This is a genomic window from Shewanella sp. CAL98-MNA-CIBAN-0140, assembly GCF_040309905.1.
Taxonomy (GTDB): Bacteria; Pseudomonadota; Gammaproteobacteria; order Enterobacterales; family Shewanellaceae; genus Shewanella; species Shewanella psychromarinicola.
This window is the reverse complement of sequence record NZ_JBEOPI010000014.1, coordinates 1-57,671: the sequence shown is the minus strand read 5'-3', so window position 1 is coordinate 57,671 and position 57,671 is coordinate 1. Positions and strand designations below refer to the sequence as shown.

At 42.4% G+C, this 57,671-nt stretch carries 53 protein-coding genes (1 of these 53 running past the window's edge); 23 read left to right on the top strand and 30 right to left on the bottom strand.

The window, feature by feature from the left end; genetic code table 11:
• The 5 genes from AAEY93_RS09305 to AAEY93_RS09285 all read left to right on the top strand — a co-directional run.
• Positions 1-301, top strand: partial view of a YjfI family protein gene (locus tag AAEY93_RS09305; protein ID WP_101034203.1) — the 3' portion only. It extends 113 nt beyond the left edge of the window; only the last 301 of its 414 coding nucleotides appear in the window; the start codon falls outside the window, past its left edge; it ends in the stop codon at positions 299-301.
• A gap of 10 nt (positions 302-311) precedes the next feature.
• Positions 312-1,001 carry a PspA/IM30 family protein gene (locus AAEY93_RS09300; RefSeq protein ID WP_101034202.1) on the top strand — a complete coding sequence of 230 codons (690 nt, stop codon included), beginning with the start codon at positions 312-314 and terminating at the stop codon, positions 999-1,001.
• A 6-nt stretch (positions 1,002-1,007) separates the two neighbouring features.
• Positions 1,008-1,661: a hypothetical protein gene (locus AAEY93_RS09295; protein WP_351076340.1), complete on the top strand. Its 654-nt coding sequence runs from the start codon at positions 1,008-1,010 to the stop codon at positions 1,659-1,661.
• A 23-nt stretch (positions 1,662-1,684) separates the two neighbouring features.
• Positions 1,685-2,020 carry a hypothetical protein gene (locus AAEY93_RS09290; RefSeq protein ID WP_101034200.1) on the top strand — a complete coding sequence of 112 codons (336 nt, stop codon included), beginning with the start codon at positions 1,685-1,687 and terminating at the stop codon, positions 2,018-2,020.
• 329 nt (positions 2,021-2,349) lie between these two features.
• Positions 2,350-3,159 (top strand): potassium channel family protein, encoded by an 810-nt coding sequence (locus AAEY93_RS09285; RefSeq protein ID WP_101034808.1) that lies wholly within the window; start codon positions 2,350-2,352, stop codon positions 3,157-3,159.
• 255 nt (positions 3,160-3,414) lie between these two features.
• Here the strand turns inward: AAEY93_RS09285 and mrcB are convergent, their stop codons facing one another.
• From mrcB to AAEY93_RS09270, 3 genes are all read right to left on the bottom strand, one after another.
• A complete protein-coding gene (gene mrcB / locus AAEY93_RS09280) occupies positions 3,415-5,715 on the bottom strand; it encodes a penicillin-binding protein 1B (protein ID WP_101034199.1) in 2,301 nt (766 codons plus the stop codon).
• Positions 5,716-5,783: 68 nt separating this feature from the next.
• On the bottom strand, positions 5,784-8,369 hold the full coding sequence (gene hrpB / locus AAEY93_RS09275) for an ATP-dependent helicase HrpB (RefSeq protein ID WP_351076335.1): 2,586 nt from the start codon (positions 8,367-8,369) through the stop codon (positions 5,784-5,786).
• Positions 8,370-8,497: 128 nt separating this feature from the next.
• Complete coding sequence (locus AAEY93_RS09270) at positions 8,498-10,759, bottom strand: putative bifunctional diguanylate cyclase/phosphodiesterase (RefSeq protein WP_351076332.1); 2,262 nt, start codon at positions 10,757-10,759, stop codon at positions 8,498-8,500.
• Positions 10,760-10,944: 185 nt separating this feature from the next.
• Here AAEY93_RS09270 and thpR point away from each other — a divergent pair, with 185 nt between their 5' ends.
• Entirely contained in the window at positions 10,945-11,493 is a 549-nt protein-coding gene (gene thpR / locus AAEY93_RS09265; protein WP_351076329.1) for an RNA 2',3'-cyclic phosphodiesterase, read from the top strand.
• A 56-nt stretch (positions 11,494-11,549) separates the two neighbouring features.
• Here the strand turns inward: thpR and pepB are convergent, their stop codons facing one another.
• Positions 11,550-12,824, bottom strand: coding sequence for an aminopeptidase PepB (gene pepB, locus AAEY93_RS09260; protein WP_351076326.1), 1,275 nt, complete (start codon positions 12,822-12,824; stop codon positions 11,550-11,552).
• 144 nt (positions 12,825-12,968) lie between these two features.
• Between pepB and sfsA the strand changes: the two genes are divergently transcribed.
• The 8 genes from sfsA (at position 12,969) to AAEY93_RS09220 (ending at position 19,998) form a co-directional block, all read left to right on the top strand.
• Entirely contained in the window at positions 12,969-13,673 is a 705-nt protein-coding gene (gene sfsA, locus AAEY93_RS09255; protein ID WP_335686814.1) for a DNA/RNA nuclease SfsA, read from the top strand.
• Between the two features lie 115 nt (positions 13,674-13,788).
• Positions 13,789-14,232: an RNA polymerase-binding protein DksA gene (gene dksA / locus AAEY93_RS09250; RefSeq protein ID WP_101034195.1), complete on the top strand. Its 444-nt coding sequence runs from the start codon at positions 13,789-13,791 to the stop codon at positions 14,230-14,232.
• Positions 14,233-14,352: 120 nt separating this feature from the next.
• Positions 14,353-15,234 carry a tRNA glutamyl-Q(34) synthetase GluQRS gene (gluQRS, locus tag AAEY93_RS09245; RefSeq protein ID WP_351076322.1) on the top strand — a complete coding sequence of 294 codons (882 nt, stop codon included), beginning with the start codon at positions 14,353-14,355 and terminating at the stop codon, positions 15,232-15,234.
• 241 nt (positions 15,235-15,475) lie between these two features.
• Complete coding sequence (gene pcnB, locus AAEY93_RS09240) at positions 15,476-16,777, top strand: polynucleotide adenylyltransferase PcnB (RefSeq protein WP_164839545.1); 1,302 nt, start codon at positions 15,476-15,478, stop codon at positions 16,775-16,777.
• Positions 16,778-16,782: 5 nt separating this feature from the next.
• Positions 16,783-17,274: a 2-amino-4-hydroxy-6-hydroxymethyldihydropteridine diphosphokinase gene (gene folK, locus AAEY93_RS09235; protein WP_124012438.1), complete on the top strand. Its 492-nt coding sequence runs from the start codon at positions 16,783-16,785 to the stop codon at positions 17,272-17,274.
• Between the two features lie 62 nt (positions 17,275-17,336).
• Positions 17,337-18,134 (top strand): 3-methyl-2-oxobutanoate hydroxymethyltransferase, encoded by a 798-nt coding sequence (gene panB / locus AAEY93_RS09230; RefSeq protein ID WP_351076319.1) that lies wholly within the window; start codon positions 17,337-17,339, stop codon positions 18,132-18,134.
• Positions 18,135-18,182: 48 nt separating this feature from the next.
• Positions 18,183-19,037, top strand: coding sequence for a pantoate--beta-alanine ligase (panC, locus tag AAEY93_RS09225; protein ID WP_351076316.1), 855 nt, complete (start codon positions 18,183-18,185; stop codon positions 19,035-19,037).
• A gap of 442 nt (positions 19,038-19,479) precedes the next feature.
• Entirely contained in the window at positions 19,480-19,998 is a 519-nt protein-coding gene (locus AAEY93_RS09220; protein WP_124012440.1) for a DUF4124 domain-containing protein, read from the top strand.
• Positions 19,999-20,045: 47 nt separating this feature from the next.
• Here the strand turns inward: AAEY93_RS09220 and AAEY93_RS09215 are convergent, their stop codons facing one another.
• Positions 20,046-20,243, bottom strand: coding sequence for a YheV family putative zinc ribbon protein (locus tag AAEY93_RS09215; RefSeq protein WP_164839440.1), 198 nt, complete (start codon positions 20,241-20,243; stop codon positions 20,046-20,048).
• 160 nt (positions 20,244-20,403) lie between these two features.
• On the opposite strand from AAEY93_RS09215, the gene AAEY93_RS09210 reads away from it, so the two are divergent.
• On the top strand, positions 20,404-22,314 hold the full coding sequence (locus tag AAEY93_RS09210; RefSeq protein WP_124012441.1) for an ABC transporter ATP-binding protein: 1,911 nt from the start codon (positions 20,404-20,406) through the stop codon (positions 22,312-22,314).
• Positions 22,315-22,386: 72 nt separating this feature from the next.
• A complete protein-coding gene (locus AAEY93_RS09205) occupies positions 22,387-22,881 on the top strand; it encodes a TIGR02444 family protein (RefSeq protein ID WP_351076311.1) in 495 nt (164 codons plus the stop codon).
• Between the two features lie 684 nt (positions 22,882-23,565).
• Here AAEY93_RS09205 and AAEY93_RS09200 read toward each other — a convergent pair.
• The 3 genes from AAEY93_RS09200 to AAEY93_RS09190 form a co-directional block, all read right to left on the bottom strand.
• Complete coding sequence (locus tag AAEY93_RS09200) at positions 23,566-24,927, bottom strand: glycoside hydrolase family 5 protein (protein ID WP_124012443.1); 1,362 nt, start codon at positions 24,925-24,927, stop codon at positions 23,566-23,568.
• A gap of 538 nt (positions 24,928-25,465) precedes the next feature.
• Positions 25,466-27,055 (bottom strand): GMC family oxidoreductase, encoded by a 1,590-nt coding sequence (locus tag AAEY93_RS09195; protein WP_101034184.1) that lies wholly within the window; start codon positions 27,053-27,055, stop codon positions 25,466-25,468.
• Between the two features lie 24 nt (positions 27,056-27,079).
• Entirely contained in the window at positions 27,080-27,592 is a 513-nt protein-coding gene (locus AAEY93_RS09190) for a TAT leader-containing periplasmic protein (RefSeq protein WP_124012444.1), read from the bottom strand.
• Between the two features lie 112 nt (positions 27,593-27,704).
• Between AAEY93_RS09190 and AAEY93_RS09185 the strand changes: the two genes are divergently transcribed.
• The 3 genes from AAEY93_RS09185 (at position 27,705) to AAEY93_RS09175 (ending at position 30,011) form a co-directional block, all read left to right on the top strand.
• Positions 27,705-28,721 carry a hydrolase gene (locus tag AAEY93_RS09185; protein WP_124012445.1) on the top strand — a complete coding sequence of 339 codons (1,017 nt, stop codon included), beginning with the start codon at positions 27,705-27,707 and terminating at the stop codon, positions 28,719-28,721.
• A 10-nt stretch (positions 28,722-28,731) separates the two neighbouring features.
• Positions 28,732-28,986 (top strand): YheU family protein, encoded by a 255-nt coding sequence (locus tag AAEY93_RS09180; protein ID WP_101034181.1) that lies wholly within the window; start codon positions 28,732-28,734, stop codon positions 28,984-28,986.
• Positions 28,987-29,114: 128 nt separating this feature from the next.
• Positions 29,115-30,011: a phosphoribulokinase gene (locus AAEY93_RS09175; protein WP_101034180.1), complete on the top strand. Its 897-nt coding sequence runs from the start codon at positions 29,115-29,117 to the stop codon at positions 30,009-30,011.
• 239 nt (positions 30,012-30,250) lie between these two features.
• Here AAEY93_RS09175 and AAEY93_RS09170 read toward each other — a convergent pair whose 3' ends face one another.
• The gene (locus AAEY93_RS09170; RefSeq protein ID WP_101034179.1) at positions 30,251-31,030 is read right to left on the bottom strand and encodes a tetratricopeptide repeat protein; all 780 of its coding nucleotides are present in this window, start codon (positions 31,028-31,030) and stop codon (positions 30,251-30,253) included.
• A gap of 297 nt (positions 31,031-31,327) precedes the next feature.
• Here AAEY93_RS09170 and crp point away from each other — a divergent pair, with 297 nt between their 5' ends.
• From crp to AAEY93_RS09150, 4 genes are all read left to right on the top strand, one after another.
• The gene (crp, locus tag AAEY93_RS09165; protein ID WP_101034178.1) at positions 31,328-31,963 is read left to right on the top strand and encodes a cAMP-activated global transcriptional regulator CRP; all 636 of its coding nucleotides are present in this window, start codon (positions 31,328-31,330) and stop codon (positions 31,961-31,963) included.
• 121 nt (positions 31,964-32,084) lie between these two features.
• Complete coding sequence (locus AAEY93_RS09160; RefSeq protein ID WP_232772146.1) at positions 32,085-32,435, top strand: PepSY domain-containing protein; 351 nt, start codon at positions 32,085-32,087, stop codon at positions 32,433-32,435.
• Entirely contained in the window at positions 32,416-33,090 is a 675-nt protein-coding gene (locus AAEY93_RS09155) for a response regulator transcription factor (RefSeq protein ID WP_101034176.1), read from the top strand. The genes AAEY93_RS09160 and AAEY93_RS09155 overlap by 20 nt, the downstream gene beginning before the upstream one ends.
• A complete protein-coding gene (locus AAEY93_RS09150; protein WP_124012446.1) occupies positions 33,087-34,421 on the top strand; it encodes a sensor histidine kinase in 1,335 nt (444 codons plus the stop codon). The genes AAEY93_RS09155 and AAEY93_RS09150 overlap by 4 nt, the downstream gene beginning before the upstream one ends.
• 60 nt (positions 34,422-34,481) lie before the next feature.
• Here AAEY93_RS09150 and AAEY93_RS09145 read toward each other — a convergent pair whose 3' ends face one another.
• From AAEY93_RS09145 to AAEY93_RS09045, 21 genes are all read right to left on the bottom strand, one after another.
• Positions 34,482-35,279 (bottom strand): DUF1338 domain-containing protein, encoded by a 798-nt coding sequence (locus AAEY93_RS09145; protein WP_351076301.1) that lies wholly within the window; start codon positions 35,277-35,279, stop codon positions 34,482-34,484.
• A 68-nt stretch (positions 35,280-35,347) separates the two neighbouring features.
• Complete coding sequence (gene astD / locus AAEY93_RS09140) at positions 35,348-36,808, bottom strand: succinylglutamate-semialdehyde dehydrogenase (protein WP_101034173.1); 1,461 nt, start codon at positions 36,806-36,808, stop codon at positions 35,348-35,350.
• A 9-nt stretch (positions 36,809-36,817) separates the two neighbouring features.
• The gene (astA, locus tag AAEY93_RS09135; RefSeq protein WP_101034172.1) at positions 36,818-37,837 is read right to left on the bottom strand and encodes an arginine N-succinyltransferase; all 1,020 of its coding nucleotides are present in this window, start codon (positions 37,835-37,837) and stop codon (positions 36,818-36,820) included.
• Positions 37,838-37,952: 115 nt separating this feature from the next.
• Positions 37,953-39,170 carry an aspartate aminotransferase family protein gene (locus tag AAEY93_RS09130; protein WP_351076297.1) on the bottom strand — a complete coding sequence of 406 codons (1,218 nt, stop codon included), beginning with the start codon at positions 39,168-39,170 and terminating at the stop codon, positions 37,953-37,955.
• 336 nt (positions 39,171-39,506) lie between these two features.
• The gene (locus AAEY93_RS09125; RefSeq protein ID WP_124012448.1) at positions 39,507-40,649 is read right to left on the bottom strand and encodes an HDOD domain-containing protein; all 1,143 of its coding nucleotides are present in this window, start codon (positions 40,647-40,649) and stop codon (positions 39,507-39,509) included.
• 102 nt (positions 40,650-40,751) lie between these two features.
• The gene (locus AAEY93_RS09120) at positions 40,752-43,238 is read right to left on the bottom strand and encodes a S9 family peptidase (protein ID WP_351076294.1); all 2,487 of its coding nucleotides are present in this window, start codon (positions 43,236-43,238) and stop codon (positions 40,752-40,754) included.
• A gap of 128 nt (positions 43,239-43,366) precedes the next feature.
• On the bottom strand, positions 43,367-43,936 hold the full coding sequence (locus AAEY93_RS09115) for an aminodeoxychorismate/anthranilate synthase component II (protein WP_351076291.1): 570 nt from the start codon (positions 43,934-43,936) through the stop codon (positions 43,367-43,369).
• A 97-nt stretch (positions 43,937-44,033) separates the two neighbouring features.
• Complete coding sequence (locus tag AAEY93_RS09110) at positions 44,034-44,504, bottom strand: ClpXP protease specificity-enhancing factor (protein WP_351076288.1); 471 nt, start codon at positions 44,502-44,504, stop codon at positions 44,034-44,036.
• A complete protein-coding gene (sspA, locus tag AAEY93_RS09105; protein WP_101034166.1) occupies positions 44,504-45,133 on the bottom strand; it encodes a stringent starvation protein SspA in 630 nt (209 codons plus the stop codon). Before sspA ends, AAEY93_RS09110 begins: the two co-directional genes overlap by 1 nt.
• Positions 45,134-45,229: 96 nt before the next feature.
• Positions 45,230-45,967, bottom strand: a complete 738-nt coding sequence (locus AAEY93_RS09100; protein ID WP_351076285.1) for a cytochrome c1 — start codon at positions 45,965-45,967, stop codon at positions 45,230-45,232.
• On the bottom strand, positions 45,967-47,181 hold the full coding sequence (locus AAEY93_RS09095) for a cytochrome b (protein WP_351076282.1): 1,215 nt from the start codon (positions 47,179-47,181) through the stop codon (positions 45,967-45,969). The genes AAEY93_RS09100 and AAEY93_RS09095 overlap by 1 nt, the downstream gene beginning before the upstream one ends.
• Positions 47,181-47,771: a ubiquinol-cytochrome c reductase iron-sulfur subunit gene (petA, locus tag AAEY93_RS09090; RefSeq protein ID WP_101034163.1), complete on the bottom strand. Its 591-nt coding sequence runs from the start codon at positions 47,769-47,771 to the stop codon at positions 47,181-47,183. Before petA ends, AAEY93_RS09095 begins: the two co-directional genes overlap by 1 nt.
• A gap of 401 nt (positions 47,772-48,172) precedes the next feature.
• Complete coding sequence (gene hflC, locus AAEY93_RS09085) at positions 48,173-49,051, bottom strand: protease modulator HflC (RefSeq protein ID WP_101034162.1); 879 nt, start codon at positions 49,049-49,051, stop codon at positions 48,173-48,175.
• Positions 49,052-49,053: 2 nt separating this feature from the next.
• Positions 49,054-50,214 carry an FtsH protease activity modulator HflK gene (gene hflK / locus AAEY93_RS09080; protein ID WP_101034161.1) on the bottom strand — a complete coding sequence of 387 codons (1,161 nt, stop codon included), beginning with the start codon at positions 50,212-50,214 and terminating at the stop codon, positions 49,054-49,056.
• 33 nt (positions 50,215-50,247) lie between these two features.
• A complete protein-coding gene (gene hflX, locus AAEY93_RS09075) occupies positions 50,248-51,555 on the bottom strand; it encodes a ribosome rescue GTPase HflX (RefSeq protein ID WP_124012450.1) in 1,308 nt (435 codons plus the stop codon).
• A 19-nt stretch (positions 51,556-51,574) separates the two neighbouring features.
• The gene (hfq, locus tag AAEY93_RS09070) at positions 51,575-51,832 is read right to left on the bottom strand and encodes an RNA chaperone Hfq (protein ID WP_101034159.1); all 258 of its coding nucleotides are present in this window, start codon (positions 51,830-51,832) and stop codon (positions 51,575-51,577) included.
• A gap of 84 nt (positions 51,833-51,916) precedes the next feature.
• Complete coding sequence (gene miaA, locus AAEY93_RS09065; RefSeq protein ID WP_351076275.1) at positions 51,917-52,843, bottom strand: tRNA (adenosine(37)-N6)-dimethylallyltransferase MiaA; 927 nt, start codon at positions 52,841-52,843, stop codon at positions 51,917-51,919.
• A 1-nt stretch (position 52,844) separates the two neighbouring features.
• On the bottom strand, positions 52,845-54,710 hold the full coding sequence (gene mutL / locus AAEY93_RS09060) for a DNA mismatch repair endonuclease MutL (RefSeq protein WP_351076272.1): 1,866 nt from the start codon (positions 54,708-54,710) through the stop codon (positions 52,845-52,847).
• A 1-nt stretch (position 54,711) separates the two neighbouring features.
• Entirely contained in the window at positions 54,712-56,040 is a 1,329-nt protein-coding gene (locus tag AAEY93_RS09055; RefSeq protein ID WP_351076269.1) for an N-acetylmuramoyl-L-alanine amidase, read from the bottom strand.
• Positions 56,041-56,052: 12 nt separating this feature from the next.
• Positions 56,053-56,511: a tRNA (adenosine(37)-N6)-threonylcarbamoyltransferase complex ATPase subunit type 1 TsaE gene (gene tsaE, locus AAEY93_RS09050; protein WP_101034155.1), complete on the bottom strand. Its 459-nt coding sequence runs from the start codon at positions 56,509-56,511 to the stop codon at positions 56,053-56,055.
• 172 nt (positions 56,512-56,683) lie between these two features.
• Entirely contained in the window at positions 56,684-57,139 is a 456-nt protein-coding gene (locus tag AAEY93_RS09045; protein WP_351076266.1) for a hypothetical protein, read from the bottom strand.
• Positions 57,140-57,671 lie beyond the last annotated feature (532 nt).

The window sequence follows — 57,671 nt, the reverse complement described above, 5'->3', positions numbered from 1 at the left end:
TATTGTCAGCCGTGAAGAAATTCCGGTGTTTGTATCAGTAACTGACAACCAAATATTGTGTATCAGTTATCTGTGGGGCGAAAACGAAGTAAACCAAGATCGCCGCGCTGAAATGTTTGAGACCATGTTAGAGCTCAACATTCCAATGCCATTATCATCATTTGCGAAAATCGATGATAAATATGTGGTTTACGGTGCTTTGTCTGTGCAATCAAGCATGGAAGAAATTGAACAAGAATTAGCCGTTCTGTCAGACAACTGTCTGGAAGTTATCGACGAACTCGTCGAATTTTTAAACTAAGGAGCCAATTATGGGCATTCTAAACAAGATTCTTACAGCGTTTCGTGGTGGTGCAACCGAAGTTGGCCAGACTGTCGTTGACGCAAACTCAACCCGTATTTTTGAACAAGAAATTCGTGATGCAGAAAAGCATTTAACTCGCGCAAAGCGTGAGTTAACTGATGTCATGGCAAAAGAAATGCAGGCCAGTCGTGAAATTGATCGCTTAAAGCGCAGCGTTACCGAACACGAGGGTTATGTGGCCCAAGCGCTAGACAAAGGTAATGAAGCATTAGCTATTGAAATTGCTGAAAAGATTGCTCAGTTAGACGAAGAGTTATCCGAACAACAAACTGCCAATGACAGCTTTAGTTCCCATGCGCTGCGTTTAAAAGACTTAGTCAAAAAGACCGAGCGTCAGTTAAATGATTACCAACGTCAATTAACCATGGTTAAAACCACTGAAAGCGTGCAAAAAGCAACCGCGACTATTACTGACTCGTTTGCCTCAAGCAACTCTAAACTGCTTAATGCTAAAGATTCACTTGAGCGTATCAAAGCACGTCAACAGCAGTTTGATGACCGCTTAAAGGCGTCAGAAACATTAGCGGATGAAAGTAGCGACAAGTCATTACATGCCAAACTAGCTCAAGCAGGTATTGGTGAGCAAAAGTCGAATGCCAATGCCGTGTTAGATCGCATCAAAGCACGAAAAGGCTAGGCGAATATGGGATTTCTTAGCGGCCTATTTGGCAAAAAAGAAGCCCCGAAGCGCCAGCTTGACCATCCCAATAAACTGCTCAAGGGTGATATGATCACCTTTGATGACAGTTTTGCTTTGCCCACGCAATTGCGTGGGCAACAGCTTAAGGTTGAGGGTATTCATACTTATGAATACCAGCGCTCGCAGCTTTGTGAATTCTTATTACGTGGCCATAGCGGCAGCGCAATTTATTTATCCTATATAAAAGAAGATGAACCCTACTTAAGTATTTCAATGAAAATCAATCGCGCGGAGGTTGAACAATTGTTTGATCTTGAGGCCTTTTCTGAAATATTTGAAGAACCAGGCAAAGCAACACTCAGCGTGCAAACGCTTCCCGCCGAGCTAAGTGCTGAGTGGGATAAATGGCTTAGTGATGAATATCATCAAGTCGAATTTGGCTGTTTTGGTTATTTTCATCGTCAAGATTATCGAGACCTTAAACCGCCTCAAAATGACGATGATGCCCGCGGTGAAGGATTTGAAGGCTATAGTTTAGTTAATTCTGATGACTCTCACGCCGTGGATATTGAAGTTTACGAAAGTGGAGATACCGAAGTGATGTTAACTTTATATCGACCACTGACCGATATTAGAGAGTACTGGCCAGCAAGCTGATACAGCTAGGAGACGATTTTCGAATGAGCTCAGGCAAACCGTTACCAGAGAAATGGCTTAAAAACCAACAAGCGGCAAAAGCGACTCAAGTGGCTTTTGATCTGGACGAGAAGTTTCAATACTCTATCCGAAAAGCGGCCTTAGACAAAGGCGTAAGTCCTTCAGACCAAATCCGCACTATACTCGGACTGTCAGTATCTAAACGTCCTAAACGCCCCCGTTTGACCGTATCATTAAATGCTGAAGACTACGTGATTTTAGCGCAAAGATACGGTTTAGAGAGTGAATCACAGCTGGAAATCAAGAAACGGGTATTAGATGACCTAGTCCATTTTGTTGATACTAAATCAGCAAAATAAACACGGTTTTACGCTAATTATGCCAAATAAAAACAACGCACTAGACTCCTGTCTTGTGCGTTTTTTTGTTATGATAAAGCTAATCAATTAACAAAGCCTATCGGTTAACGAACGTAAGCGGACTTAACGACCCCTAACGCTGGATAAGTGAGGGGATAAATCGTTAAAAACGGTTTGGTTTTAAGTCTGCAATATTAAGCTTTCCATGTGTTTTGCCAACAAGGTGTATTGACGTATCAATAGCGGGCTTATTGTTAGTTGATACCACTCCGGTCGCGCAACAAAGGCTATTTGATAACCATTTATTATCCAGAGTTGAGGTTAACTACATGCTTGGATCTAAAGCTTGGTCGCTAAAAAATGTCGATGGTCCTAGTCCGTTCGAACTTGCGATGATGGTGTTATCATTAGTGTCAGTGGTCATAGTGCTCACCATTACCTTTGGTCGATTAGACGCCGAAACCAACAAAGTGCTGCTGTATATCGACAGTGCAATATGCATGGTTTTTATGAGTAATTTTTTTGTTGGCTTATTTAAAGCACGCAGTAAAACCTACTACCTCCAGCATCACTGGATAGACTTTATTGCCAGCATCCCTGCCATTGAACCATTGCGATTTGCACGCATATTCCAAATATTACGCGTGATCCGACTGATCCGCATGAGCCGATCTTTATTAATCCCATTATTGCGCCAACGAAAACAAACAACGCTAGCCAGTTTACTGGTGGCAATGATATTAATTTTGGCCGCCGCATCGGTGCTTATTTTATTGGTAGAAAGTGCAGAACCTAACGCCAACATCCAAACCGCAGAACAAGCAATTTGGTGGGCATTAGTGACCATATCAACGGTTGGTTACGGTGATTTTTATCCCGTCACTACGGTCGGTCATATCATTGGTGGACTGGTGATTATCAGTGGTGTTAGCTTTTTTGGGGTTATCTCCGGTTATATGGCATCTGTTTTCGTCGCCCCAGATGAGCAAGAACGTAATGAAGCACAAGAGGCTCAAGAAGCCCATAAAGCAGAAATCAATACCAAGCTAGAATTAGCCCTTGAACGCATGGAACAAAATCAGCAGCAAATGCTCAAAGAGATCACCACATTACGTAACCAACTCAATCAGCGAAAATAATCCCAACTCGGGATAAGAGATTAGATAAAACGATAAAATGGGATTATTTCAAGTCGGCAATATCACACTTGCCATTGATGTTGCTAACAAAGCGCATTGACGCATCTATGGCAAGTCGATGTAATAATAACAGCAGAAAAGAAGAGCGGTTTGATAATCGTTATGATTCTAAACTGAGGTTAAATATATAAAGCCCAAAGTAATCACTTACTTTGGGCTTTATATTTGCAGCTAAACAACGGTCAAGCTAACGATTTACTTTCCAACCAGCTTCTGCCACCAAGATAATGACTCACCACAATTGGCTAGCGGATGATAGCTAGAGTCTAATGCAGGTAAACCAATAATATTATTACAATTTCCTTGCTTAGCCGCGCCTGTTGTGCGGTCAAAATAACCATGGATCACCCCATTAACCGGCAACATACGTAAACTGAGTGGAGGACGTTCACGTAAAAAAGCTTGATACACTGCCATTGCGCCGCTGCTGCCGTACAAACCGGTTTTACTGTTATCGTCTTGACCGACCCAAATTGCCGCTACGTTACGCTCATCAAACCCAGCAAACCATGAGTCACGACTATCATTACTGGTGCCCGTTTTTCCTGCTAAACGCACGCCAGGAAACGCACGGCCTAAGCGTTTAGCCGTACCACTAAGCACCACTTGATTCATCACATATTGGACTAAGTAATCGGTCGCAGGATCAATCGCCATTGACGATGGCACACGACTGACATCTAATGCTTGGTTTTGACTGTCTAACACCGCGGTAATCGATGATAACTTACGGTAACGACCTTCATCAGCAAGGGTTTGATAAACTTGAGCCACCATTAATGGTGAACCATTTACGGCGCCTAACAACATGGATGGATAAGGTGAAATATCATCAGTCCAACCCGACTTTTGCAATGTGTTAGCAACGTTATCCACTCCAACAGCCAAACCGACATTGACTGTCGGAACGTTCATTGAATCTTTAAACGCACTTAATAAAGGTACTTGACCAGTGAACTTTTTATCTACGTTTTTAGGCGACCAGGTTTTACCTTGCTCATTTGTTAGCGTGATCGGTTTGTCATCAATTGGGGTCGCTAAAGTGAATCGATCACCTTGGCGTAATGCACTTGCATACACGAATGGTTTAATTAACGAACCGATTGGACGTCTAATTTCTACCGCACGATTAAAGCCATCATAACTGGGTTGTCTGTCACCCACCATGGCTGCAATACCGCCGGTATATTTGTCCGTTACCACCATGCCAACTTGAATATTTTTAGCCCGTTTATCCAATGACGCCATCGTCGACAATACCGCTTTTTCTGCGGCTTCTTGAGCCATAGGATCTAACGTGGTGTATACCTTCACCCCTGACTGCTGTAATAACGTATCGCCGTAGCGCTCACGAAGTTCTTGCTTTACGACCGCAAAGAAAGCTGGCAATTTTTGGTGTATTGACTTTTTCTCACTGCGTAGTCCTATAGGCGACTCTGCTGCGGCCTTATATTGTGCAACAGTCAATTGGTCATTTTCCATTAATATACGTAGCACCAGATCTCGACGCTCTTGAGCACGATCAGGATTACGCCAAGGATTGTAATAAGAAGGCCCTTTGATCACTGCCACCAAAAAGGCTTGTTGCGACACCGTCAGCTCACCGATTGGGCGACCAAAATAAAATTGTGACGCTAACCCCATACCGTGTACGCCACGCGCCTTATCTTGGCCCATGTAAACTTCATTCAGATAAGCTTCTAGGATTTCATCTTTGCTATAACGAAAATCAATAATCAATGCCATTATGGCTTCACGCACTTTACGAACAATTGAGCGTTCACTGCTTAAAAAGAAATTTTTGGCTAACTGTTGGGTTAAGGTTGATCCACCTTGCACAGTGCGACCGGCAGAAATGTTAACCATAGCAGCACGAGCAATGGCCAGTGGGTTCACGCCGTAATGATCGTAAAAGCTGCGGTCTTCAACCAAAATAAGCGCATCGATGATCATTGCAGGCATCTCTGACGCCGGCACAAATAAGCGGTCTTCACCATTGCCAGCAATAATCCGATCGAGTAATACCGGTTCTAAATGAAATACAGCTAATTCACGTTTATCAGACATGCGGTTAACCGAGCTAACCCCGTCAGAGTCAAAACTGATCATCACTCGCTGTTCAGCTTGATTACCTTCGGGATGTAAAAACGGTCGACGCCATAATTCAATACGAGTGCTAGAGGCTGAAAACTCACCAACTTGACGTGGGTTTGACACTTTACGATAACCCAGTAACTTAAGTTCGGCCATTAACTGAGGATGGTTGATCGCAGCACCTGGATATAATGCCATTGAGCGACTAAAAACTTGGGCAGGCAAATGCCACTTTTGGCCTTCAAACTTTTGCCCAATAATTTGATCTAAATAAATAGCATAAAAGCTCACAACTGCAATACCAACGATTGATAATTTCCATGTGAGAGACCAGAGTTTTTGCCTCCAAGATGGGCCACTGTTTTTTTTGGTTGCCGAAGACTTTTTGGTTTTTTTAGTCATAAATAATGGTTTCGTTTTCCATATAACACTGAATTAATTACATGTTGTTAATAAGCGACATGGCTTATTTACACGCCTGGAGTTTTCTTTTTAGTAAATTTTGTCGCCACAGTATTGACCGGATCATCTGGCCATAAATGCCTTGGGTATCGGCCGCGCATTTCTTTTTTAACGTCTACGTAAGGGCCTTGCCAAAAACTGGCTAAATCCGCCGTCACGGCTAATGGTCGTTGTGCTGGCGACAACAGCTCCATCGTCACGGTCATTTTGCCGTGTAATATTAATGGGCTTTGCGCTAAGCCCAACGCTTCTTGTAACCGTACACTTAATAATGCTCGGCCTTGTTGCTCATGGTTATGATAAAAATGTCCGTCAGCGTCAAGGGGCATCTGGTAACGGATCGGCGCACGAGTCCCCGTAGCCATAGGCCAATGCGTCGGAACCAATTGTTCTAATAATTGTTGCTGTTGCCAGTTGAGTAAGTTTTTCACCAATCCATAAGCACCAACCTTAGCTAACGCAGTCAATGAACGGACGTTGTCTAAATAGGGCCCAAGCCAATCTTCGAGTGTAGCCAACAAGTACTCATCGCTTAAACAAGGCCACTCATGCTCTGGTGCATAGTGTCGAGCTAATTCAACCCGATATTGTAACTGGATTAATACTTCGTCACGATTAAGGATTGTTAACCCTTTTATGCGGATTTGTGCTAATAATGCGGCGGTAATTTGTGCCCGAGCAGGTATAATACCAGTGTCGGTTTTAATAATAACCTCACCGATTTTGGTGTGTTTTTCAGCAAAGAACCGCCCTTTTGCATCATCCCATCCACCTTGAATGTGAGTGGTGACTAACGATGCAAGCTCTGCAGTAAACAAACGTTCATCCAGCCTTGCGGCGAGATAAACTTGCCCAGCATTACGACCTTGAGTCTCTTGGAAGTCAGCAACCACTAACCAAGGTTCATGAGCCAAACTATCATCTGCACTGATCACCACGCCGGTACCATTACTTAATAAAAAGCCCTCATGACCGCGAGCCTTAGCAATACGATCCGGGTAAGCAAGTGCTAACAAATAGCTAATATCACGTGTGGATGCATTACGTATTACGTCACTCACCTGACCTGATATCGATAAGGATTGTTGCCATTGCCTGACTTGCTGTTTAATCTGCCCCTGCAGGGCCTCTGTCAAATAATGATGAATATCAGCGCCTTTTTTAGGCAAGCCACGGGCTTCAATAATGCCAGCCAATACGCATGCCAGTAAACAAAGTTGAGGCTGATCATTATGCCGCGCTAGTTGTTTGGCTTTTAGGAGCATATGCGCTAAGCGCGGATGGCAACCTAATGCATAGGCATCACGGCCCAAAGAGGTTAATTTACGTTGCGGGTCAATCAATTCAAGTTGCTGAAGTAATCGCCAGGCAACTTGCTCGTGGATCGGTGGTGGTGGCGTTAATAATGATAACTCAGCAAATGATGTCACCCCCCAACTGGCACAATCAAGCGCCATTGAAGTCAACTCGGCTTGAGAGATTTCGGGCTCATCGACTTTGCGCATTCGCCCTTGTTCTTCTTGGCTCCATAAACGCACACAATACCCCACAGCTAAACGCCCTGCACGCCCACTACGCTGAATAGCAGAGGCTTGGCTAATGCGCCTGAGCCCTAAGCGTGTCACGCCGGTTTTAGGGTTAAAACTGGCTTCACGTCGATAGCCACTGTCAATAACAAGGGTGATCCCTTCGATAGTTAAGCTCGACTCAGCCACATTGGTGGCGAGGACGATTTTACGTTTACCGGGTTCTGCTGCACGAATGGCTTGATCTTGCTCGGCAGAAGACAAATCGCCGTACATAGGACAGATAAGCCATGACCCATTTAAGCGTTGGCGCAATAACCCTGCAAGTTTGCGGATTTCACCTTTACCGGGCAAAAAGGCTAATATACTGCCTTGTTGATAGGCCGCTAACTGAGTCGACTCAATAGTATTGATAATGACCCGTGACATATGTGTAAGCCACAATTGTTGGCTCGGGCAAGGTTGATACGCTATCTCAACCGCAAAACTGCGACCATCGCTGTGGATCTGCGCGGCGTTGGGCATTAACGTGTCTAAAGGTAAACCGGACAAGGTGGCTGACATGGCGATAATGTGTAAATCGTCACGTAATGATTGCTGCACTTCTAATGCTAACGCCAAGCCTAAATCAGTAGCAAGATGTCGTTCATGAATTTCGTCGAAAATAATCACATCAATCCCGCTAAGCTCAGGATCGTGTTGGATCATTCGGGTCAGAATACCTTCAGTGACTATTTCTAATCGAGTATGTGAACTGACTTTTGATTCACCGCGGACACGATACCCCACCGCTTGTCCAACGGCTTGCCCCAATTGTTGAGCAATAAATTTGGCAACATTTCGGGCCGCTACTCGGCGTGGTTCTAACATGAGAATTTTGCCGCTAATTTCAGGCCAAGCTAACATGGCTAATGGTAATGCGGTTGACTTGCCTGCTCCCGTAGGTGCCTCGAGAATAATTTGTGAGTGGCTAGCAAACCGGGCGCGCAACGGCTCAAGGACGGCTTGAATAGGCAGTGTTATGGCAGCCGATGGTTTGGGGTGCAGTAATGCTTGTTTTGAGGTCAAGAGGGTTAACTTTTACGGCGATTCTCTGGCAGGCATTTTACCCACATTTGAACTAATCTGTCATTAATTGACGATTTCACCTGCAAATTAATTAACGTCACTCAGCGGATCACGGCAAGCCACAACACTTATATTAACCAGGGAGTCCGTAAACCGTGTTGTAATTGGGCTAGTCGAGTCGGTTTATTAATGGCGTAACCTTGAGCATAATCGACGCCAATATTTTTGAGGTATAGCCCTATTTCTGTGTTTTCAACAAATTCGGCAATAACTTCAAAATCCATATCTTTGCCAAGCTGACAAATAGCTGAAACGATCGCTTTGTCACTGCGGTTTTCGCATAAATTCACCACGAATTGGCCATCAATTTTAACATAATCCACATCAAGACATTTCAAATAAGCAAAGCTCGAAAAACCTGAACCAAAATCATCTAAGGCGATCTTGCAACCAAAAGGTCGTAATAAATCAATTAATCCTGTGGCTTGATCTAACTGGCTTACCGCGGCGGTTTCAGTAATTTCAAAACATAATTTACTGACCAGCTCAGGTTCAACCATTAAGCGCATTTCGAGCCAATTCATGAATTTTTTATCCGCCAGCGACATCGCCGACAAATTCACCGACACCATAGAAAGCTGATCCCATGTGGCTAAATTATTTCCGCCCCAGTTCAATAAATTATCGATAACCCAACGGTCGACTCGAGGCGCTAGGTTATAACGCTCAGCAGCAGGCAAAAACACCCCTGGTGATATATATTGGCCATCGCTGCGAACCATCCGCAGCAAGATTTCCATGTGTATACCCGCCTCTGATTTAACTAACGGTTCAATTAATTGATAAAACAACTCAAACTGATCCAATGCTAGCGCGCCAGTAATATCAACAGATGCAAGCATTTGGTTATACATAATGTGCATTTGCGGATCGTCAGGATTATAAAAATGCCAACGGTTACGGCCTTCTTCTTTGGCTAATCGACAGGCGGCATCAGCCTTACTCATCACACCATATATATCTGGATCAACATAATTGACTTTGGCCATACCAATGCTGGCACTGATATTGTGTTTAACACCTTTCCAAATAAATTCATGATCAAACAATTGCTGACAAATCCGCTTGGCAACTTGTTGTGCTGATGACATATCTGAGTGGAGCATCAATAAGCCAAACTCATCACCGCCTAAACGTGCGACGATATCTCCTTTACGCAATAATTGTTTTAACCGCGTAGCCACTTGTTGCAATAACAAATCGCCCGCTTGATGGCCACTAAGATCATTCACCACCTGAAACTGATCGAGATCGAGAAAGGCAATACATGCCGGTGGATGATCTTCGTCGTTTAATAACTCTTCGAGCATATTTTCAAACTGTAGCCGATTAGGGAGTCCGGTCAGTACATCATGATTTGAATGGAACGATAATTCATCGGCAAGTCGATAGCGCTCGGTAACATCTTCAATCATTAACAATAACTGTTGCTGTTTATTAAGCGCATGGCAAAAGCTAAACTTATACCAGTGGATTTGAACGCCATTTCGCAGCGGCACTTCACACCAGGCTTGGCGTAAAATACCTTCTCGGACAATATGCAATGTATCTAGGAGCAGAGGATGATCATCTTCAAGTAACAAATCAAATAAACTCTGCCCTATGGTAATGGGCAAATTATGTTTACTCACATCATTTTGCAATACCACATTATTGTGTAAATCAATCAGCGCACAGGCCATCGGCAATAATTGAAACAGTTCTTGATACTGTTTATCTTTATTATCAAGAACTACGGCTAAACGACGTAACTCAAGTGAAGAGGCCAATTCATATGCGGTATCATCGAGTAACTTTTGTACAAAGGCACAAGGATTTTCATGCTGACAAACATCATGATTAGCATCTGATACACACAGAGTCCCTAAAACAACTTTGACATTGCCAACGTGTAAAACGGGGCTTAGAGCAAGGTGCTTACAATCAATATCCAGGGCCGTCAGTGTGTCTAGAAACGGAATTAATATTGGGTTTTCGTCGGCAGTAAAACATTGTTCAGGGGAACAGGTATAGACAATGGGTTGATGATTATAAAATAAGGAGCTGCACAGTGATCGATTATCTTGTAAATGTTGGCTAAACAGGGCCTCAGATGCAGGTGAAGCACCGAAATGACTGACACATTGTTGCTCTAACGTATCGATAATATCAGTATCAACCGCAAATAATTTATCGTATTGACTCGTCAGCACAAATGCTGCACTGCATTCTAACCTTTCACAGACTAATTGTAGTGCCTGATTAAGCAGTGATAACACCGAAGTATTATTGCCTTCAATAGGTCCATTTGTAAAAACACTTTTCAATAGTTGCTGGGTACTATTGGCCATACATCAACTCAGTCAAGGTTAGCAATTCAATTTGCTCGGGAATAAAAAACATGCGCTATATTATCGTTAACATTAGCCTAAGTGTAGTTTAGTCACTCACAAATAACGATATATGTTTATATCATGCTGTATTGGTAATCTATTCGGGTTAAAGTTACAACTTATTACTAATTAAGGATAACCGAATGCAAACCACCTCTTCGCGAAGATTGTTTGTCGGTTTTAGCTTAAAAAAATCACAAATAGAACAAATATCTACGCTACAGCATAGGCTTAAGCCATTTTTGAACAATGATGCGAAGACCATAAACAACACCAATTTACACATGACTCTTGGATTTTTAGGTCCGGTAGATCCTACCCGTTACGCCAGTGTCATCGATGCGATTGGGTTGATGCCTAAATCTATTTTTAATCAACAGTTCGATACCCTAGCTTTATGGCAATCAGCACAGTTAATCTGTTTACAAGGACAAGCAAGCGAACCGCTATTAGCCATGGCACAATCGCTTACATCGATTGCCAAACACCACAACTTATTCATCAGCCAGCACCAATACACGCCACACATTAGCTTATTTCGTCATGTTAGCATGACGGATTTACCCATATTGGGATGCATGACAAACTTACAGTTAACGCCGACACATTTACATTTGTACCAATCCATAAATTGCTCGCAGCAAATTAACTATTCAGTCCTCAAAAGTTGGCCGTTACTGCACGAAAAATAAAAAACCGTCGCCACAATACGTGAACGACGGTTTTTATTACGTTTAAAACAAAATAACTAGTCTTTTAATAATTCAGCTATGGTCAATACACCATGGGTGGTCGCGCCTGCTGCCCATAATGCAGAGGCAGATGATTCAAATGCGGCAGCTAAGTCTACGTGTAACCAATTAGCTTGTGGTGACACAAAGCGCCATAAAAAACCGGCCGCATTTGATGCCCCACCCGCGCCACCACCTTTGACTGGTCGGCTATTGGCGGTATCAGCATAAGCTGATGGACACATATCTTTATGCCATTCATCTAACGGCAATGGCCATACATTTTCTGATACTGCTGCCGCGCGCTGCTGTGCTAATTGTAATGTTGCCGTTTGTGGTGAAAAAATCGCATTATAATTTGAACCCACGGCCATCACTGCTGCACCGGTTAAGGTTGCCGCATCGATAATTAAGCCGGCACCCGTTTCTGATGCTGCTTGTAAACCATCAGCCAAGACTAAGCGCCCTTCTGCATCGGTATTGACGATTTCAACCGTGGTGCCATTCTTATAAGTTAAGATATCACCTAATTTAAAGGCACGACCACTGATTAAGTTTTCCGCACAGCATAGAAATAGCTTAACGCGTTTATTCAAACCCGCCTTCATCGCTAATCCCAATGCCGCAGTGACGGTGGCGGCGCCACCCATGTCACATTTCATCGCTAACATACCTTCTGATGACTTAAGGCTATAACCCCCTGAGTCAAAAGTAATACCTTTGCCTACTAGGGCAACAGATACCGGTGCATCAGCTCCCAATGGATTAAAATCGAGTTCTAATAATGCAGGAGGACGTTCACTACCACGACCCACAGCATGAATACCGACCCATTTTTTCGCTAATAATTCTTGGCCTTCAACAATACTGAAGCTGACATGATCGCCACCAATATGTTTTAACCAAGCTGCAGCTTGTGTCGCTAAACCGACTGGCGATAAATCTTCAGGTGTATCATTAATCAACTTACGGGCAAACAGGGCTGCTTCAGCACGTTGTTTCAACGTTGCTTTATCAGCATCACTCCCACACCAGTTCACTTCGTATCCCGCTTTAGCCGTCGCAAAACCTTGCGCAAATGCCCACTGTGAATGTAAATTCCACAAGTCACCGTCTAATTGCACATAATTAATACCTTGATTACGCACTTTCCTTGCAGCCATTTGCACTTGGCGCAGTTCATCGTTGCCAGATAAATGGATCGCCGCTTGAGCGCCTTGGTAGGTCACATCAGCCTTACCCCAATGAGCAGCAGGGGCTTGGGTGGTGAGAGTAACTGTCATAATGTCCATAATAATCCCTTGTTGTAAGTCTAATAACACCAATACTCGCGCTTAACCACGAGTTAATGGCAGTAGTGTAGACAAAACATAATCGATAAACCACGCTAAAGTTTGTTAGCATTGTTGTAAATCAACTCATTAAATGAGTAATCGATGAAATTTACCCCCGAATTAGAATCAGGTGTATTAATTAAACGTTATAAACGTTTTCTCGCCGATATCATGCTACCAAATGGCCAAGCGATCACGATTCATTGCCCTAATACGGGGTCAATGAAAAATTGTTTATTTCCAGGTGAAAAGGTGTGGTTTTCCACCTCAGACAATCCAAAACGTAAATATGCCCACACCTGGGAAATTATGCAGACAGATCAGCAACAGCTGATTGGTATTAATACCAATCGTGCCAATGCGTTAGCAGAAGAAGCAATCCATCAGCAAGTTATCACTGAACTGCAAGGTTATGACAAATTAAAACGTGAAGTAAAATATGGTAATGAAAATAGCCGTATTGATATTTTGCTCACTAGCCAAAACCGACCTGAGTGCTATATTGAAGTGAAGAGTTGTACTTTGCTAGAAGGCCAAGAGGGTTATTTCCCTGATGCCGTGACCACGCGAGGACAAAAGCATCTGCGGGAGCTGAGCCACATGGTGGCATTAGGACATCGTGCGATATTATTGTTTGTGGTACAACACAGTGGCATAACAAGTGTTAGACCCGCACGACATATTGACCCTCAGTACGCAGACTTACTTCAACAAGCAGTATCAAATGGCGTTGAAGTGCTAGCATATAAGACACAATGTTCATCTCAGGGAAGCCTTATCACCACCCCTTGTAAAGTGATGGTGTAGATAAAAAAACTCAAATACTGAGTAAAAAATTTGCCTAGCCATAGAGTTTCTGCTATAGATAGCGGCGATAAATTTTAGACGCCCTTAAAACGCAAATGATTACAGGAGATGCGTTATGCCTGAAGGCACGAAAAAACTTGGCGTACTCGCTATCGCCGGAGTAGATCCTTACCAGGAATCCGCTGGTGAAGAGTATATGAATATCAAGCAACGTGGTCACTTTACATTGATCCTCGATGCATGGCGTAACCAATTGCGTGAAGAAGTCGACCGTACGTTAACTCACATGCAAGATGAAGCTGCAAACTTTCCTGATCCTGTAGACCGTGCAGCACAAGAAGAAGAATTCAGCTTAGAATTACGAGCTCGTGACAGAGAACGTAAACTGATCAAAAAGATTGAGAAAACTTTACGGTTAATCAAAGAAGACGATTTTGGCTTCTGTTACTCATGTGGTGTCGAAATAGGTATCCGCCGTCTCGAAGCTCGCCCAACAGCCGATCAATGTATCGACTGTAAAACACTTGCAGAAATAAGAGAAAAACAAATGGCGGGTTAACCCGTTACCAATAGGGCGAGATTATCTCGCCCTTTTTGTTTTGTAATTTAGTCACATCAGATGTAAGTGACGGTAATGACAGTGCGATATTAATGAATAAAAAATACTCCACAAAATAACATGAGTATCACTTCCTACGTTGGACGTTTTGCACCATCACCTTCAGGTCCACTGCATTTCGGTTCACTCACGGCTGCATTAGGCAGTTATCTTCGCGCCCACAGTCTGCAAGGCCAATGGCTGGTCCGCATAGAAGATATCGATCCCCCACGAGAAGTCCAAGGTGCAAGCGATAATATCCTCCGCACACTTGATGCCTACGGTTTGCATTGGCATGGCACTGCACTATTTCAACATCAACGTCATCAGGCTTATCAAGATAAAATAGACCAACTCATTGCCAGCGATGATGCTTATTATTGCCAATGCACACGTAAGATGATCCAAGCCCATGGTGGTGTATACGATGGCCATTGTGGCCGACTGCAGCCTAAGTTGACACAAGGTGCGATCCGGATTAGAAATTACGCTAAAATCGATCGTTTTATTGACCAGCTTCAAGGCTATGTGGTGGTCGATAACACCTTCGCCGAAGAAGATTTTATGATTAAACGCAGCGATGGTTTATTTGCATACCAGCTCGCCGTTGTACTCGACGATGCTTATCAAGGTATCACTGAAGTCGTCAGAGGTTGTGATTTACTTGAAGCCAGTTGCAGGCAAATAAGTTTATTTACTCAATTAAATGTTACCCCACCTGATTGGCTTCATTTACCGCTAGTCTGTGCACAAAAAGGTGTTAAATTATCAAAGCAGAATCACGCGCCCGCCATCGATATCATTCGCCCACAAGCCAGTATTAATGCTGCTCTTGCCTTTTTAGGCCAGCAAATGGTTGATGTAGATTCGGTACAAGTCATGCTTAAACAGGCAATAGAACAATTTGACCTAAGTACCATTCCAGCACAAAAAGAAATTGTCTTAACGACAACAAACAACTAAGTATCGTCATCGTTCGGCGTACATGATTGCATTAAGCCCATTTTAGCGCCGCGACATGTATACTCATTTGGTCACATTTAATGTATTATACCCGCCAGATTTTTAATCAAATTATTATAGCATTTCGAGGTGTATTATTTTTCGCCGTATTAGCCAATTCTGTAAACAGCTATTTGAAGACAACAAAGTAGCTCCAGTACTTGAAGACCCCATTCAAGAAGATGGCTTACGTCTGGATATCATCTCCAGAGATGGCCATTCGATTTCACGTCGCCAAATTAGTGAGAACGCACTCAAAGTGCTCTATCGTCTTAATAGATCAGGCTATAAAGCTTATTTAGTCGGTGGGGGTGTGCGTGATATTTTATTAGGCCTTCAACCGAAAGATTACGACGTTGTGACTAACGCCACGCCAGACGACATTAAAAAACTATTCCGTAACTGCCGTTTAGTTGGTCGTCGCTTTAGACTGGCACATATCGTTTTTGGGCGTGACGTCATTGAAGTGGCCACTTTTCGCGGCCACCACAGTGAAACAAACGACAACGTATCGAAATCAAATGCCGAAGGGCGTTTACTGCGTGACAATGTCTACGGCGAAATTGATGAAGATGCTGAACGTCGTGACTTCACTATTAACGCGCTGTACTACGACATCAGCGACTATTCTATTCGCAGCTATGGCGGTGGAATAGACGATCTCAAGGCTCGGACGATTAAGCTTATTGGCGACCCCGACACCCGTTATCGCGAAGACCCTGTCCGCATGCTGCGCGCCGTTCGTTTTGCCACTAAACTTGATATGCAAATCGACGCCGTTACCGCGGCCCCAATTAAAGCACTCGCACCATTATTAAAAGATATCCCTGCAGCACGCATGTATGAAGAAGTGTTAAAACTGTTTTTTGCCGGCAAAGCTGAAGCCAATTATAACATGATGCAACGCTTTGGTTTATTCGCACCCTTGTTTGCACAGGTCAGCGCACTCATTGAAGAGTCGCCTAAAGGACATGCCGCCAAAATGCTGCAAGCCGTTATGCGTAATACCGATATCCGTGTTAATGAGGATAAAACGGTTACCCCAGCATTTTTCTTTGCTGCCATATTGTGGTATCCGGTAAAATACCGAGCCGATGATATTGCCATTGAAAGCGGGTTAACCCACTACGATGCACATGTTGCCGCTATGGGTGATGTGCTTGAACAACAATGCCTAACGATTAGCTTACCACGACGCTTTAGTACCCCTGCCCGCGACATTTGGCAGCTGCAACTGCGCTTAGAACGGAGTCAAGGCACGCGGGCATTTAAACTGCTAGAACATCCTAAATTTAGAGCCGCTTACGATTTGCTACTACTGCGTGGTGAAGCTGAAGCGGGCAATACCGCCAAGATAGCTCAGTGGTGGACAACGTTTGTAGAAGCAGATGAAACTGACCGTAGCGACATAGCTAAAAGTGTCAAAAGCAGTAATAGTCGCAACAGAAATGCACCACAGCGTAAGCGTCGTCGTAAACCAGCAGCCAAGCCTGCGGAAGAATAACCACCATGGCGGTTCAAGTTTATGTCGCCTTAGGCGCTAATTTAGCCGAGCCAATACAACAACTCAATGTTGCAGTAACGGCGCTAAAAGCATTGGCGGTAAACGACACGTTTGTGGTCTCAGCTTATTATCGTTCCAAGCCTATGGGTGATGTTGTTCAGCCAGATTATGTCAATGCTGTCGCTGGGTTTCATACCACCCTATTGCCGATTGAATTACTTGATGCCTTGCAAGATATCGAGCAACACCAAGGGCGTGTTCGGCTTAAGCGCTGGGGACCTCGCACCCTAGATTTAGATTTGTTACTGTATGGTAATCAACACATAAGCAAACCTCGACTCTGTGTGCCTCATTACGGCATGAAGCAACGCAGTTTTGTGTTAGTACCATTGGCAGACATCGCGCCATCGCTAACATTGCCTTGCAATACAAGCCTTGAAAGTCTTATTAGTGTGAAAATGCGTGATGAATTGCAAAAACTTATCGATTTAAGTTGATCTTAACGGCCAGAACATTAAGCTCGGCTTTTAGTATTTCAATATTGTTTTAAGAGTCTATTATGTCAAAAGTCACCAGTTCGACCCTAATCAAGTTCAAACAAGAAGGTAAAAAGTTCACCGCATTAACGGCCTATGACGCCAGTTTTGCCGGCGCCTTTGACAGCGAAGGTGTGGATGTACTTTTAGTAGGTGATTCACTTGGTATGGTGCTTCAAGGCCATAATGATACCTTACCGGTAACGATTGCCGATATTGCTTACCATACAGCTTGTGTCAAACGAGGCGTTTCGCGTGCATTGCTCATCGCGGACATGCCGTTTATGAGTTATAGCACCCCAGAACAAACCATGACTAATGCTACAACGCTAATGCAGGCGGGTGCCAGTATGGTTAAATTAGAAGGCGGACATTGGCTACTTGAAAGCGTAAAAATGTTAACCGAACGTGGCATTCCAGTATGTGCTCACCTAGGATTAACCCCGCAGTCGGTGCACGTGTTTGGCGGATTTAAAGTGCAAGGTCGCGATGTTGATAGTGCTCAACGTATTCTAGAAGAAGCCAAAGCAATACAAGCTGCAGGCGCGCAATTATTAGTGGTTGAATGTATTCCGGCTTCGCTGGCTAAAGCCATTACTGAAGCGCTAACCATTCCCGTTATCGGTATTGGCGCAGGTGCAGACACTGATGGCCAAATTCTTGTTATGCATGATGTGTTAGGCATTTCCAGTGGCTATATTCCTCGTTTTTCAAAAAACTACCTTAAACAAACAGGTGAAATTCGTACCGCTATTAAAGCGTATATTGATGAAGTAGCAAACGGCACTTTTCCAGCTGAAGAGCACACATTTAATTCATAATGCGCATTAAATAACGGCATTGTTTTTCCATTAAGGTTTGAACAGAAAATGATTACCACCTCCGCTATTTCAACCATTCGTGAACACGTTAATGCTTGGCGCCGCAAGGGCGAAACGGTTGCTTTTGTGCCAACAATGGGCAATTTGCATCGAGGTCACATCGCCTTAGTAGATGAAGCCAAAAAGCGTGCAGACCATGTGGTGGTATCTATTTTTGTTAATCCTATGCAGTTTAGTGCCAACGAAGATTTAGACAATTATCCTCGCACACTCGCACAAGACAGCGAGCAGCTTATGGTTGCCGGAACAGAAATACTCTTCACTCCAACACCTGAGATCATGTATCCCAAAGGGTTAGCACAACAAACATTTGTTGAAGTACCCGACATTGGCGATCAATTATGTGGTGCAAGCCGCCCAGGGCATTTTCGTGGTGTGGCAACCATAGTCACCAAACTGTTCAATATTGTGCAACCTGACATTGCCTTGTTCGGCCGTAAAGATTTTCAACAATTGATGATCATCAAAACCATGGTTGAAGATTTATCGATGCCAATTGACGTAATTGGTGTCGAGACTATCCGAGAACAATCGGGTCTAGCCATGAGTTCTCGTAACGGCTATTTAACCGCCGATGAAAAATACTTGGCAGCAAGATTAAAACAAGTATTAGATAATATTATTCACGCTATTCAACACGGTGAAGCAGCACAACAAGCTATCACGAAAGCTGAACGAGACTTGATTAGTGCTGGTTTTACGCCCGATTATCTCCAAGTGAGAAATGCAAACACCTTACACCAAGCGACGGCAGCAGACACTAAGCTAATTGTTATTGCGGCCGCGTATCTCGGTAAAACGCGCTTAATCGACAACGTGCTATTTTCTCGTCATTCGAATTAGCCACCACCTATGAAATTATCCAGTTTCAGCTTAAGCCCATTAAATAACAAAACAAATATTATTTTTTATTGAAATTTCTGTTGTCAAAAAACTGGTTTTATCGATAAAATTACATCATATTGAATGATATTGAATCAATATCATTATTTTTTCGACGCTATTGTTGCTATATTGTTATTTAAGCATGATGGCTGTGTATCAACTTTCCGCTAACGAGCAAGGGTTATGTCTTAGTTACGTAGCTAAAAAACATGCTAATCTGCTTAAGTCAATAAGTTCACCAAACCACGAGCTAATTAAGTTAGTTAGTTAGTAAGTTAGTTAGTTAGTCGGAAGCTAAACACTGTGGTCCGCTGTTAGGCTGAATACATAACCGAAACAGTCTACCGTAAACCACTAATATCAAAATCGTAATAGTGATGACAAAAGGATGTGTGGCCGCATGGCAAAAAAACTGTTATTCATCGTACTCGCCATGAGCGCTTTTACTGCTCAGGCCAATACTATCTACAAGTGCATGAAGGATGAAAAAGTCATTTTCAGCCAAACAGTTTGCCCGCAAGAATATAGCCAGCATAAAATTGAATATCAATTAGGTATTACCACCGAAATCGACTCTGACAAGCGCGAGTTGAAAGACGATCCATTAAAAGCCTTGCTTAATAAACAAACTATTTCTAAAGAAAAATTACTCCAATTACTCGATGGCGAAATTTATCGACTTAAACAAGAAAATAGCTATTTTGAAATATTACGTGCGAGCGAAATCCAAAAACTGGATCGTAAACGTTATTGGCAGACCACACCTAAAGACGATCCAAGTTACGGCCTAGAATTACAAAACATCTCTGAACGTTTCAATGATCTCACTAAAAACAACATCAATGTTATCCGTGTATTAAATCAACATAAGATGAAGGTCTCTGCTGAAACACCCCCTGATGAATATATGAGTAATTAACCTCAACTCAATGCCAATGTTGAGGTTATCCCCCTAAGCAGACTGTTCTAGTCTGGTTTAAACACCCCGATCATACTGCCGCTAGCCTTTTGAGGTGCTTTTACATCAGTTTGTTGCTCACGGTAATCACACTCTGTGCACTCAATGGTTTCAATGCCATTTTCTTTAAACAATAGAATACTGTCTTTCGCGCTGCATTTAGGACATTTAGCCCCTGCAACAAAACGCTTTTTAATTTTAGTCATGATTTACTCGACTTAGTGTTTACACAATGAGGTTTATACCCGCTTTATACGCCTATTTTGCCATGATTAGCCCACATGAGTCCCGTGATTGTGGGAAATAAATCCTATATGCGATATTATCTGCACCATTATTCTATTCTTAAGAATCAAGTTGTAATTAATGATCAAGATAAGCCAAGCACAGTTAATTCGCGGCAGTAAAATCTTACTCGATGAAACCTCACTGACGATTAACCCCGGACACAAGGTTGGCCTTGTCGGCGCCAATGGTACAGGTAAATCAACATTGCTTGCCTTAATTTTGGGTCATTTACAGCTGGATAAAGGTGAGTTCAGTTTCCCCGCAGGCTGGCAGGTTGCCTCTGTTGCTCAGGAAACACCCGCATTAAATGTGTCGGCACTAGAGTATGTACTGGACGGCGACACCGAATACCGTCAACTAGAAGCCCAATTAGAACAAGCTGAACATGATAATAACGGCAATGCAATAGCGCTTATCCATGGCAAAATTGATGCTATTGGCGGTTATGCTATTAAAGCTCGAGCGGGCTCACTATTAGCCGGTTTAGGCTTTAAAGATACAGATCAGAGTCACCCGGTCAAAAGTTTCTCTGGTGGTTGGCGTATGCGCCTCAACTTAGCCCAAGCACTGTTATGCCGTTCTGACTTATTGTTACTCGATGAGCCAACCAACCACTTAGACTTAGATACCATGTATTGGTTAGAAGGTTGGATAAAAACGTATCAAGGAACGTTAATTTTGATCAGTCACGATCGTGACTTCATCGATGGCATTATCGGTGAAATTGTTCATATCGAAAATCAAAAATTAAATTATTACAAAGGCAATTACTCATCTTTTGAACGCGTGCGCGCAGAACGCATGGCACAACAACAAGTGGCCTTCGAGCGTCAACAAAAAGAACGCTCACATATGCAGTCATTTGTTGATCGTTTTCGCTATAAAGCCAGTAAAGCTAAACAAGCACAAAGTCGCTTAAAAGCACTCGAACGTATGGCAGAGTTATTGCCATCCCAAGTAGACAATCCATTTCAAATGGCCTTTAGAACACCAGAAGCATTGCCAAATCCATTAGTGGTGATGGAAAATGTCTCTATTGGTTATGAAGATAAAACCATCCTTAAACAGGTTGAGTTAAACCTTGTTCCAGGCGCTCGTATCGGTTTATTGGGGAGAAACGGTGCAGGTAAATCGACGCTAATTAAACTGTTATCTGGCCAATTAAAAGCTAAAACCGGTAAATATCAACCTAATCCAGGATTGAATATTGGTTATTTTGCTCAGCATCAAGTTGAATTTTTAAGCCTTGATGATACCCCAATGCAACACTTGATCAGGCTGGCGCCATCCAATGCGCGCGAACAAGAATTACGGAGCTTTTTAGGCGGATTTGGCTTTAATGGTGATATGGCTTTATCGCCAGTACGGCCGTTTTCTGGCGGCGAAAAAGCGCGTCTGGTATTAGCATTAGTCGTTTGGCAACGCCCTAATCTATTATTACTCGATGAACCCACCAACCATTTAGATTTAGAGATGCGCCATGCGCTAACCATGGCATTACAAACCTTTGAAGGTGCAATGGTAATTGTGTCACATGACCGTCACCTATTACGATTAAGTTGTAGTGACTATTACTTAGTGGATCAAGGTGTTGTAACACCTTTTGACGGTGACTTGGATGATTACCATCAATGGTTACTCGATGCGGCTAAATTGGCCCAAGCCAGCAACAAAACGGATGCTGCCATTAGCAGTGATTCGGTGGATAAAAAGCAGCAAAAAAGGATGGACGCTGAATTACGTCAACGAGTATCGCCATTGAAAAAGCAACAAATAAAATTAGAAACCCAACAGCAAAAAATCAACAAAAGATTAGCCGAACTAGAAATTGAATTAGCCGATGGCGACTTATACGAAGCTGAGAACAAAGCTAAAATGACCAAGGTTCTCAACGAGCGTACGACGCTGACTCAAACCATGGATGAAAGTGAAATGGATTGGTTAGAGATTCAAGAACAGATTGAGCTTATCGAACAAGATTTTCAATAAGCGATTGGTTTTCATTATTTTATTGGCATTTGTGCTGTTAATTAACCGCACAAATGCAGCAAGGGATTCTGTATGTCGCAACCTTTTCATCGCCAAACATTTAGTCATACAATTTGGCGTCATTGCGAGCAAAGCTATTCAATTAACCCTCAGTTTTACGTACACCTACAAGACAGTTACCACGTAAACGTTAATATTCTATTATTAGCGCAATACCTTGATCAACAGCATTATGTTTTGACGCAGCAACAATGGGAAATATTAACCCTTGTGGTTGATCAATGGGAAACCAATGTCTTACAACCTTATCGACGCTTACGTCGGATCGCTAAGGCGCATTTAGACAACGACGAATATCAAAAAATGCTCGATGTTGAGTTGGTGATGGAACGTAAATCTCAATACATGTTATTGCACAAATTGAATTTACTGCAGGGACAACCACTAAGCACTGATACTACAGACAATACTGAACCAGGAAATATACAACACTATCTAAGTTTATTTGGCTTAGATGAAAGCATTATGGCTGGGTTAACCACGCAAACAGGTCTTATTAACTCGTAATACATCGTCATCTCATTTGAGCCAGTTGTACGCAAACCAATGGGTTAACAATAAGATTCACCCATAACAGCATTGTTTAGACAATAAAGATTGTCTAAACAATGCTAAATAGGCTGGCTGTTGTGACAGTAAGAAGAGTCTTAGTCACACTCAATATCTGGTATGTTCAACACATTGGATAAGGACGCGGCTTCGCGCGGCCTATCTTTATTGACTTCGCGACCACTTACGACCACTTAGAATGTTAGCTTTCATTGCATAAAATTAAGATTTAGACATTATTTATTTTTCGAGTCGGTCATTGATTTTAATTCACCTTCAATAAGTATTTAACTTTTCTTTCGACGCGGTAGATTTGATATTAACGCTTACATTCTGACCTACTAGATAATCAGCTCGATTTTTTTGAGAAGTTCTAACCGCTTCTTCGTCTTCTTTATATTTATAACGCTAACGTGATATTCAAACGATGCCCCTTGTCCTGGTCCTGGGCCATCGCCTAATGGCGTATATGTAGATGGAAAGCTAAACCATCCATTTTCAAATTCGTAACATGGATGGTTTCAATAATCATTACCATGGTCTTTGGTTTTTGCAGCAACAATCTTGGTGGCATGATTAATGGTCATGATTAATGGTATTGAGTAATACCATCAGGTAATACTCAATACATACATTTACACATTATTGCACTGGGATCAGAGCTTCGATTAGCTTTGGTCGCCATTGGCCCTTATTAGCATCGTATGCGCCAAATCCTGATGCGTATTCCCAATATGCCCAGCTCATATTACGTTTTTCAGCCTCGCGCGCAATAAAAGCGGTCCAGGCTTTTTGCTGATCGGGATCAACGCTACGCGAATAAACGCCGAATTCACCTATAAATATTTCAAAACCGCGATTAGCGTGCGCATTCCAACGGGTGACTCGATCAAACATAGCGATTAAGGGGGCCTGATCGCTTTGTGTGCCTAACCAGCGAGTGCCAATCCAATCGTCTGCTCCATTAACCCATTTAGCCCCTTGATGAGTAAAATGAAAGGGCTTGTAATAGTGAATGGTAATTATGGTATTACGCGCATTTACCGAGGATGGTAGTCTCAATTTCGCTAAGTCATCGGGCTGACTCCAATTGGCCGAACCAATCATTACGGTCCGCTGCGTGGTACCATCATTTTGCTGTGCTGCCATATCACCCCAAATTACCGTCAATAATCGTGCAATGATATTATTCCAATCACTGTGATCTATGCTGCTATTAGGCTCGTTCAATAATTCAAAGATAAGATTATCATGGCCATATTCAGAGAGAGGAAATTGCTCACTCATTTGTTGCCAAATACCCTGTAAACGAAGAATGTGTCCCGCTTGCTGACTTTCTGGATCATGCATCATCTTTGTATAGTGATGCACATTTAAGATAACTTTTAGATGCGCATTGTTGGCCCAGCCAACCACTTCTTTAACGCGGGCCATAAATGTATCATTAATGGCATAGGGGAAGGTTAAATCGGCGTGAGCGGACCAGCGAACCGGGATGCGCACGGTTTTAAAACCGGCAGCGGCAATCCTTTGTAAATCATCTTCAATCAGCACGCGACCACCAGACCACTCGCCCTCGACAGGAGCCTCTAGGTAATTGCCAAGGTTGATTCCTCGGCCGAGTTGCGTCTGTTCCAGGCCACCTTGATCATTCCATGCGTAAAGGTCGCTGTAATAGCTGTCTAATAGCACCACGGGATTATCTGTTGCGTTAGCAATAGCGTTGGGACTTCCACAGCCGAGTAAGTTATAAATGACTGTGGCGAATAGTAAAGGCGTTACACTCTTGCGTATTAACAAGCGTGCACAAGCATAGATATCAATAGCAAAGATAGTCGCTAGTTTAACGATCCGCGAATCAACCCACTCTCGTCGATGCTCAACGTGTTCATCAGTCACATCATCAAGGCCACACGAGAACGCTTTACGAACAACACATGAGCAGCAATGATAATTAGGTGTCTCTTCTAAGCTCACGATTGTTTGTCTTGGTCTAGCCATCATTCATTACCTGCAAAATAAAGGTAACTAAAGACTAGACCAGTGGTTGAGTATTCGCCAACGATCTTGGCTAGCCATAATAGGGTCACCTTTGGGCAGTATAAAGCGAGCACTATCTTTTCGGGTGATCCACAATAAAAGCACTTAATTATGTTATTCGAAACAATATCAAGCAAAATCGAAGCAGCATAAATATCGGAGTAACGCGGCCGTCGATGACATGGCCAAGTTTACTGGGAAGGACTTGCCAAGTGTCACCGAAGTGCTTGCACTATAGGCTGCTCTTTCACATCCATGTGATCGCGACATTCGCGACATCCTGTAGGTAACCGGCTTATAGCAATTGATAAAATTGAATTGACGATCTAAAAAACCTTAAAATATGAAATTGTTAAGGCGTTACTCGAACTGAAGTCCAAATATTAATAACCGTTGGAATAAAAGTGAGTTATCTCGACTCTAATATCGACTCTAATATCGACAAACTACGACAATATCAAAGTAATATACCGCCCAATAGCGGTATACAACATAAATTGAGCTAGCTAGTTTGAGTCAGTTTTTGGGCCAACGCCGTCGCATTTCGAGCCACAAGCCCATAAATAGACAACTGAGGGTTAGCGCCTAAACTGGTTGGAAATACCGAACCGTCCATCACCGATAAATTTTCAAGATAGTGTGAATAACCAAAACCATCGACCATTGCAAGGGCTTTATCTTCACCCATTGCACAACCGCCCATCACATGGGCCGATGCGACTATGGTTTTTAATAAGCCTAAATCGACATTATTGATAACCTGCTTTGCTTCACTCCACGAATTGAGAAATGACAAACCATCATGCATCGGTAACACCTTTTTGGCACCTGCAGCAAATTGTAACTCAGCCATCGACAAAAATGCCCGACGAGCACCATCCCAAAATCCTTGGTTTAAAGGATAATCTAATGCAAAACTGGTATCCGTTAACCTCACCTGTCCACCAGGACATTGCTGATTGAAACCATCACGAATAAGCGCAATGGTGACCTGCATTTGATTAAAATTAGCCATTAACTGTGCATGGCTAACGCCATAACCAATGGTTTTTGACGCGATCAATACTGGGTGTACAGGCGCAACTTCCAATTTATAACCAACGTCACCCACGGCGCCATCACGCCAAACAAATTCATCGGAATAGATAGATTGCGGTGCACCACTGTGACCATTAATTTGTTCCGCAAAAATCCCTCCCGATAACAATGAAGGATGTAAGAAAGTTTTGCCTAACTGTTTATGGGGATCGGGCGTATTAGAGCGCATTAAAATAGTCGGAGTATGAATAGCCCCCGCACTTAAAATATAATGTTTCGCACTAAAGGTGATTTGCACTGACGTTGGCTTTAGGCCTTCTGTTAACGCTTGTGCCGTTAACCCAACAACTTGATCGCCTTTATGCTCAAGCTTAATCACCCTAGCGCGTGAAATTAGCGTAGCGCCTTTATCCAGCGCCGCGGGGATAGTAGTGACCAACATAGATTGTTTCGCGTTGACAGGGCAACCCATGCCACAGTAGCCCGTATTCCAGCAACCTTTGACATTACGTTTGATAACCGTGTAATCCCAGCCCAGTTTTTCACAACCTTCAAGTAATGCACCATTGTTACGATTGGGCTCATACTGCCATTGCTCAATATTAAGTCGCTGTTCCATCATTTCAAACCAAGGGAGTAAGTCTTGCGAAGATAGTCCTTTAACCGACTTCTCTTGTTCCCAATAAGCTAATGTTTGCTCAGGTGTTCTTATTGATGTGGTCCAATTCACTGTGGTCGACCCGCCCACCGTACGACCTTGAAATATACCAATGCCTTTATCGGCAGTTTTCATCGCGGCCGCTTGTTGGTACAAATTGGGGTAGGCGTGACGTTCTTCCATATCAAAGTGAGTCGATGACTTAAGCGCTCCGCCTTCAATCATGATCACTTTTAAACCCGCTTCCGTTAAGATTTCTGCCGCCGTACCGCCACCAGCACCAGTACCAACAATAACAACATCGGCTTCAAAATGGCGATCGACCTCTAAGCGACTGGCATCGATATGATGCCAACCGTCGTTTAATCCAGTGATAATCGGATCAATAATAGCCAAGGGGATGCTCCTTACACGAGAGAGTTATTGTAGGTTATTAACTAAAAAAGTAGGTTTTTCATAACGTAAGTTGCCCCAATGTTCTGGACAGGCGTAATAACTGGCCATAATCAATTCACGTAAACCGCCGTAAGCGGTTTTTAACATATCCAAATAATTGTAACGCCAAAACTCAAGCATTTCGACCAATTGCTGGGGGTCACGCATTAAAAGCGGTGTCATACTGCCACTGAGTAACAACAAGCCCAAACGTCCTTCAAGCAATTCCAATAACTCCATCAACTCTTGTTGTTGGTCTGGCGCTAAATGGGTAATTGATTGTGAAATTGCATCCAAAGTCCGATTCATCGCGATTTCTCGATGGCTGGGTACCTCGGGTAATGCGCCATCTAAGAAAGCTGGGATCAACACACTGAACAATACTCGGTGATGGATATCATCCGAAGAAGTAGTGATATTTGGCAAATATAAATTAACGCCTAGGGCCAATGCTGCAGTTCCAGCAAACGCTCCAGTGAGAAAGGTACGCCGCTTCATTTACTTCCCCTTGAGTTTATTGTTGTCTCTATTTTTTATGTGGTAGAGTGGCATGAGTAACATTTAAACACATGTTTAAATTTTAACAAACTATTATAGAAATATTCCCTTTATGAAAACGTTATTCACACCGCCTTGGTGGGCTGCTAGCCCGCATGTTCAAACGATTCTACCATTGCTTTTTAAAGTAGCCAGACCTGCAACCTTTAGGCAACGACAAGAATTACCCGATGGCGATTTTATCGATTTAGATTGGCTTGGCCAAGCCCAAAATGGCGAGCCTATATTAGTGATTATTCATGGTCTTGAAGGTAATACAGAATCACATTATGCACGCAGAATGCTCATCGAAGCAAAAAAAGCCAAACTGTCTGCATTGGTTCACCATCATCGGGGCTGTTCAGGTGAGCCTAATCGCTTAGCCCGCAGCTATCATAGTGGCGATGTTAACGACTTAGCCTACACTCTTGAGCAACTAAAACACTATTATCCAGACTCGCCACTGTATGCTGTCGGCTACAGCCTGGGCGGTAATGTATTAGCCAAATACCAAGGTAGCAAACAACAACATAGCTTACTGGAACGTGCCGTGGTTGTGTCGGCCCCTCTCACGTTAAGTGCCTGTGCAAAACGCCTAGAAAGTGGCTTTTCAACCCTTTATCAGCGTTTTTTGATTAAACGCTTACAAGATAAAATGCTCGACAAAATTAACTCTGCAGATTTGACCGAGCAAATGCCGATCACTAAAAAGCAGCTCAAAATGCTGAATACCTTTTATTTGTTTGACGATAAAGTCACCGCACCATTACACGGTTTCACTGACGTCAATGATTACTATCAGCAATCCAGCGGCCTTGCTTATTTACAACATATCACTAAGCCCACATTAGTGATCCACGCTAAAGATGACCCCTTTATGACCGATGAAGTGATCCCAAACCAAGACCAATTGTCGCCGATGGTTGAATACGAGTTGCATGAGTTTGGTGGGCATGTGGGATTTGTTGAAGGGGGATGGCCTTGGAAACCACGTTTTTATCTCGAGCATCGTATCATCGAGTTTATTCTATCTGCAGGTGACACAATAACCGAGCACGATGTCCCCTCTTCCTCGCTAAGTCATTTATAGGAAATACGCCATGCTTGTGCCTTATGAAGCCCTACTGACACTACCTCAAGAAATACTTCAACGTATGATAAAAGAATATCTGTTTTCGCAACTTGAAGATGGCAGCTTTAGTGATGCTAGCGAGCAGCAATTAATAAGTGCGATGGAACAATGTAAACTAGCGCTGAAAAAAGGCGAATTAGTTGTCGAGTTTAGTGAAGACGACGAGTCTATCGCCATCAGACAACGCGAACATATTTCACGGTCATCTACCCATGAATCGTGATAACTAAATGATAGAACTACGACAAATTGATCATATGCCACCGGTGAATAATTGACCCAAAGGTGATAATTACCGTATAACTAGTGACTTGATTTTCATTCGTCCACAACTTTACGTAGGCAAATAACATGTCAGCAAAACACCCTATTATTGCTGTAACCGGTTCATCTGGTGCTGGCACAACCACAACAACTACCGCTTTTATTCATATTTTTAGACAGCTAGGCATCAATGCTGCATTTGTTGAGGGTGACAGTTTTCATAATTTTACCCGTGCAGAAATGGAAGTGTTAATTCGAAAATCCCAGGCTGAAAATCGTAATCTAAGTTATTTTGGCCCCGAAGCAAACAACTTTAAAAAACTCGAAGAATGCTTTACCAGTTACGGTAACACCGGTAATGGCCAAACACGCAGTTACTTGCATACATTTGACGAAGCGGTTCCGTTCAACCAAATGCCTGGCACATTCACCCAATGGCGTGAGTTACCAGAAAATACCGATATGCTGTATTACGAAGGACTGCATGGTGGTGTGGTGACTGAAGATGCCGATGTGGCTAAACATATTGATCTATTGATTGGTATGGTGCCCATTGTCAATTTAGAGTGGATCCAGAAGATTATCCGCGACACAAATGATAGGGGCCATAGCCGTGAAAAAGTGATGGGCTCGATTGTCCGCAGCATGGATGATTACATCAAACATATGACCCCGCAATTTTCGCGAACCCACATTAATTTTCAACGAGTGCCAACGGTTGATACCTCTAACCCTTTTAGCGCCAAAGACATTCCGAGTCTCGACGAAAGCTTTCTGGTGATCCGTTTCCGTGGCATAAATAATGTTGATTTTCCTTATTATCTTAATATGATCCAAGGCTCATTTATGTCCCGCATTAATACTTTAGTCGTCCCCGGTGGAAAAATGTCATTGGCCATGGAGCTTATTTTGACACCATTGGTTAAAGACTTAATGGATAAACGCATAGAGTTACAAAATCTAAATGATATCAAGCCCGATTAAGCTTGATTTAAGTCATGGTGGCTAGAATAGTTACATCGTGATTTCAAGCGAAATAGCGGCAGTTGATGTGCTTAAAGTGCTAATCCCCCTTTTTGTTCTGTTAGTGCATTAAGCACATTAACGAAACCAAACAACGTCGCGGCTCAAGCACCCACATCAACTATTATCCCTTCAGATAAACAAGTGAATACACTGATTGGTTGATAATAGTAAATGACTCACATTGCTCACTCTGAGCATTACATAAGCGGGATAATTTCTCGATAAGCTTGATTATTTTGGTACTGTTTCAAGCGCAAAATAAACTCATCGCTGCGCGCAATCTCCGGGTAATCCTTCAAGGCATCAATGGCTTTTTTCTGCGTATCAATCGCTGCAGTAAAATCACCGAGTTCTGCATATGCAGCCGCAAGGTTATCCAATACAGTCGGATCATTCTGATCATGCTCAAGTAATTTTAACGACATCGACACCGCACGCGAGCCATCTCGATATTCAGCTTCAGGGCACGTTGCTAATATCCAAGCAATATTGCCCATTGATACAGCATCACCCGCAACACTAAACTGCTCCATTGCTTTACCGCAATTACGCACCACGCCATCGCCACCAGCAGAATAAATAAACCCTAAACGAAAATGAGCCCATTTATCACCTTGCTCAACCATTTGCAGATACCATTTTTCAGCAAGCGCTAAATCACGCGGAAATAATTTACCTTCAAAGGCTAAATCCGCTAATGTTTGTTGTGCTTTTATGTGTTGCTGCAGAGCAGCAAGATTAATCCAATTCAAACCTTGTTGAGTATCTTGAGTAGCAAATCGTCCTGAAAGGTTCATTAAGCCCAATAAAAATTGTGCATCAGCATTGCCCTGTTTAGCTTTAATCTGAATATGAACCAGTTTAGTCGCCGCCTGAGACTGAATGGAGGGCGGGATCACAAACGCTTTTACAGACAAACTTAACCCACTTAATAAAACGACACAGATAACAACCCCGATTTGACTCAGTTTTTTCACGCATACCTCGACAACTATTAATGATGCTGATTAAATAACATTAGCTAAGACATAGTTCTAATACAATAGATAAATGCCATTGGCTGTAACCCAATCGTAGTGATGATGAAGACTAATTCACAAAAAAAGTGGACAGTCATCACAAACGAGATAAATTTAATCTAAAATTTAACAAGTTAATATACACTACCCACACTTCTAAATACGATCTCTATCAAAGTTTTCACCGTTTCAATAGCGTAGAATGCTTAATTAGACATTACTTACTTTCATTTTTAATCAATCGAGGAATATCATATGGCTCTGATTGGTAAGCCAAAACCTGACCCAACATTAGAATGGTTTCTTTCACATTGTCACATTCATAAGTACCCAGCAAAGAGTACTTTAATTCACGCAGGTGAAGAGTCTGACACTTTATATTACATCGTCAAAGGTTCGGTCGCAGTATTGATCAAAGATGACGAAGGTAAAGAAATGATCCTGTCTTATCTTAATCAAGGCGACTTTATCGGTGAGCTTGGGTTGTTTGAAGAACAATCTGAACGTACTGCTTGGGTTCGTGCTAAGCAAGCATGTGAAATTGCAGAAATTTCTTATAAGAAGTTTAAGCAACTCATTCAGGTTAATCCTGAAATTCTCATGAAGCTTTCTGCGCAAATGGCATATCGTTTACACAGCACTAGTCAAAAAGTGGGCGACTTAGCCTTCCTTGATGTGGCTGGCCGTATTGCACAAACATTATTACATCTTGCTAAGCAACCTGATGCAATGACACATCCTGACGGCATGCAGATTAAGATCACCCGCCAAGAGATTGGTCAAATTGTCGGTTGTTCACGCGAAACCGTTGGTCGAATTTTAAAAATGCTTGAAGAACAAAATTTGATTCAAGCACACGGTAAAACAATCGTGGTTTATGGCACTCGCTAAAAACGACGACTAAGGCTAAATGTTTAAGCCTTAATCATTTAGGCTTCAGCTTGATTTAAGCCAAGATACTTAAAGTGGTGTTCATACTCTGAACGCCACTTTTTTTTATTTTGGAGCGACCATGAATAGCTTGTTCTCCACAGTAATGAGCAGCTTAATGGCCATCACCATTAACCAACAAGATATTCCCGCAAAAGAACTCCCTCTGGATCACGACAATGTCCAAAAATTGGTTTCTTCTGGTAATATACGTTCATTAGATGATTACTTAGCCTGGGTATCGCAGTATTGTGATGGCCACTTAATCGACGCGCAGCTTTATCAACACCAAGATAAATTGCGCTATAATCTACAATTTAAGCTAAAACAAGGGCATGTTGTTAATCTGCAGTTAGATGCAGCTAATGGCATGCAAGATTCATTGACTCAATTACCGAGCGAATGTACTAAACATGAAACTGTTACTCGTTGAAGATAACCCATTACTCGTTGCCGAGCTTGAAAAACAACTCAAGCAAGCAGGTTATATTACCGATGTCACAGACAAAGCTATTGAAGCCGATTATTTGATGAAAGAAACCAATTATGACTGTGTCATTTTAGACATAGGCTTACCTGATGGAAATGGTTTGTCATTAGTGACTCAATGGCGTGAACGTGGCATCAATACCCCCGTAATTATGTTGACAGCGCGCAGTCAGTGGCACGAAAAGGTTGAAGGTTTTAATGCGGGTGCTGATGATTACTTAGGTAAGCCCTTTCATACCCAAGAACTGCTCGCTCGCATTCAAGCGTTAATTCATCGCGCTCATGGGCGGATAAACTCATCATCCAAACAATTATGTTATGCCGGCGTCAACCTCGACGAAAATGAACAAAAAGTTACTGTCGATGATCAAGAATATGAACTGACATCTATGGAGTTTAGGTTACTCAAAATCTTTTTGATGTCGCCAAAAAAACTTCTTTCTAAGCAGCAGCTTACAGACAAGCTTTATCAGTTTGATGATGAAAAAGAAAGTAACGTCGTTGAAGTTTACGTGACACATTTACGTAAAAAACTGGGTAAAACAGCTATCGAAACCCGCCGTGGCCAGGGTTATATTTTTCATGGCATTATTGAATGATCTCAATTCGTTTTAAATTAAGTCTATGGCTCAGTGGATTAATCATCATTGCCACCCTCATAGGCTTATTTTTGTTTGAGTCGATGCTGCGAGATGCGTTTCATGACTCAATTATTAACCGCCTAGAAGAAGATTTAGAACATATTATTATCGCCACTCAACTCAATGAAGATGAGTTAGTTATCGACCAAAGCCAATTATCCAGCTTCTATCGACCCGCCTATTCAGGACGTTACTTCCAATTAAATTTGCCCGACCGAACTATTCGCTCTCGGTCCTTGTGGGATGCAGAGTTACACATTGAACCCTTACAAGCGCAACAAAAACGCGTTTGGCAGGCTAAAGGGCCCAAAAATAATGATATGCAGCTCTTATCTATCGGCATAGGCGCGCCAAACAGCCCCAACACCGCAACACTGACTGTCGCCCAAGACCTCAGTATCGGCCGTAGTGTCTTCAGTGAAGTGTTTGGCGCTAAATTGGCAATCAATATTGGCATGTTACTCGCGATGATCGCCGGTATTTTTATTATTTTACGCCAGTCTTTTAAGCCGGTGAATCAAATCCAAGGTGCTCTGGCTAAGCTTCGCGAAGGTGAGATTGCCTCGCTATCCATTTCACAAATTCCAGCGGAGATCCGCCCACTCGCCGAAACCTATAATGAATTATTAGACTACACGGCTAAACAGATTGAACGTAGTCGCAATAACTTAGGTAATTTAAGTCACGGCTTAAAAACCCCACTCGCGGTGATGCAGCAACAAGTTGAAGCTCTCGGACTCAGCCATCCCGATGCCGCGATGGCAATGCAGCAGCAATTGGATTTAGTCCATAAAATGATTGAACGTAAATTGGCTGCGGCACGCATAACAGGGGACATGTTACCCGCGGCACAATTAGCCATTCCAAAAGATTTCGATAGCTTAATCCAAACGCTACATAGAGTGCATCACCAACAATATATACAATGCACCATAGTCAATCCGCAGCAGATAAGTCGTATTCCAATTCATCGCGAAGATGGCATGGAATTATTTGGCAACTTGCTCGACAATGCCTTTAAATGGGCAAACACCCAAGTTAACATCAGTATTGGCTACACAGATTCAGAGGCAATATTACTGCAAGTAGAAGATGATGGTATTGGCGTAGAACCAGCCCAAATGGCCTCACTAACCACCAGAGGATCTCGATTAGATGAAGCCACCATGGGTCATGGATTAGGCTTATCTATCGTTAAAGAGATTTGTGACCAATACGGTTTTGTATTGCAATTTAGTCGCAGTGAAACGTTAAAAGGCCTGAGCGTCAGTATTTTGATTAATCAATAACAATACCCATAAAAAAACCTAATTGATGACTCAATTAGGTTCTTTGTCGATAGATGAACATTACATCGCATTGGTACTTTCAAAAATTTTGTCGGCTGATGCCGCTACAAAACCAGTATAAATCTGACCATTATCCATCGGATAACGGCGGGCGAATTCATAGAAACAACTTGGAATTTCAACATCGCCATCGGTAAACTTCACCACCACTTTATCGGCCATGGTCGAAGACTGTTCTAGCAGCACTTCTGGCGACCCTTTAATTTCACCGCCTGAGCTATTTAATAAAAAGCCAGCCTGTTTTAAGGCTTGGTTTACATCTTCAATACGCTCAAACTCAGGTAAATCATTAATTGAAACCGTAAAATGATTGGCACGATAACCTAATGCCGCAACCCACGCCGCATATTCACTTTCAACGAGTAATGCTTGGTATGTCGCTTTATCTAGATCCCAATGACAGCCAGAATAAATAAAATTATCTGCAGTAGTAGCTGCGACATCCACTTGGCCAACTAAGTCATGAATGGTCTTTTGCAACTCAGGGCTAAACTCTTCAACTAACAGCTCAGAAATAAACACCTTTGGCTGTTTAGGATCCGGATGTTCAAAATGCTTGGCAATCAGCTTTTTCTGCACAAACTGATAATCACCACTGTCGACATAACCAAGAGAAGTGAAATGCTTGGCCAGTACGTTTAAATTCACCTTGGCGATATTAAAGGTCCGCAACGCAATATGGTCATTGATGATGGGAGCACCGTGGCCTAATAGCTGATGAATTTTCGCCGCTGACGGCGTCATCTGAATATAGTCTTGCCATAAGGCAGCAAATAAAGCATTAACGTCAGTATGCATGGTTAAATCCTTCTAAATAAGGCTGGCGATTAACATCGCCAGCACTGATCATGCGATGAATTTATCAGTTAAATTGATAAACCAGGGCTTAAAGTTGCAGGTAAGCTCACCGCGTCAGCTTCCATTGAAGCGACTGGGTAAGCACAGTAATCAGCAGCATAAAATGCACTTGCACGATGGTTACCCGATGCGCCAACACCACCAAACGGTGCTGCACCTGATGCGCCAGTGATCTGCTTATTCCAATTAACAATACCTGCACGAATGCGCGCTAAAAAGTAATCATAATCTTCACGGCTATCCGCTAATAGACCTGCAGATAAACCATAGCGAGTCGCATTGGCTAAATGAATCGCTTGGTCAAAATCGCGATAACGAACGAGTTGCAATAATGGACCAAAATATTCTTCATCAGGTAATTCAGCAATCTGAGTCACATCAATTAAACCTGGAGTGACTAAACCGGTTCCGGCTTCAACTTGCACTAACTCAACTAATGAAACGCCACCTAGTGACTGCAAGGTAGCTTGTGCACCAACCATGCCAAGCGCTGCGGTTTCAGAAATCATCGCCCCCATAAACGGCTGTGGTTGTGCGTTCCAAGGACCGACTTTAATTTGCTTAACCGCTTTGACTAGCGCTGCGATTAACGCATCGCCTTGCGCGCCTTCTTCAACGTATAAACGACGGGCACAAGTACAACGCTGGCCAGACGAAATATAAGCAGACTGAATGATGTCATGAACTGCAGCTTTGGTATCCGTTACGCCTTTAACGATAAGCGGATTATTACCGCCCATCTCCAAGGCTAAGATTTTACCTGGGAGGCCAGCATATTGTTCATGTAAAATATGCCCAGTACGAGAACTGCCGGTAAAGAATAATCCGTCAATTTGTGGATGCGACGCTAACGCTTTACCGGTTTCAACTTCACCTTGCACTAGGTTAATCACACCTTGTGGCAAACCGGCTTTATCCCAACATTTCAGCATTAACTCAGCCACTTTAGGCGTCAATTCAGACGGCTTAAATACCACTGTGTTACCCGCCAATAATGCTGGCACTATGTGACCATTTGGCAAATGCCCGGGGAAGTTATACGGACCAAATACGGCCACAACACCATGAGGCTTGTGGCGTAATACGGCGCGTCCTGCAGGTAAATCATTGGTTTCAGTACCGGTACGTTTGTCGTGAGCTTTCGCTGACAAGGCAATTTTACCAATCATGGCACCCACTTCAGTTGCGGTTTCCCACTGTGGCTTACCCGTTTCTTGGGCTATGGTTTCAGCGATTTCGGCTTTATTAGCTTCTAGTTCTGCGCGGTACGCTTCTACAATGGTCAAGCGGGTTTCATAGCCCAACATAAACCAATCAAACTGCGCCGCGCGAGCGGCATCGACAGCTGCATTCACTTGTGTGGCAGTCGCAGTGTTACCTTGCCAAATGACGTCACCGTTGGCAGGGTTTTTTGAGTTAATATCATGACCTTCGCCAGCTAACCACTGACCTTTAATATATTGTGTCATTTCTTGCTCCTACATTGCTAAAACACGAATTTGCTCGCCTTCGCTAACCATAAGACCGGCGGCGATTTCAGGACTAAGCAGTACATTGTCGTGTTCATCAGAGACCAATAATTTTATCGCTGATGCACGATAATCAGCGAGTGAAGTGTTGGATATAATAAAATGGTGATCGGCATGTAACATTTTGCCGATGTTAACCGTGAGTAAGCGACTTTTCTTTACTGAGCGAATATCACTAATTGAACATTCAACCGTTGGGCCGCCATCAAAAATATCGACGTAATTGCGGAACCTAAATCCTTCAGCTTGCAGTAAACGCAGTGCTGGCTTAGTATTTTTATGGACTTCACCGATCACTTTTTGGGCTTTTTTAGGCAACATACACACGTAAACAGGGTTTCGCGGCATCATTTCGGCCATAAACGCTTTTTTGCCTAAGCCAGATAAATAATCGGCTTCAATAAAGTCGATGCCTAAAAAATGATGCTGTAGCCATTCGTAAAAAGGTGAGTCGCCATGGTCATCACTAACACCGCGCATTTCAGCTATCACAGTTTCACCAAAGCGATGCTGATGTTGGGCTAATAATAAAAAACGTGATCGCGACAACATTCGACCATTGTTACCTTTACGATAACCGTCTTTTAAAAACAAGGTACACAGTTCCGCGGCGCCCGTGTAGTCATGGCATAATGTCAGGGTTTCAACTTCATTACGGACCGATATTTGTTGAGAGTGGTATACCTCAGTACCTAAACGGTAATGATAAAAAGCATCTTCCATGCCGACAGCCGCTTCAATACCACAGGTACCAACAACTTCATTGGTTTTCATGTCTTCAAGCACCATCAAATAACCTTCGTCAAAAGGTTTATCAACATGCTTGATAAAAGATGCCTCTGCCCTAGCAATCTTTGAACGCAGTAACTCTTCGTTAACTGGTAAAGATGTAAAACCGTGGCCTGACTCGACTGCGATACTGTAGAGTGCATCGTAATCACTTGCACGGATAGGACGTATGATTAACATCTTAATCTCCTCATTGCGCCACAAGCAAACAGCGCTGAAATACATTTCGGCGCATATTTACGTTGTCAGCGTACCCAAACAAAAAAGTGCACGCTGGGGGTGCACTTTTTGCTAATTAACCTGCAACCACTTTTGCTACAGCGCGTTCAAAACGCAATAAGCCTTCTGCGATATCAGCTTCTGGGATCACTAATGAAGGAGCAAAACGCACAACGTTTGCACCGGCCATCAAACTCATTAAGCCTTCAGCAACTGAGGCTAACAAAAACTCGCGACTACGACCTTCATATTGCTGATTTAATACCGCACCAATTAACAAGCCTTTACCACGCACTTCACTAAATACGTTGTATTTGGCATTAATTGCCGCTAAACCATCACGAAATAGCTGTTCGCGATGTTTAACTCCGTCCAGTACTTCTTTGGTATTAACCACATTCATTACCGCATTTCCTACAGCACAAGCCAGTGGGTTGCCGCCATAAGTAGAACCATGAGTACCGATTTTTAAGTGAGCGGCAATTTTTGCTGTTGTTAGCATTGCGGCGATAGGGAAGCCACCGCCCAGCGCTTTGGCACTGGTTAAAATATCAGGCACGATATCAGTACCCATGTAAGCAAATAGCTCACCGGTTCGGCCTACGCCCGTTTGTACTTCATCAAAAATCACTAATGCGTCGTGCTTATCGGCTAAACGACGTACCGCTTTTAAGAACTCAGGCTCACCGTCGATAATCCCGCCTTCACCTTGAAGAGGTTCAAGCATGATGGCACAAGTCTTATCAGAAATAACCGCTTCAAGTGCAGCGATATCATTAAAAGGCACGTGAGTAATACTTTGTGGCTTAGGGCCAAAACCGTCAGAATAAGCAGCTTGTCCGCCTACGGTTACCGTAAAGAATGTACGGCCATGGAACGCTTTATCAAATGCGATGATTTGATCTTTATCAGCACTATGGTTGTCTAGTGCATAACGACGAGCCAATTTTAAGGCGGCTTCATTCGCTTCAGCACCTGAGTTAGCAAAATATACCCGCTCAGCAAAAGTGGCATTAACTAACTTTGTGGCTAATTCAAGCGCTGGCTCGTTAGTCATTACGTTTGATAAATGCCATAACTTTTCGCTCTGCTCTTTTAATGCAGACACTAAAGCAGGGTGACAATGACCTAAACAATTTACTGCAATACCACCAGCGAAATCGATGAATTCTTTGCCTTCTTGATCCCACACTCGGCTACCTTTACCGCGTACAGGAATAACCGCGGCAGGCGCATAATTAGGCACCATAACTTCATCAAATTGGGCACGGGTTAGATTCATTTCTACACTCATTGCATTTTATCCTTCAGGTTGTAAACGGCTTCAAAGCCGCTGTTTCCGCTGTTTGCTTTATATTCTGTTAGTTCATTAGCGGAAGTTTGTATTATTTATGCGACATTATTAGCGAAAATGTGATCAAAATACCAGTTCAGTACAATTAACTTGTGCAGGCTTGCTTGGCATTGTGCATAAAGATTTAAAAAACATGCCTAAACAATGCGCTTATTCAGGGGTATGGAGCATAACTAGTCATAAAAAAACTTATTTGACTCGATTTTGTGTGGCTATTCATCAAAAGTGAATAATTACACAGATTTAACATTTCCAACTCTGACAGAGATAGTCGGTTTAAAGTAAATCAAGCTTACGAAAATTTTGCCCTTTAAGCCGAATTAATTCTTGATCTGAAAATTGATAATAATCAAACATAATTCGCTTTTCTTGTGGATCGATTTGTTGTTGCTCTTCTAACAAAAGCACTTTGGCATAACAACTGGCCTTAGCCACTATCGCGGCATCAGCTGACAACTCGGTGAAATGGTAATCGTGATCTAACTCTTTTAATACTAAGGTTATCGGAGAGTCTTCAAATTTAAGTAATGTCAGCAATTGCCAATTTAAACGATGGCTATGTTGTATCACTTGATCTAACACCGCTTGCGCAGGAAAATCAGTTGCCATAATGGCATCGTAAACTTGTTTTTCGCCACTGTGACTGGCCTCTCTGAGCCATGTCCCCCAAGTGTTATCAAACATATGCCCACTTTGGCTGAGTATGATGGAGGTAGAAAATTGATACATTAAGGCACAGCTATAGGCCAAACTCGGCGCTTCATTATGTAACTCAGCTAACGTTTGCGCCGCAATGGCACTTACCATGCTATATCGCCTTAGCTTTCTGGTTATCCACAATAAGTTAGCATTACCTGAAGGTAACCAATGACGTAAGCAAAAATAAGGGATCAGTAAGCGTAAATTCTCAATCCCGATATAGTTAAGCACCAGCTTAATGTCAGTCACTTGCACATCGGTATGTTTGGGCCGTCGGTGACCTGATGCCGGACTGTTAATTAAATTGATTAAATCACGAGATAACCAGCTAATACTTTCAATAATGGGTCGAAGTCGATTAATGTTAAGGTCTGAATGTAATAATAAATCGAGCAGTAAAATTTGGCTTTCGCTAATTCCCGATGCCTCTAATACCATTTGTGGATGCGCTAATTGATGCTCTATCGCATGATTAACCGTATGGGTTAACTGTGCAGACACCTCAAGAAATACATTTTTTTCTTTAGCTTGTTTTTCGAGGCGCACTTTTAATGCTTGACGCTCAATATCAAGCTTATTGGCACTCTGTTCTAACTCAACGCTCAACTCATCAGGCATAGCATTGGCTTTGTGCTTACCCACAATAAGTTGTTTATAGAGCCGGCGCTCAATCTCGATGACTTTTCCGGGCCGAACTCCACCTGCTATTGATATTGCCACTTACATTGCCTTTTACTGTTTTTATCGCTTAATCATAAAAATTATGGCTTCTCAAAGGAAGCCATAATCGATATTTATTTGTTTTTTTGAATCCAGAGCCAATTAGTTAAGTTCTTGATCAAACAATTTATAAATACGACGATACTGGTCTAACCAACTTGAAGCTTGCTTAAATCCATGCGGCTCAACCGGATAGATTGCCATTTCAAACATCGGTTTTTCTAATTCAATCAGACGTTGAACCATGCGCACACTATCTTGAAAAAATACGTTGTCATCTACTACACCACTCATGATCAGTAATGGTTTCTGTAAACCTTGAGCATATTCTATCGGTGAGCTACGCTCATAGGCGATAGGATCAACGTCAGGCGTATTTAAAATATTTGACGTGTATGGCGCATTATAATGGGCCCAGTCTGTTACAGGGCGTAATGCGGCCCCTGCTTGGAATAACTCAGGTTCATTAAACAGCGCCATAAAGGTGAGAAATCCACCGTATGAACCACCATAAGTACCAACACGTTTGCTATCAACGTTAGCATTTTTCGCCAGCCAAGCCACACCGTCTATCAAATCTTCAACTTCAGGATGACCCATATTACGATAAATTGACGTACGCCAGTCACGTCCATAACCTTTTGAACCGCGATAATCCATGTCCATCACCACATAGCCTTGTTGGGTAAGTAAGTTATTGAACATAAATTCACGGAAGTAGCCTGAAAAACCATAATGGGCATTTTGTAAATAACCGGCTCCATGGTTAAACACCACGGCTGGATATTTATCAGCTTGTTGAGGATCATAATCTTGTGGCAAATAAACCCGGGCGTAAATTTGCCCCGCGCCATGGCTTGAAGGTACTGTGACTATTTGCGGTGCTTGCCAAGGATATTGTGTAAACGCTGTGCTGGTATAATGGGTTAATTGGCTAATTTCGCCACCAATAGATTGAATGTATAGCTCATCAGGGTGCACAGCAGAAGAAGCCGTTAATAACAGTGATTGCCCATCAGGGCTTAAGCTGTAATCCAATGTGCCTAACCACTGAGTCAGTTGTTCTGTTTTGCCGCTGGCAATCTCTACACGGTAAACATTATAGCTACCTGGGTGGTCTTTATTGGCACGATAATAAAGATGTTTTGCATCGGGTGATAAAGTCACATTATCAACCACAAATTGGCCATTAGTTAAGGCTGTTACTTCATTAGAGGCTGTTTTGATATATAGCTGAGAAAAACCAGACTCTTCAGATAAGTAGTACATGCTATCGGTACCGGTTATCCAACCAAATTGATTAAAATTATAATTTACCCAAGCATCATCATGTAATCTGTGTTCGGTTATCAGCTTGCCTTTTTGAAGATCAACACTGGCGATCCAGCGATCTTTGTTGTCAACGGCTTCCAGCATCACTAATAATTTATCGTCAGACTCATGCCACTGAATTGCACTCTGACTCCATTCCCAATCTTGCATTAACTGGACTAAACGTGGTGTTTTTTCGCTTTTATAGCTTTTGCCTTGGGCCTTAGCATTTTCAGTTTTGACACTTGCCAGTACGTCTTGATCAAAACCTGTTAGACCTTCGATGGTAATGTCTTTTTTATTGTGTTCAACAAGATCAAGTAGCACTAAACGTTGTCCAGGAAAGACATCTTCAGCCACTCGAGCACGAGAAGGCACGGGAACGACATAACCCTCTTGGCCCAAATAATTGGGCATAATGTCGTGTTCTGCACGCCAATCATAATTTTTATCAGTCAATGCCAATATCACGTAACGTCCATCAGGTGACAAGCTCATTTCTGAAACCACTTCGGCATCACCTAAATACCAAGGTTTAGCTGAAAAAGTAGGATCGGCTTTAGCCAATGAGTCACGGTATTCATCACGTGTGACACTGTTATCATGTTCCCTGGCAACATAGTTAATTAATCTGTGCTGTTGCTTAGCGATAAAGCTACTGGGTGCTTGCGTCGCTTTAGGTTCGTTTTCCATTTGGATGGCGGCAATTTGTTCCATTAGCTCGCTAGACTGGTGCACCCGAAAAATATTATTACCTTGCCAGAATGCAAGGTCGCCACCCGTTAAAAAACGCACCCCATTAATGGCATCATTTTGACGGGTAATTTGCTTTATTTCACCATTTGATAAGTCTTTTACAAATACGTTACCTTGATAAATATAGGCTTTTTGAGTCTTTGCCTGATCGAATACGCCATTACGTTGATCGGCAAGGTGTAGCTGATTGAGTGCAAGTTTGTTTGCCTCAGACTGTCCAATAGCTTGTTGATAAAAATCACGGACCGGAGATTGATGTGCTTGGCGACTGAAATATACCGATTGACTGTCATCGCTCCAATAAGCTCCTTGAGCAAAGATTCCCATCCAATCTGGATTGGCCATAATTTGATTAAGTGTCAACGGCTGCTGGGCTTTTGGAGGCGGTGCTAATGGTACGGTCAATGCACTTGCGCTGGGGGTTACGATAGCAGAGGTATTGTTAATATCTGTGGCGGCACAGCCACTCATTATGGCCAAAGAAAGTGCACTCAGCGCAATGTTTCGCATAAAGCTTGTCATGATCATCCCTTTTATTATTTTTAAGCGCTATTTATAGCATAATTGCCGCGTGACTTTAGCCCGATTGGTTGCAGAAGTTGTAACAGAATAAGTGATTATCAACCTAAAAATAGACTGTGAATAACACTTTATAGATGTAAAAAGTTATCCAATAGTTCATGACCTTGCTGAGTCAATATAGACTCAGGATGAAACTGAACACTGTAAATACCTAAATCAGCATGGCTCATTGCCATAATTTCACGACCATAAATTGGGTCATCAAACCACGCATCCAGCCTAAAGCCATTGGGAACATGATTAATCAACAATGAATGATAGCGAGTCACCTGCAGCGGAAGTGCTAACTGAAAAAATAATCCCTGTTGATTATGTTCAATCAAGCTGGTTTTACCGTGCATAACACGTTTTGCACGTATAACGTCAACGCCAAACGCTTGGGCGATAGCTTGATGTCCTAAACAGACACCCAGAATGGGAATTTTACCCGCAAAGTGTTTAATCGCCGCAAGTGAAATACCCGCTTCATTTGGAGTACACGGACCGGGAGAAATGATTAAATGAGTCGGTGCTAATGCTTCAATTTGTTCAATGGTGATGTCATCATTTCGCTTAACCAGTATCTGTTGCCCAAGCGCTTGGAAGTACTGTACTAAGTTAAACGTAAAAGAATCATAATTATCAATCATCAACAACATTATGGGTTCCACTTCGTTATAAATTTTTTGTGGCACAACAATTTTAGCTTAAAAAAAACCAGCCTTGCGACTGGTTTTATGTGCTGATAACTAATCGTTACTTCACCACAGTTAAATGGTTTTTACGCTTAGCTTTATCATCTGGATCCGTCGATTTAGGCGATGGTGGCAATGTCGAAGTATCATCAACAGATTTCATTGATGGTGGCACAGATGATAAATCATCATCTTCACCTTCGATCATGTACGCATCTTCCATATCAAACACCGTGCCAGCGCCGTTTTCACGAGCATAAATGGCGACGATAGATGCCATAGGTAAATAGACATTTTGTGGTACACCACCAAAACGTGCATGAAACTCAACAGCATCATTGGACATGTGAAGATTAGACACCGCTCCGGTGGCAATATTCAGGACGATTTGACCGTCTTTGACAAATTGCTGCGGAACTTGCGTACCGTTAACAAATGCATCCACAACTACGTGTGGCGTCAAATGGTTATCCATCAACCACTCATAGTAAGCACGCAACAAATATGGACGATTAGCTGTTATTGGTTTCATTACATGCCCATGCGCATTTCGCGCTCAGCCTCAGTTAACGATGCCTTAAATGATTCACGTTCAAAAATACGGGTCATATAAGCACTGATATCTTTCGATGTACGAGGATCTAAGTGAATACCTAATACTGGTAGACGCCATAATAATGGGCCTAAGTAACAATCAGATAAACCAAACTCTTCGCTCATGAAGTATGGCATTTCAGCAAATACTGGCGCTAGAGCAATCAAGCTTTCAGTTAACTCTTTACGCGCAGCATCAGCTTTTTCACCTTTACGGATACGCTCTACAAGCGCATACCAGTCAGTGTCGATTCTGTGCATCATTAAACGGCTTTGGCCGCGAGATACTGGGTATACAGGCATTAATGGAGGATGTGGAAAACGCTCATCCAAATATTCCATAATAATGCGTGATTCGTACAACACTAGCTCACGATCAACTAAGGTCGGTACTGAGTTGTATGGATTTACTTCAAGTAAATCTTCAGGCATCTCACTTGGGTCTACCTGTAAAACATCAACGGTAACCCCTTTTTCAGCCAATACGATACGTACTTGGTGACTATATAAATCATCGGCACCAGAAAAAAGTGTCATGATAGAGCGCTTGTTGGCAGCAACAGCCATTGATACCCTCCAGAAACTAAAAAAAACAAAACAAACGAGGGGGCTAAGCCCCCCGTTTACAATATGCGGATGGTGTATATTAACCGTTATTGATGGCTAGTGTACATCTTTCCAGTATTCTTTCTTCAACAAATAAGCAATGATGAAGAAAATAAACAGGAATCCAAGTACCCACCAGCCTAAAGCTTCACGCTCTAACTGAACAGGTTCAGCAGAATAGACTAAGAAACCGGTGATATCACGCACCGCTTGGTCGTATTCTTCTGCACTCATTTTGCCACCAGTAGCAGGGTTTAGACCTACTAATTCAACCGTTTCAACACCGTCAATTACTTTCTTTTCATAATGAGGAGTTGCAAGACCTTGCAGGTCTTGTAAAACATGTGGCATACCCACTAATGGGAACACGGTATTGTTGGCACCAAATGGACGAGTCTCATCTGCATAGAAACCTTTTAGGTAAGAATATACCCAATCAGCTCCACGTACACGAGCAACTAACGTTAAATCTGGAGGCGCAGCACCAAACCATTTAGCCGCATCTGCAGTAGGAATTGCGTTTTCCATTAGATCACCGATTTTAGCATTGGTGAACATGTACTTATTACGCATATCATCGTTAGAGATACCTAAGTCAGTGGCAACACGCTCATAGCGTTGGTATTGCGTGCTGTGACATCCAGAGCAGTAATGTTGGAATAAATCCACACCACGCTCTAATGACGCTTTATCATGTAAATCAACGTTAGCGCTTTCTAAATGAACACCATGTCCACTTGCTGCCATTGCGAGAGATGGCAGTAATGTAACTAATGCAATTAATAACTTTTTCATTAGTGTGTCACCCTCGTTGGCACTTCTTTTGTTTTCTCATTTTTACTGTAGAACCATAAGGCTACAAAGAAACCAAAATAAGTGAAAGTGAATACACGTGCCGCTATAGTTAACTCAGGCGTTGCAGGAACGACACCTAAATAACCAAGAATGATGAACGACACAGTAAATTGTGCAATGTTGATTTTGTGAGCCAAACTACGGTAGCGGATAGACTTCACTTTACAACGATCAAGCCAAGGCAGAATAAACAGCACAGCAATCGACAGACCCATAGCAACAACACCGATTAACTTATCAGGAATTGCACGCAAAATGGCATAGAAGGGTGTGAAGTACCAAACAGGCGCTATGTGATCAGGGGTCTTCATTGGATTAGCCGCTTCAAAGTTTGGCTTTTCAAGGAAATAACCACCGCCTTCAGGCATAAAGAACAGCACATAACAGAACACGATCAAGAAACCAGCTACACCCATAATATCTTTTACAGTGTAATAAGGGTGGAATGGAATACCATCAATGGGCCATCCGTTCTCATCTTTGTTCTTTTTAATCTCGACGCCGTCTGGGTTATTCGAACCCACTTCATGTAATGCAATTAGGTGTAAGAACACCAACACAACCAATACAAGTGGTAACGCAATAACATGCAGTGCGAAGAAGCGGTTTAATGTTGCGCCAGAAATAACGTAGTCACCACGGATCCACAATGTTAGGTCATCACCAATAATAGGAATGGCACCAAACAAAGAGATAATGACCTGCGCGCCCCAGTAAGACATTTGTCCCCAAGGCAGTAAGTAACCCATGAATGCTTCAGCCATCAGCACAAGGAAAATCAACATACCAAATAGCCATAAGAGCTCTCTTGGTTTTTGATAAGAACCGTAAATTACCCCACGGAACATGTGCATATAGATCACAAAGAAAAACGCCGATGCACCGGTAGAGTGCATATAACGAAGTAACCAGCCGTAATCAACATCACGCATTATGTATTCAACAGAAGCAAACGCACCTTCTGCTGTAGGTACGTAATTCATGGTTAACCAAATACCTGTCAGTAACTGGTTAACTAATACTAATAATGCTAATGAACCAAAGAAATACCAAAAGTTAAAGTTCTTTGGTGTCGCATACTGACCCACATGACGGTTATAAGTTGCCGTCATTGGGATGCGTGCATCAATCCAATCAATTAAATTCTTAACCATTACGCCGCTCCTGTGTCTACACCGATGATAACGTTAGCATCACCGATATATTTGTGCGGTGGGACCACTAGGTTTAATGGTGCAGGAACACCCTGGAATACCCGACCAGCCATGTCAAATTTAGAACCATGACAAGGACAGAAGAAACCAGATGTCACGCCTTCAACCTGCTCACCGAATGAATCAGGCAGATAAGTTGGCGAACAACCTAAGTGAGTACAAATACCGACTGCAATAAAGAATTCAGGCTTAATAGAACGAGCAGGGTTAGTTGCATATTCTGGTTGCTGTAATTCTAAAGAAGCAGGATCGCGTAATTGACTGTCTAATGTTTTAAGATTATTTAGCACAGCTTCTGTACGACGAACGACCCAAACCGGTTTTCCACGCCATTCGACACGAATTAACTGACCTGGTTCTACTTTACTAATATTTACTTCGACCGGCGCACCTGCAGCTTTCGCCTTGGCACTCGGATTCCATGACTTGATGAAAGGAACCGCTACAGCGACAGCACCAGCACCACCTACTACGGCGGTTGCGGCTGTCAGGAATCTGCGACGTCCGGTATCGACTGGCGCATTGCTCATCCACTTATCTCCCAGAGGGTGTTGGAATTTTTATATTTCAATACTTTAGCGACCAAAAAGGTAAAACGCTAAAATCATAGTTTGAGGCGGTGCTCATTATAGCGAAAAATTAGAACCAGATCATAGTGAAAACATACATCTATGTTGAGGATATTAACATTTTTTTCAAAAGCGCATATAAATCAACCGTCCCGCAACAATTAGCAGCAACTTAATTAGTAAAAAAAAACCGCGTTAACACTTAGTTAAATCAGCAATTTATCGACATTAGACAGTAAAAAACGTCTCAAAGCTTCACTATTGTCATTTACCAAAGTTTTTTGCAAAACTAAATTCAAATTACAGACATAAAAAAGCTCGGTAAAAACCGAGCTTTTTTTTAGGCTAAAAAAATATCAACGCTATTTTCCGCTAGATGATTTCATGTATTTGAAGAAATCGCCTTCAGGTTCTAACACCATAATGTCATTTTTGCCGGAAAAACTTTCTTTGTAGGCTTCTAAGCTACGTAAAAAGCTATAAAACTCAGGATCTTTACCGTAAGTATCAGCATAGATTTTTGCCGATAATGCATCACCTTCACCACGAACGGTCAAGGCGTTACGCTCAGCTTCAGCAATCTTAACCGTGACATTCGCATCAACAGTCGCGCGAATAATCTCAGCTTGCTCTTTACCTTCTGCACGGTGCTCTTTCGCCACAGCTTGGCGTTCGGCGCGCATACGTTGATAAATACTGATACTGACATTAGCAGGTAAATTAATTTGCTTAACACGTACATCAACCACTTCAATGCCAAGACTCTGAGCACTTTCAGAAGCATTTTCTAATGCATCGTTTTGCAATTCATCGCGTTTACCTGACACAATTTCCTTGATCGTCCGGCGACCAAATTCAGTGCGCAAATCGTTACTGATTTTGGCTTGTAATAAGCTTTCTGCATTGGCTTTAACACCGCCATTGGTAGAAAGATAATACGTTTTAAAATCACGAATACGCCACTTAACATAGGAGTCGACCATTAAGTCTTTCTTTTCAGAAGTAACAAAACGATCCGCTGCACCGTCCAATGTCTGGATACGAGCATCCATATAGCGCACTTTATCCACTACGGGTAATTTAAAGTGAAGGCCTGGAGCAAATACCTTTGTGACGTCTTCATCTTTAAGGACTTTACCAAAGCGGGCTACAATTGCGCGTTCGCCTTCGTTTACCACCATCATAGATGAAAAACCAACCCCTAAAATGACCACAAGAATGATCAGAGCTAATCTACCCATTGTTAGTTCCTCCCTTGGCGAAGACGATCTTCGCGGCTGAGACGACCATCAGACGACATGCTCGTAATAGGCGTATTGACACCATCACCTGATCCCGAATTAATGTGACGCTCCGTCTCAGGTTGTACTTGATTGCGCGGATTCTTAGAAGAATCCATCAGTTTATCCAAAGGTAAATACATTAAATTACCGCTATTCTTCGTGTCAATGAGTACTTTATTAGTATCAGCCAGCACGGATTGCATCGCATTAATGTATAAACGATTACGGGTCACATCAGGCGCAGCTTTATACTCAGGTAATAACTTCTCAAATCGAGCGACTTTACCTTGAGCTTCAAGAACTTCACGCTGTTTATAAGCACTAGCTTGCTGTGTCATTCGTTCTACTTGGCCACGCGCTTTAGGTTCAATTTCACGCGCATAGGCTTCAGCTTCGCGAATAAAGCGTTGTTGATCTTCCTGAGCTGAAATAGCATCATCAAATGCATCTTTCACTTCTTCTGGAGGACGAGCGGGTAAAAAGTTAACGTCACGAACTTTTAAGCCTAGTTTATACGGCTCAATAATACGCTCTAACTCTGTCCAAGTATCACGACGAATACCATCACGTCCAGTGGTTAAAATGTCATCCATACGATTATGGCCAATGACATAACGCAACGCACTATCGGTCGCTTCACTTAAACTCGAATTGGCATCAACAGCACTGAATAAATATGAATAAGCATCTGATACGCTATATTGAATCACGAGTTCAACATTCACGACGTTTTCATCAGATGTCAGCATTCTGCCAGATGCTGGAATCGAACGGACCGTTTCCACGTCGACGGTAATCACTTCATCAATAAAAGTGGCTTTCCAATGTAAACCGGAACTCACTTCACCGATGTGATCACCAAAACGAAGTAACACACCACGCTCAGCTTCTTTAACCGTGTATAAACCCGACAATGCCCAAATAATTAAGGCAATAACGACAAATACAATCAATAAAGATGAATTAAATGGTAGACCTGAGGCGCTATTGCCCCCCTTGCCACCAAAACGTTTTGATAGGTTACGAAAGACTTCGTCAAGATCCGGTGGCCCTTTATCGTTACCACCTTTATTTCCCCAAGGGTCTTTGTTCCCCTTGTTACCGGGCTCATTCCAAGCCATTTAGCACTCCATAATTGGATGAAATAAATGAGATTAACAAGAGGTGTCTACTTCTGAAGATTCAAAAATAAATGCCTCTAATTCCCCCTGACTCTGTTTAGCTAATCGGCGCCAATCGGCCTCCGATAAACGAACAGACAAAATACAGTTCCCCAGATCGTCATACTCTTTCTGCTGTATTGCATCTAGCCGATAAAACTGGCCAAGATAATGTCCTGCTGATGCAGGTATTTTCAATGTAAGCTCGCAAATAACTTGACCGATTAATTCGGTTATAGCTTTAAGCAGCAAATCAAATCCAATGCGTTTTTGCGCAGAGACCCAAACCCTCTCAGGTTTACCGTCTTCACCGTAATCGATACGGGGCGCGAAATTTTCAAGTAAATCAATCTTGTTACATACTACTAATTGAGGAATCTCATCTGCATCAATTTCTTCCAATACATTTTGTACTTGGTCAAAATTTTCAGCCATATTTTCATCTGCACAATCAACGACATGTAAAAGAATTTCTGCTTGTCGAGTTTCTTGTAATGTGGCCTTAAATGCCGCAACAAGGTCATGAGGTAAATGACGAATAAACCCAACAGTATCCGCTAAAATTACCGCACCATCAGGTAATGATAACTTACGTAGCGTCGGATCCAATGTTGCAAATAACTGATCGGCAGCATAAACGTCCGATGACGTTAACGCATTAAATAATGTCGATTTACCCGCGTTGGTATAGCCCACTAAAGAAACGGTCGCTAAGTCACTGCGCTTACGAGCTCGGCGGCTTTGCTCACGTTGTTTATCCACTTTATCAAGGCGACGATTGATATTCTTGATCCGGCCTCGTAATAAACGTCGGTCTGTTTCAAGCTGAGTTTCACCCGGCCCTCGCATCCCGATACCACCTTTTTGTCGCTCTAAATGAGTCCAACCTCGAATTAAGCGTGTCGACATGTGGCGCAATTGCGCTAGCTCCACTTGCAACTTACCTTCATGAGTTCTTGCTCGTTGAGCAAAAATATCAAGAATAAGTGTCGTTCGGTCTAATACTCGACACTGACATACCAATTCAAGATTACGTTCTTGAGCAGGGCTCAATGCATGATTAAAAATAACTACATTGGCCTCAGTAGCAGCGACCATAGCAGCCAGTTCTTCAGCTTTACCGGTACCAATAAAAAACTTACGATCCGGCGAACGTCTGCTGCCAGTAATCACCCCAATAGAGCGAGCACCAGCAGATTCAACTAACAACTGTAACTCAATAAGATCTTCTCGACGCTCTTCATCAGAAAAGTCTATATGAACCAATACAGCTGTTTCACCCGCTTCATAACGATCAAACAAAAATTATATTCCTTTTCAATTATTCAACATCACTTTCTTCACCATTGGCAGTACCTTGGTGAGCAGAAACGTTAAATGGGCGTGCTGGTACGACTGTTGAAATAGCGTGTTTGTAAACCATTTGGCTTACCGTATTTTTCAACAAGATAACAAATTGATCAAACGACTCAACTTGGCCTTGTAATTTGATACCATTCACTAAATAGATAGAGACGGGTACACGCTCTCGACGCAATGCGTTCAAAAATGGGTCTTGTAAAGATTGCCCCTTAGCCATTTCAATTTCCTTTTTTTATTTTATAAATATGTTGAATTAAGTTTTATTGTTTAGTTTTAGTATTATACAGCAACGCCAAATTAGCTAGTTGCTTTGTTGCATAAGCGTAACTAAATTTCCTTCTGCACCACTTTCAAGCCACTGTAAATCGGGCCAACTCCTCAACCATGTTAATTGACGTTTGGCCAATTGCCTAGTGGCTGCAGTAGCTTTTTCGACCATTGTCGTATGATCAAATTCATTATCTAGGTACTGCCAGCACTGTCTGTAACCAACACAACGCATAGACGGTAGCTCTAAATGCAAATCGTTACGCGCTTTTAAACGCGCAACTTCTTCGATAAAACCTTGTTCTAACATCATATTAAAGCGTTTAGCGATTAATTGATGTAAAATTTTTCTGTCGGTTGGTGCAATAGCAAATTGCACTACATTATACGGCAAAGCGGCTGACTTCGTTTGAGTCAATTCAGTCATTGTTTTACCACTGATCCGATATACCTCTAGTGCTCGCGACAATCGTTGTGGATCGTTAGGATGAATTCTTTCTCCCGCGACGGGATCAATGTCACACAACTCTTGATGCAGCGCGTCCCAACCTTGGGTTTGAGCTTGAGCTAATATTTGCTGCCTAATGCCGTTATCAGCAGCGGGTAAAGGTGACAAACCTTCTAACAATGCCTTAAAGTACATCATGGTACCACCCACGAGTAAAGGCGTCTTACCTCGGCTAACAATGTCTTCTATAGCCAATAAAGCATCACGGCGAAAATCTGCCGCTGAATAACTTTCGCTTGGATCAAGAATATCAATTAATTTATGCGGCGCTAATTGCAGTTCTTGCAAACTCGGTTTAGCAGACCCTATATCCATGTCACGATAAATCAATGCTGAATCGACTGAGATAATCTCACAATTATGTTGCGTCGCCATTTCAATGGCTAGTGCCGTTTTGCCTGAGGCGGTAGGCCCCATTAAAAAAATCACTTTTGGCTTATCGACACTGTTCACGTTAATAATCTTTCATCCAATTGTGCCAAGGCAATATGTGTTCTTGGTCATAACAAATTTGTTTAGTTTCTTCGTCAAGTGAACAAAATCGCTGCCATAAGGCTGGCGCGGGCTCAAATTGCGATAAACTTTGTTGTGCAAGCCAACTCACAATAGCACTGTCTTTCGGTTGTTCTAATTGTATCCATTGTAGTAACTCAGGGATCACAATAGCAAGTTGGCTTTCCCTCAAATATGGGGGCACTTTTTTAATTATCAACTGCTGGAAGCGAATTGTTAATTCAATACCCATTTGGCGCAGTAACAGATCACGTATCACTAATGTTTCTGTCCAATCCAAATCTGCTGCAATAGACACTGGCATTAATAATGGCTGAGACACTAAACCATTAACAAACTTGGCTGCAACCTCTTCCTTTCTCACTGTCAACAACACCTGTTTTATTGGCAGTAATGACAGCTTATCATCTTTACAAATAACCCAATGCTCACCCGCTAATATGGGCGGCATTGCAACTTGAGTCGTCACTTCATTAACATATGATACTGGGGTATTCATCGGGGTATGCAGCAAATGTCCATAATTGGCAATGGCCGTCTTATTGACCCCTGAGGAAGATGCAATGGTGGGCTTTTTATCATAACTAGGCTTAATTGCAGCTGAATAGCCACCAGATAAGTCATTATTCTTTCCCGGAACATGCATCGAACCGAATGGGCTAACACTGTTAATCGCCTTGTCAGGCTCATGATTAAGTGTAAAGGCGTCTTCAGTGGTGTCGACGATATTGGCATTATGCAACAAGGTTGACTCTGTGTGCATCGGTGCGACATTATCATGGTGATGTAATTCAACATCAGGCAAAGACAATACAGGCATTTGCACTAACGCTGACTGTACCGTTTGTAGAATAAAGTCATGTACATAACGAGATTGATGAAAACGCACTTCGTGCTTGGCTGGGTGTACATTCACATCAACTTGGTGTGGATCAAGCGATAACATCAGCACATATCCCGGCTGATGCTCAATGCCATATTCAGCAAAAGCTTGTTTTACGGCATGATTAACCAGACGATCTCTGATTAATCGTCCATTGACATAAAAAAAGCTGGTATCTGTGATGACACTGTCATGTGGTGATTGTAAATAACCACTTAATAATAAACCATCATGTTCACACTCAATGCTCAACGCCTGTTCTGCAAAGGCTTTCCCACAAATTTGAGCTAATCGTTGCTGGGTCTGGATCTCGGTATTGGCAGGTCGATACTGGCGAACTAATTTACCATTATGTGTCAAGGTAAAGTGAATATCGTTGCGAACAATCGCAATCCGTTTTAACCACTCATCAATATGGGTAAATTCCGTTTTGTCGCTTTTTAAAAAACGACGTCTTGCGGGAGTATTAAAAAATAAATCCACCACTTCAATCGTTGAGCCTTGCGGATGTGCGGCAGGCGTGACCTTAACGTCCATTTGCGAGCCTTCAGCAAAGGCCTGCCAAGCTTCAGATTGTTGAGCGGTTTTTGAGGTTAAAGTTAACCGAGACACTGAGCTAATGCTGGCCAAAGCTTCACCACGAAAACCAAAGCTTAAAATAGCTTCTAGGTCATCTAGTGTATGTACTTTTGAGGTAGCATGACGCGATAGAGCCAAGGCTAACTCATCTTTAGGGATGCCCGCACCGTTGTCGCGAATACGAATAAGCTTGCTTCCCCCTTTGTCGATATCTATATCAACTCTAGTGGCACCAGCATCAAGACTATTTTCAACCAGTTCTTTGACCACCGAAGCCGGACGTTCAACTACTTCACCGGCTGCGATTTGGTTTGCAAGTTGAGGAGGTAGCAGTTGAATGACCATATTATGTCCTAGGGATCACAAGTGTTTGTCCAATACGAACAACGTCTGATTTAAGATTATTCACACTTTTTAGACTACTGATCGACACACTGTAACGCTGGGCGATAATGGATAGAGACTCACCACGTTTAACACTGTGTTTCATATTTAATGTTTTAGCCAATAAAGTATCGGCTGGCGGATTACTCTGAAAATAACGTAACACGCCTTTGTAAATAGCATTTGCAAGCTTTTGTTGATGATTTCCATTAGACAATAACCGCTCTTCACCTGGGTTAGAGATAAAGCCGGTTTCAACTAAAAGAGATGGAATATCAGGAGACTTAAGCACTGCAAAGCTTGCTGATTCAGGCTTTCTTTTGTGTAAGTGGGTAATAGAACCTAAATCGCTAAGAATATCACCCGCGATAGAATGACTTATCGCCATCGAACTGTTCATCGACATATCAAGTAAAGTCATGGCTAAATATTGTTCACTATCGGTGTTTTGAATGATTTCACCAGCACCGCCTAACAACTCTGAGTGTTTCTCTTTTTGCTCTAACCATCGACCAATTTCACTATTGGCTCGGCGCATTGACAAGATCCAAACGGAAGCACCGTTAGGTTGTGGTGAAGTAAAGGCATCGGCGTGGATAGATATCAGTAAATCCGCTTTATTATTGCGCGCTATTTCAGAGCGTTTATTCAAATTAACAAAATAATCGCCACTGCGTGTCATTACAGCGCGCATACCTGACGTTGAATCCACTTTACGCGCTAGGCGCTTAGCAATTTCAAGTACCACACGCTTTTCATGCATACCAGAAGGCCCAATTGAGCCAGGGTCTTCCCCTCCGTGACCAGCATCAATGGCAACAATAATGTCTCGAGCTGACTGATTAGAAGATCGACTAACCGTTTGCACTGCTGACGACCCACCATCGGAGTCCTCTAAGTCTACCACTAGACGGTTTCCGTAAGGTGCTGTTGGCGGCAAAGTAAATAAACTTGATTTTACCGGTTTCGATAAGTCCATAACAAGACGCAATATGCCTTTTTTAGGCGGAGAACTAAAACGGATTTTTTTAATAATTTTACTGTTGTTGGCTATTTTATCTAAATTAATTTTAGCGCCAGTATCTTGAATATCGACCACCAAACGATGAGGGCCGGTTAAGGTAAAACTGTCATATTTGGGCGCTTGAGTTAAATCAAACACCACTCGCGTCGATTCTGGAGCAGCCCAAATACGCACGCTATCAAGTTGATTGGCCGCCCAAACCACGTTAGGCACCAAAAACAACAGCATGTAAAGTACAATGGTAAAAAACGTATTTTTTAAAGTCATTATTATTTGATTTTATTTGATTTTATTTAAAATTGCCTGTCCTGCTGGGGATAAGGCTTGTAATTCAATTTGTCTTTGAGATTCTTTATAACGCAAATGCACTTGGATGTCAGCCCCAGGGAGTAATCCATGACCATTATCAGGCCATTCAACTAGACAGACGCTTCGATCGGTAAAATAATCACGGATACCCATATATTCAAGTTCCTCTGGGTCGGCTAATCGATATAGGTCAAAATGAAACACATCCATATCGTTAAATTCATAGGGTTCTACCAGAGTATAAGTCGGACTTTTTACCGCGCCTTGATGACCCAAACTTTGGATAATGCCTCGACTAAACGTCGTTTTACCAGCGCCTAAGTCCCCAGTGAGATAAATCGTTAAAGGAGGTACAATCCACTGAGCAATTTGTTGCCCAAGCATAACTGTAGCTTGTTCATTTTCAAGGATTTTAACCAGAGATGCCATGTTTTAGGTCTATATCTATTAAAAAGAGTTATAAGAATGCTAAATATACCAGAAGTTACCGGGGAACTCCCATTGTTATGCGGTTATTTTTTGTTAATAAAAAAAGCCAGCTACTGGGAATAGCTGGCAAATTAACACTTCAGGAAGTTATATCAAAGTTTCAATGCGTCGTTTAAATGTCATCCATACGAATTGTGCTGTGAACTAAACGTTTTTGTTGAGTTTGTGCCACTCGCACTAAGTCCATTAATGTATTTCTAATTTCATCGGTTGGGCTACTAATAGCTGTTTTTTCAAGTAACGCGATTAAGCGATTTTCTAGATCTAGATGCAACTCAAGCACTTCGTCTTCTTTCATATTGGCAGGGAGTGAAGTTTCAATGCAACGCTTGCTAAAATCTTCAAAGGTAATGTCTTTATACCAAGTATTTAATATTCTTGAGGGTGCATCGTCAATATAACGCTCTAAAGTCTCGTATATGTGCCTCTGATGTTGCTGGAAATACGTCAGCATCATTTTAACTCTGGAAGAATCAGCATTATTATCTAAACGCTTATATAATTTTTCCATATCGAGATGGCAATTAGCAACATAATCAAGTAGCTCACTTAGTTGTTGGATCCGCATAACACTCACCTCGTTTAACGCCCTAGCATCTTAGGAAATTTATCTTAAGTTGATTATCAAAGATAATCACTGTAAATGATTTGAACAATGTCATGTTTTACTTCACAAGTAGACCATTACTTTAGAGATCCATAAAGAAGTGAGTGCTAGATCACTTCTTTGTTGATTAGAAATCAATTTGCCTTAACAACGCTTGAAAATGAACCGAGTTAAGCAGGTATTGTTAAAAATGAATTGAGTGTCAATGCATAACGAGTGAAGTGGTGAAGACGATAAAGTTGTTTTATGAATGAGTGTTAAACGACCTTCCCGTCATAAACAATGGTTCGAACTGATGACGCTGTTATGACTTCTCGCTTGGCAAACCAAGAGGTATCGCATTTTCTAAACGCGCAACTGAGCTAATTTAGATAAAATTTAGGGAATGTTTACAAGGATTTTTAACTAGGAAAGTGATTTGGAGCGACATATCAGGTTCGAACTGATGACCTATACCTTGGCAAGGTATCGCTCTACCAACTGAGCTAATGTC

What these genes read in the sequence shown, in the direction of transcription:
- AAEY93_RS09300 (WP_101034202.1), top strand. Translation starts at nt 312, where the DNA reads ATGGGCATTCTAAACAAGATTCTTACAGCGTTTCGTGGTGGTGCAACC.
- AAEY93_RS09295 (WP_351076340.1), top strand. Translation starts at nt 1,008, where the DNA reads ATGGGATTTCTTAGCGGCCTATTTGGCAAAAAAGAAGCCCCGAAGCGC.
- AAEY93_RS09290 (WP_101034200.1), top strand. Translation starts at nt 1,685, where the DNA reads ATGAGCTCAGGCAAACCGTTACCAGAGAAATGGCTTAAAAACCAACAA.
- AAEY93_RS09285 (WP_101034808.1), top strand. Translation starts at nt 2,350, where the DNA reads ATGCTTGGATCTAAAGCTTGGTCGCTAAAAAATGTCGATGGTCCTAGT.
- mrcB (WP_101034199.1), bottom strand. Translation starts at nt 5,715, where the DNA reads ATGACTAAAAAAACCAAAAAGTCTTCGGCAACCAAAAAAAACAGTGGC.
- AAEY93_RS09270 (WP_351076332.1), bottom strand. Translation starts at nt 10,759, where the DNA reads ATGGCCAATAGTACCCAGCAACTATTGAAAAGTGTTTTTACAAATGGA.
- thpR (WP_351076329.1), top strand. Translation starts at nt 10,945, where the DNA reads ATGCAAACCACCTCTTCGCGAAGATTGTTTGTCGGTTTTAGCTTAAAA.
- pepB (WP_351076326.1), bottom strand. Translation starts at nt 12,824, where the DNA reads ATGGACATTATGACAGTTACTCTCACCACCCAAGCCCCTGCTGCTCAT.
- sfsA (WP_335686814.1), top strand. Translation starts at nt 12,969, where the DNA reads ATGAAATTTACCCCCGAATTAGAATCAGGTGTATTAATTAAACGTTAT.
- dksA (WP_101034195.1), top strand. Translation starts at nt 13,789, where the DNA reads ATGCCTGAAGGCACGAAAAAACTTGGCGTACTCGCTATCGCCGGAGTA.
- gluQRS (WP_351076322.1), top strand. Translation starts at nt 14,353, where the DNA reads ATGAGTATCACTTCCTACGTTGGACGTTTTGCACCATCACCTTCAGGT.
- folK (WP_124012438.1), top strand. Translation starts at nt 16,783, where the DNA reads ATGGCGGTTCAAGTTTATGTCGCCTTAGGCGCTAATTTAGCCGAGCCA.
- panB (WP_351076319.1), top strand. Translation starts at nt 17,337, where the DNA reads ATGTCAAAAGTCACCAGTTCGACCCTAATCAAGTTCAAACAAGAAGGT.
- panC (WP_351076316.1), top strand. Translation starts at nt 18,183, where the DNA reads ATGATTACCACCTCCGCTATTTCAACCATTCGTGAACACGTTAATGCT.
- AAEY93_RS09220 (WP_124012440.1), top strand. Translation starts at nt 19,480, where the DNA reads ATGGCAAAAAAACTGTTATTCATCGTACTCGCCATGAGCGCTTTTACT.
- AAEY93_RS09215 (WP_164839440.1), bottom strand. Translation starts at nt 20,243, where the DNA reads ATGACTAAAATTAAAAAGCGTTTTGTTGCAGGGGCTAAATGTCCTAAA.
- AAEY93_RS09210 (WP_124012441.1), top strand. Translation starts at nt 20,404, where the DNA reads ATGATCAAGATAAGCCAAGCACAGTTAATTCGCGGCAGTAAAATCTTA.
- AAEY93_RS09205 (WP_351076311.1), top strand. Translation starts at nt 22,387, where the DNA reads ATGTCGCAACCTTTTCATCGCCAAACATTTAGTCATACAATTTGGCGT.
- AAEY93_RS09200 (WP_124012443.1), bottom strand. Translation starts at nt 24,927, where the DNA reads ATGATGGCTAGACCAAGACAAACAATCGTGAGCTTAGAAGAGACACCT.
- AAEY93_RS09190 (WP_124012444.1), bottom strand. Translation starts at nt 27,592, where the DNA reads ATGAAGCGGCGTACCTTTCTCACTGGAGCGTTTGCTGGAACTGCAGCA.
- AAEY93_RS09185 (WP_124012445.1), top strand. Translation starts at nt 27,705, where the DNA reads ATGAAAACGTTATTCACACCGCCTTGGTGGGCTGCTAGCCCGCATGTT.
- AAEY93_RS09180 (WP_101034181.1), top strand. Translation starts at nt 28,732, where the DNA reads ATGCTTGTGCCTTATGAAGCCCTACTGACACTACCTCAAGAAATACTT.
- AAEY93_RS09175 (WP_101034180.1), top strand. Translation starts at nt 29,115, where the DNA reads ATGTCAGCAAAACACCCTATTATTGCTGTAACCGGTTCATCTGGTGCT.
- crp (WP_101034178.1), top strand. Translation starts at nt 31,328, where the DNA reads ATGGCTCTGATTGGTAAGCCAAAACCTGACCCAACATTAGAATGGTTT.
- AAEY93_RS09160 (WP_232772146.1), top strand. Translation starts at nt 32,085, where the DNA reads ATGAATAGCTTGTTCTCCACAGTAATGAGCAGCTTAATGGCCATCACC.
- AAEY93_RS09155 (WP_101034176.1), top strand. Translation starts at nt 32,416, where the DNA reads ATGAAACTGTTACTCGTTGAAGATAACCCATTACTCGTTGCCGAGCTT.
- AAEY93_RS09150 (WP_124012446.1), top strand. Translation starts at nt 33,087, where the DNA reads ATGATCTCAATTCGTTTTAAATTAAGTCTATGGCTCAGTGGATTAATC.
- AAEY93_RS09145 (WP_351076301.1), bottom strand. Translation starts at nt 35,279, where the DNA reads ATGCATACTGACGTTAATGCTTTATTTGCTGCCTTATGGCAAGACTAT.
- astD (WP_101034173.1), bottom strand. Translation starts at nt 36,808, where the DNA reads ATGACACAATATATTAAAGGTCAGTGGTTAGCTGGCGAAGGTCATGAT.
- astA (WP_101034172.1), bottom strand. Translation starts at nt 37,837, where the DNA reads ATGTTAATCATACGTCCTATCCGTGCAAGTGATTACGATGCACTCTAC.
- AAEY93_RS09130 (WP_351076297.1), bottom strand. Translation starts at nt 39,170, where the DNA reads ATGAGTGTAGAAATGAATCTAACCCGTGCCCAATTTGATGAAGTTATG.
- AAEY93_RS09120 (WP_351076294.1), bottom strand. Translation starts at nt 43,238, where the DNA reads ATGACAAGCTTTATGCGAAACATTGCGCTGAGTGCACTTTCTTTGGCC.
- AAEY93_RS09115 (WP_351076291.1), bottom strand. Translation starts at nt 43,936, where the DNA reads ATGTTGTTGATGATTGATAATTATGATTCTTTTACGTTTAACTTAGTA.
- AAEY93_RS09110 (WP_351076288.1), bottom strand. Translation starts at nt 44,504, where the DNA reads ATGAAACCAATAACAGCTAATCGTCCATATTTGTTGCGTGCTTACTAT.
- sspA (WP_101034166.1), bottom strand. Translation starts at nt 45,133, where the DNA reads ATGGCTGTTGCTGCCAACAAGCGCTCTATCATGACACTTTTTTCTGGT.
- AAEY93_RS09100 (WP_351076285.1), bottom strand. Translation starts at nt 45,967, where the DNA reads ATGAAAAAGTTATTAATTGCATTAGTTACATTACTGCCATCTCTCGCA.
- AAEY93_RS09095 (WP_351076282.1), bottom strand. Translation starts at nt 47,181, where the DNA reads ATGGTTAAGAATTTAATTGATTGGATTGATGCACGCATCCCAATGACG.
- petA (WP_101034163.1), bottom strand. Translation starts at nt 47,771, where the DNA reads ATGAGCAATGCGCCAGTCGATACCGGACGTCGCAGATTCCTGACAGCC.
- hflC (WP_101034162.1), bottom strand. Translation starts at nt 49,051, where the DNA reads ATGGGTAGATTAGCTCTGATCATTCTTGTGGTCATTTTAGGGGTTGGT.
- hflK (WP_101034161.1), bottom strand. Translation starts at nt 50,214, where the DNA reads ATGGCTTGGAATGAGCCCGGTAACAAGGGGAACAAAGACCCTTGGGGA.
- hfq (WP_101034159.1), bottom strand. Translation starts at nt 51,832, where the DNA reads ATGGCTAAGGGGCAATCTTTACAAGACCCATTTTTGAACGCATTGCGT.
- mutL (WP_351076272.1), bottom strand. Translation starts at nt 54,710, where the DNA reads ATGGTCATTCAACTGCTACCTCCTCAACTTGCAAACCAAATCGCAGCC.
- AAEY93_RS09055 (WP_351076269.1), bottom strand. Translation starts at nt 56,040, where the DNA reads ATGACTTTAAAAAATACGTTTTTTACCATTGTACTTTACATGCTGTTG.
- tsaE (WP_101034155.1), bottom strand. Translation starts at nt 56,511, where the DNA reads ATGGCATCTCTGGTTAAAATCCTTGAAAATGAACAAGCTACAGTTATG.
- AAEY93_RS09045 (WP_351076266.1), bottom strand. Translation starts at nt 57,139, where the DNA reads ATGCGGATCCAACAACTAAGTGAGCTACTTGATTATGTTGCTAATTGC.